Source organism: Microcoleus sp. S13_C3, assembly GCF_036700905.1.
In the GTDB taxonomy this organism is placed as follows: domain Bacteria; phylum Cyanobacteriota; class Cyanobacteriia; order Cyanobacteriales; family Microcoleaceae; genus Microcoleus.
Map to the genome: position 1 here is coordinate 1 of NZ_JAUBPT010000005.1, position 40,900 is coordinate 40,900.

General features: G+C 44.0%; 39 protein-coding genes and 1 pseudogene. 20 read left to right on the forward strand and 20 right to left on the reverse strand.

What is annotated here, in order from left to right:
* A partial coding sequence (locus tag QUA16_RS02375; protein WP_333180997.1) for a hypothetical protein occupies positions 1–654 on the forward strand: 654 nt, incomplete at its 5' end.
* Between the two features lie 29 nt (positions 655–683).
* Positions 684–1,394 (forward strand): hypothetical protein, encoded by a 711-nt coding sequence (locus tag QUA16_RS02380; RefSeq protein WP_333107534.1) that lies wholly within the window; start codon positions 684–686, stop codon positions 1,392–1,394.
* A 26-nt stretch (positions 1,395–1,420) separates the two neighbouring features.
* On the opposite strand, the gene QUA16_RS02385 is transcribed toward QUA16_RS02380, so the two are convergent.
* From QUA16_RS02385 to mutS, 3 genes are all read right to left on the reverse strand, one after another.
* Positions 1,421–2,143, reverse strand: a complete 723-nt coding sequence (locus QUA16_RS02385; protein ID WP_333107535.1) for a DUF4276 family protein — start codon at positions 2,141–2,143, stop codon at positions 1,421–1,423.
* Positions 2,137–3,366, reverse strand: coding sequence for an AAA family ATPase (locus QUA16_RS02390; protein WP_333107536.1), 1,230 nt, complete (start codon positions 3,364–3,366; stop codon positions 2,137–2,139). Before QUA16_RS02390 ends, QUA16_RS02385 begins: the two co-directional genes overlap by 7 nt.
* Before the next feature lie 138 nt (positions 3,367–3,504).
* Positions 3,505–6,132: a DNA mismatch repair protein MutS gene (mutS, locus tag QUA16_RS02395; RefSeq protein WP_333107556.1), complete on the reverse strand. Its 2,628-nt coding sequence runs from the start codon at positions 6,130–6,132 to the stop codon at positions 3,505–3,507.
* Positions 6,133–6,816: 684 nt separating this feature from the next.
* On the opposite strand from mutS, the gene QUA16_RS02400 reads away from it, so the two are divergent.
* The 3 genes from QUA16_RS02400 to QUA16_RS02410 all read left to right on the forward strand — a co-directional run bounded on the left by QUA16_RS02400 (position 6,817) and on the right by QUA16_RS02410 (position 9,233).
* A complete protein-coding gene (locus QUA16_RS02400; protein ID WP_333107537.1) occupies positions 6,817–7,983 on the forward strand; it encodes a zinc-dependent alcohol dehydrogenase in 1,167 nt (388 codons plus the stop codon).
* A 27-nt stretch (positions 7,984–8,010) separates the two neighbouring features.
* On the forward strand, positions 8,011–8,220 hold the full coding sequence (locus QUA16_RS02405) for an acetyltransferase (RefSeq protein ID WP_333107538.1): 210 nt from the start codon (positions 8,011–8,013) through the stop codon (positions 8,218–8,220).
* A gap of 332 nt (positions 8,221–8,552) precedes the next feature.
* Positions 8,553–9,233 (forward strand): HAD family hydrolase, encoded by a 681-nt coding sequence (locus QUA16_RS02410; RefSeq protein ID WP_333107539.1) that lies wholly within the window; start codon positions 8,553–8,555, stop codon positions 9,231–9,233.
* Between the two features lie 34 nt (positions 9,234–9,267).
* Here the strand turns inward: QUA16_RS02410 and QUA16_RS02415 are convergent, their stop codons facing one another.
* Positions 9,268–10,428: an AAA family ATPase gene (locus QUA16_RS02415; RefSeq protein ID WP_333107540.1), complete on the reverse strand. Its 1,161-nt coding sequence runs from the start codon at positions 10,426–10,428 to the stop codon at positions 9,268–9,270.
* Positions 10,429–10,551: 123 nt separating this feature from the next.
* A complete protein-coding gene (locus QUA16_RS02420; RefSeq protein ID WP_333107542.1) occupies positions 10,552–11,355 on the reverse strand; it encodes an RNA ligase family protein in 804 nt (267 codons plus the stop codon).
* An 87-nt stretch (positions 11,356–11,442) separates the two neighbouring features.
* Between QUA16_RS02420 and QUA16_RS02425 the strand changes: the two genes are divergently transcribed.
* From QUA16_RS02425 to hpxZ, 3 genes are all read left to right on the forward strand, one after another.
* Positions 11,443–12,312, forward strand: a complete 870-nt coding sequence (locus QUA16_RS02425; RefSeq protein ID WP_333107544.1) for a prohibitin family protein — start codon at positions 11,443–11,445, stop codon at positions 12,310–12,312.
* A gap of 236 nt (positions 12,313–12,548) precedes the next feature.
* Positions 12,549–12,968, forward strand: coding sequence for a peptidylprolyl isomerase (locus QUA16_RS02430; protein WP_333107545.1), 420 nt, complete (start codon positions 12,549–12,551; stop codon positions 12,966–12,968).
* A 232-nt stretch (positions 12,969–13,200) separates the two neighbouring features.
* Positions 13,201–13,587, forward strand: coding sequence for an oxalurate catabolism protein HpxZ (gene hpxZ, locus QUA16_RS02435; RefSeq protein ID WP_333107546.1), 387 nt, complete (start codon positions 13,201–13,203; stop codon positions 13,585–13,587).
* Between the two features lie 55 nt (positions 13,588–13,642).
* On the opposite strand, the gene QUA16_RS02440 is transcribed toward hpxZ, so the two are convergent.
* From QUA16_RS02440 to QUA16_RS02470, 7 genes are all read right to left on the reverse strand, one after another.
* Positions 13,643–14,593 (reverse strand): restriction endonuclease, encoded by a 951-nt coding sequence (locus QUA16_RS02440; protein WP_333107547.1) that lies wholly within the window; start codon positions 14,591–14,593, stop codon positions 13,643–13,645.
* 200 nt (positions 14,594–14,793) lie between these two features.
* Positions 14,794–15,645 carry an adenine-specific DNA-methyltransferase gene (gene yhdJ, locus QUA16_RS02445; RefSeq protein WP_333107548.1) on the reverse strand — a complete coding sequence of 284 codons (852 nt, stop codon included), beginning with the start codon at positions 15,643–15,645 and terminating at the stop codon, positions 14,794–14,796.
* A gap of 66 nt (positions 15,646–15,711) precedes the next feature.
* Positions 15,712–16,836 carry a THUMP domain-containing protein gene (locus QUA16_RS02450; RefSeq protein WP_333107550.1) on the reverse strand — a complete coding sequence of 375 codons (1,125 nt, stop codon included), beginning with the start codon at positions 16,834–16,836 and terminating at the stop codon, positions 15,712–15,714.
* A gap of 239 nt (positions 16,837–17,075) precedes the next feature.
* On the reverse strand, positions 17,076–18,422 hold the full coding sequence (locus tag QUA16_RS02455) for a TldD/PmbA family protein (protein ID WP_333107551.1): 1,347 nt from the start codon (positions 18,420–18,422) through the stop codon (positions 17,076–17,078).
* A 59-nt stretch (positions 18,423–18,481) separates the two neighbouring features.
* Positions 18,482–18,733 (reverse strand): DUF4926 domain-containing protein, encoded by a 252-nt coding sequence (locus QUA16_RS02460; protein ID WP_333107552.1) that lies wholly within the window; start codon positions 18,731–18,733, stop codon positions 18,482–18,484.
* Positions 18,723–18,995: a DUF6883 domain-containing protein gene (locus QUA16_RS02465; RefSeq protein WP_333107553.1), complete on the reverse strand. Its 273-nt coding sequence runs from the start codon at positions 18,993–18,995 to the stop codon at positions 18,723–18,725. Before QUA16_RS02465 ends, QUA16_RS02460 begins: the two co-directional genes overlap by 11 nt.
* A gap of 93 nt (positions 18,996–19,088) precedes the next feature.
* Positions 19,089–20,576 carry a TldD/PmbA family protein gene (locus tag QUA16_RS02470; RefSeq protein ID WP_333107554.1) on the reverse strand — a complete coding sequence of 496 codons (1,488 nt, stop codon included), beginning with the start codon at positions 20,574–20,576 and terminating at the stop codon, positions 19,089–19,091.
* Positions 20,577–20,745: 169 nt separating this feature from the next.
* Here QUA16_RS02470 and QUA16_RS02475 point away from each other — a divergent pair, with 169 nt between their 5' ends.
* Positions 20,746–20,904 carry a hypothetical protein gene (locus QUA16_RS02475; RefSeq protein WP_333180998.1) on the forward strand — a complete coding sequence of 53 codons (159 nt, stop codon included), beginning with the start codon at positions 20,746–20,748 and terminating at the stop codon, positions 20,902–20,904.
* A 108-nt stretch (positions 20,905–21,012) separates the two neighbouring features.
* Here the strand turns inward: QUA16_RS02475 and QUA16_RS02480 are convergent, their stop codons facing one another.
* The 3 genes from QUA16_RS02480 to QUA16_RS02490 all read right to left on the reverse strand — a co-directional run bounded on the left by QUA16_RS02480 (position 21,013) and on the right by QUA16_RS02490 (position 23,906).
* A complete protein-coding gene (locus QUA16_RS02480) occupies positions 21,013–22,317 on the reverse strand; it encodes an aspartate aminotransferase family protein (RefSeq protein ID WP_333102425.1) in 1,305 nt (434 codons plus the stop codon).
* 225 nt (positions 22,318–22,542) lie between these two features.
* Positions 22,543–23,580: an adenosine deaminase gene (locus tag QUA16_RS02485; protein ID WP_333102424.1), complete on the reverse strand. Its 1,038-nt coding sequence runs from the start codon at positions 23,578–23,580 to the stop codon at positions 22,543–22,545.
* Between the two features lie 101 nt (positions 23,581–23,681).
* The gene (locus tag QUA16_RS02490) at positions 23,682–23,906 is read right to left on the reverse strand and encodes a hypothetical protein (RefSeq protein ID WP_333102423.1); all 225 of its coding nucleotides are present in this window, start codon (positions 23,904–23,906) and stop codon (positions 23,682–23,684) included.
* A 49-nt stretch (positions 23,907–23,955) separates the two neighbouring features.
* On the opposite strand from QUA16_RS02490, the gene QUA16_RS02495 reads away from it, so the two are divergent.
* The 5 genes from QUA16_RS02495 to QUA16_RS02515 all read left to right on the forward strand — a co-directional run bounded on the left by QUA16_RS02495 (position 23,956) and on the right by QUA16_RS02515 (position 26,938).
* Positions 23,956–25,284 carry an adenylosuccinate synthase gene (locus QUA16_RS02495; RefSeq protein ID WP_333102422.1) on the forward strand — a complete coding sequence of 443 codons (1,329 nt, stop codon included), beginning with the start codon at positions 23,956–23,958 and terminating at the stop codon, positions 25,282–25,284.
* Between the two features lie 154 nt (positions 25,285–25,438).
* A complete protein-coding gene (locus QUA16_RS02500; protein ID WP_333102421.1) occupies positions 25,439–25,645 on the forward strand; it encodes a hypothetical protein in 207 nt (68 codons plus the stop codon).
* Positions 25,646–25,678: 33 nt separating this feature from the next.
* Complete coding sequence (locus QUA16_RS02505) at positions 25,679–25,846, forward strand: hypothetical protein (protein WP_333102420.1); 168 nt, start codon at positions 25,679–25,681, stop codon at positions 25,844–25,846.
* A gap of 50 nt (positions 25,847–25,896) precedes the next feature.
* Positions 25,897–26,268, forward strand: a complete 372-nt coding sequence (locus QUA16_RS02510) for a hypothetical protein (protein WP_333102419.1) — start codon at positions 25,897–25,899, stop codon at positions 26,266–26,268.
* Positions 26,269–26,332: 64 nt separating this feature from the next.
* Entirely contained in the window at positions 26,333–26,938 is a 606-nt protein-coding gene (locus QUA16_RS02515; RefSeq protein ID WP_333102418.1) for a 50S ribosomal protein L25/general stress protein Ctc, read from the forward strand.
* 245 nt (positions 26,939–27,183) lie between these two features.
* Here QUA16_RS02515 and QUA16_RS02520 read toward each other — a convergent pair whose 3' ends face one another.
* Positions 27,184–27,831 (reverse strand): Uma2 family endonuclease, encoded by a 648-nt coding sequence (locus QUA16_RS02520; RefSeq protein ID WP_333102417.1) that lies wholly within the window; start codon positions 27,829–27,831, stop codon positions 27,184–27,186.
* A gap of 206 nt (positions 27,832–28,037) precedes the next feature.
* Here QUA16_RS02520 and QUA16_RS02525 point away from each other — a divergent pair, with 206 nt between their 5' ends.
* The 6 genes from QUA16_RS02525 (at position 28,038) to QUA16_RS02550 (ending at position 36,217) form a co-directional block, all read left to right on the forward strand.
* Positions 28,038–29,261 carry an RNA-guided endonuclease TnpB family protein gene (locus QUA16_RS02525; RefSeq protein ID WP_333102416.1) on the forward strand — a complete coding sequence of 408 codons (1,224 nt, stop codon included), beginning with the start codon at positions 28,038–28,040 and terminating at the stop codon, positions 29,259–29,261.
* Between the two features lie 35 nt (positions 29,262–29,296).
* Entirely contained in the window at positions 29,297–29,458 is a 162-nt protein-coding gene (locus QUA16_RS02530) for a hypothetical protein (protein ID WP_333180999.1), read from the forward strand.
* A gap of 15 nt (positions 29,459–29,473) precedes the next feature.
* Entirely contained in the window at positions 29,474–29,653 is a 180-nt protein-coding gene (locus QUA16_RS02535; RefSeq protein WP_333102414.1) for a hypothetical protein, read from the forward strand.
* Complete coding sequence (locus tag QUA16_RS02540) at positions 29,640–34,484, forward strand: tetratricopeptide repeat protein (RefSeq protein WP_333102413.1); 4,845 nt, start codon at positions 29,640–29,642, stop codon at positions 34,482–34,484. The genes QUA16_RS02535 and QUA16_RS02540 overlap by 14 nt, the downstream gene beginning before the upstream one ends.
* 24 nt (positions 34,485–34,508) lie before the next feature.
* The gene (locus QUA16_RS02545) at positions 34,509–35,390 is read left to right on the forward strand and encodes a glycosyltransferase (protein ID WP_333181000.1); all 882 of its coding nucleotides are present in this window, start codon (positions 34,509–34,511) and stop codon (positions 35,388–35,390) included.
* Positions 35,391–35,716: 326 nt separating this feature from the next.
* Positions 35,717–36,217: a class I SAM-dependent methyltransferase gene (locus tag QUA16_RS02550; protein WP_333102411.1), complete on the forward strand. Its 501-nt coding sequence runs from the start codon at positions 35,717–35,719 to the stop codon at positions 36,215–36,217.
* Between the two features lie 47 nt (positions 36,218–36,264).
* On the opposite strand, the gene QUA16_RS02555 is transcribed toward QUA16_RS02550, so the two are convergent.
* The 4 genes and pseudogenes from QUA16_RS02555 to QUA16_RS02570 form a co-directional block, all read right to left on the reverse strand.
* Complete coding sequence (locus QUA16_RS02555; RefSeq protein WP_333102410.1) at positions 36,265–38,529, reverse strand: methyltransferase domain-containing protein; 2,265 nt, start codon at positions 38,527–38,529, stop codon at positions 36,265–36,267.
* 137 nt (positions 38,530–38,666) lie between these two features.
* The gene (locus tag QUA16_RS02560) at positions 38,667–39,506 is read right to left on the reverse strand and encodes a hypothetical protein (RefSeq protein ID WP_333102408.1); all 840 of its coding nucleotides are present in this window, start codon (positions 39,504–39,506) and stop codon (positions 38,667–38,669) included.
* Between the two features lie 82 nt (positions 39,507–39,588).
* The gene (locus QUA16_RS02565; RefSeq protein ID WP_333102407.1) at positions 39,589–40,098 is read right to left on the reverse strand and encodes a hypothetical protein; all 510 of its coding nucleotides are present in this window, start codon (positions 40,096–40,098) and stop codon (positions 39,589–39,591) included.
* Between the two features lie 44 nt (positions 40,099–40,142).
* Positions 40,143–40,900 (reverse strand): annotated as a pseudogene (locus tag QUA16_RS02570) (hypothetical protein); the annotation flags it as partial.

Consider the following 40,900-nt stretch of genomic DNA (forward strand, 5'->3'; position numbering starts at 1 on the left):
AGACCGAGAGTTCAGCCTTGTGGCTGGAAACGCTATGTACGGGCTTTCACCGTGATTTACGTTTCAACGAATCGCACCTTGATTTCTAGTACCGTATTTTTTGGCATTTACGGAGCGATATTAGGCGCATCTAGTACGTGGATGCAATGTCTGGTTTCAGCAATTAAGTTACCAGCACTTTACTTGCTGACGCTGATTATCTGCTTTCCCACACTGTATTTTTTTAATGTCATGTTTGGTTCAAAACGAACTTTTGAGCAGTATTTGACATTGTTGATGACAGCGATGGCGATGATTAGCGTTTTGCTGTTTGGATTTGCACCTGTCAGTCTGTTTTTTCTTCTAAGCAGTACCAATTACAATTTTTTTCTGGTGTTGAATGTTGCTATTATGGCAATCACAGGATTTTTGGGAGTAAGTTTCATTTATCAAGGAATGCACTTTCTGTCTGAACAAGATGCCGAAGGCAAAGACATCAGGCTAAATATTTTGCGCTTTTGGTTGGGACTTTATGCCTTTGTTGGCACTCAGTTGGGATGGACGCTGAGACCGTTTTTTGGGTCGTCGGGAATGGCTTTTCAACTCTTCCGCAACCGAGAAAGCAATTTTTATATGAGTCTGTGGCAATCAATTATGTCTCTGGGAGGATCGTAATTAATCCGAATTTAAGGAGCTTTTAAAGAGTGATACAAGCGGATTTGGAACAGTTAAAAATTCCTGAGAAGGAGTTGGAGGATTTGAGCGGAATAGCTTTGAGCGACGGTTTTGCAGCGGATTTTTACCGATATGCTGCATTACGGGACGGGAAAAAGCTGTTTTCTCTTTTGTTGAATGAGTTGCTGATATTTTGCCTGACATTAGTTGTTTCGCTGCCTGTTGCTTTACTGGCTAATAAACATAATGTTGGTTCATTTAGCGATGCTGAAATATTTGTCCGGGTTTTACAAATAACTTTGGGTTTGTCGCTGGCGATTACTGTGGCTTGGAATGTCTATAAATGGGTTAAGGTCAAGCCTCTGGCAACGCTGGCGGGTCTGCTGGATGAAGTTGAGAAGTATCATGAGGTGATTCAGGCTTTAGATATTATCGATCGCCTAACGGCGGCTGGCAATTTACAAGCCAATTTAATTAACCGAGGAGATGCAATTGAGGCATTAAAAATTACTAGAGAAAGTTTAGTCTGTGCTTTAAAAACAGAGAGAATTCTCAGGGAAAATCAGCAATTTATCGGCCGCCGTTACGAGTTATTTGCTAATATTGAAAGTAATTTGGCTGCTTTGATGGCGGTGGATGTGAGCGATCGGGCGACTGAATACGGGCGGTTGCTGAATGAGGCTTTGGAAATTGGTATGAGCGTACACAAAGAGGTAAGAAAGTTACAAAATGGCAAGTAAATAGGACTTACATACACGCAATGTATTTATGTCTCTTCTATGATTTTGGTAATTATTGTTGTGAAAAGGCGATCGCAACTAGGAGAAGCCTTGCGTACCTTGTCAATATCTAAAAGTGCTAAGAGTTTTGGAGCGTGTCGTGTTTTGTGATATTTACCTTTAGAGGTTTTATTAGTGGCTGATATCAGCCACTTACTCAGGTTGTATTTGGAAACTTTCTCCACGCTTTGATTTCCCAGCCTTTTGTGAAGATAATCTTCTTTAAATCCGCCATTATAAAACTTGCTTAAAGCATCAATATCAGCAATAAACCAAGCCTCCATAGTTTGTACCATTAAGTGGCAACAGGCATCATCACGCCCTTGGGTCGCCAAAATCCAAGGTTGGTCTTCTTTTCTGCTCCTTAAATGCTCCCAAGGTGTCTGAGTTTCAGAAACAGGAGATTCAGAATCAACAAGCAAAACATTAAAAGCATCTGGATAAGATTCCATACTCATTAGGAAATCTTCGCAAGCATCGCGGCGAGATCCAGACATGATTGACAGGATTTTTATGCCTTTGCTCTCTGCGAGATCGTAGAGTTCTTTGAAGAGATGAACAAAACCCGCTCGCAGCCCCGCTGTTGTCTCTTTTCCTGCCGGAATTTTACTCCTAAATCCCGGACGTTGTTGAGGTATATTTTCTGTTGTACTTTCATCTTCACTTTCATCTCCAATGCCTTCAATATAAATACGAATCTCCCTTACCATCGGTTTCCTCCGATGTGTCCCATCCGCCACAAATCTCCTAGAGTGTACTTTTCCAGCCACTTCTTAAGTTGCTGAGGCTCTAGACGGCGCAAGTGACTGCCTGTGTTATTCTGTTCGCAAACTAAGACGGATTCGGGAACTTCACTCAAACCAGAAACTAAAGCATCTGAATGAGTAGTAACAATTATTTGAGTTCTTTTAGATGCCGCAATTAGCAATTCAGCAACAGTCGATAAGATATCTGGATGCAACCCTAATTCTGGTTCTTCAATACAAATCAGGGGCGGTGGACTTGGGTGGCAAAGTAAAGTCAGCAAACACAAATAACGAAGGGTACCATCTGATAAACGGGTAGCAGGAATTGGTCTATTGAAGTTTTTATCCCTGAGAAATGTTTGTATTGTACTACCTTCAATTTTAGTTATGATGTCACCTACTGCCTCGTAAAACTTTTGCAACTGCTCGATTAGCAAAGGTTTAATACCTTGGTATTCTAAATTGTTCAAAACATGAGCAAGGTTACTTGCATCTTCTTCAAGAAAGTCATTTGGTAAATCAGATGGTTGGGGCTTTCTTGGTGGCGTGTACCTGCCTAAATTCCATTCCCTATAAATACGGATATTGGAAAACTGATTGTTTAAATAGGCTAACTCAGGGTAAAAATCTTTGTCTTGTTTTTGGGACAAAACTGATTGAGAAGGATTTATCTCGCCACGGCCAAGATGGCGTGGACTCCTATTAGTGTATGTACCTTTTCCCTCTGCTGAGACATTTCTAATATTTAAGACTGGATTTCCATTTTCATAGCGGTAGAAAAAATATACATCTTCATAATTTGGATCTAATTCTAATTCATTTTCTACATATTCACCTACAATTTGTAGTTTGGGACCTTCCATCGTGAAAGAGATTTGATAGCGTAAGGGGATAGTTTCTTCAGGGTAATCTACGGTTGCCTCGATTGTAGCTGTTGGAATATTGTTGGAATTTTTTTCATCACCTTTCCAAAGCCACTCGCCAATACCCCCTCCTTGCCGAAATGGAATATTTATATCATTGGGTGTTGACTGTAAAATCCCCACGGCATCGATCAAGTTGGACTTGCCAGATGCGTTGGGGCCAATTAACACATTCAGGGGTTGAAGTTCTATTTCCTCTCCTTCACTTCCGTAGGATAGAAAGTTTTTTAAGCGAAGAGTTCGGATAAATCTTTTGCCTTGCATCTCATCCTCCTATTTAAAGCTTTTGATATCTGCAATAATAGTATCACACTTTCGTCATTTTAAGGTCAGTAATCTGGGGATTACTGACCTTAAAATAGAGTTGATAGCTAAGTCCTGGATTCGGAGCGCTCGATCATTTCAATCGTCAAAAATATCCAACTGATCGCCCTCCGACTCTTTTTTACCATTTTTTTTAACACCTTTCCGCAGCCCGATCGCAATTTTGCTATGTTTCTCAATCTGCTTCATCACCTGTCTCGCCCGGTCAATTACCGACGGCGGCAAACCAGCTAATCTGCCCGCTTCAATTCCGTAAGATTTGTCAGCACCTCCCGGCTGAACTTGGTGCAAAAATACGATTTGATCCGGCAATTCTTTCACTGTCACTTGATAATTTGCGACATTATCTAAAATAGAAGCTAACTCATTTAACTCGTGATAGTGAGTCGCAAAAATTGTCCGCGCCCGAATCTCAGTTGCTAAATATTCTGCCACAGACCAAGCAATCGAAAGTCCGTCAAAGGTTGCCGTTCCTCTGCCAATTTCATCTAACAAAACCAATGATTGCGGCGTCGCGTGATTGAGAATATTTGCAGTTTCGTTCATTTCCACCATAAACGTAGACTGACCGGTTGCCAAATCATCTACTGCCCCGACGCGGGTAAAAATGCGATCGCAAATTCCCAAACTCGCAGCTTTCGCCGGCACAAAACTGCCCATCTGCGCCATTAACTGGATCAAACCCACCTGCCGCAGGTAGCAGCTTTTGCCGCTAGCATTCGGTCCGGTTAAAATAATTAAATCTGGGCGGTTTAGCGATTCTTCGCGACCCAAAAAAGCAGAATTAGGTACAAAAAATCCGGGCGGCAAAGACTTTTCCACCACAGGATGACAACCTTCAATAATTTTAATTTCCCGACTTTCTGTCATAGTCGGGCGGCAGTAATTCTGGTAAACTGCTACTTCTGCCAAACCGCACAAAACATCTGCCGCCGCCACGGCGCGGGAAACGTTGCGAATAATTTCGGCGTGTTCTCCTACCTCCGATCGCACTTTAGCAAAAATATCGTATTCCAATTGATTTAAATCTTCCCGCGCTGTCAGAATTCGCACTTCCCTTTCTTTTAATTCTTCAGTGCTATAACGTTCTTCATTGGTGAGAGTTTGCTTGCGGGTGTAGTCCTTCGGCACTTGGTCTACTTTCGATTTGGTAATACTGATGTAATAGCCGAAAGCTTTATTGTAGCCAACTTTTAAATTAGAAATTCCAGTGCGTTTTCTCTCAGTTGCTTCTAAATTTGCAATCCATTCTTGGTCGGCTGATGCAGTTTGGCGCATTTCATCTAGCATGGCATTGATGCCCGATCGAATCAAACCTCCTTCTTTTAAATGAATCGGCGGTTCATCAACTAAATGAGCGTGAATTTTAGTTGATAATTCTTCTAAAAGTGGCGGTACATTTTGCAGCGCTTTCAAATAGGGCGATCGGCCTTGGGCTGCGATCGAGGCTAATTCCGGCAGTTTCGAGAGAGAATCAGCTAAAGCGACCAAATCCCGCGCGCTAGCTGTTCCCGAACCGGCGCGGCCTGTCAGTCTTTCGATGTCGTAAATTTGGCGCAGCAACTGCTGCAAATCTTGGCGCAGACCGTTATTTTCTACTAATTCTTGAATCGTGTCGTGTCGGGCGCAAATGCCTTTAATGTTGAGCAAAGGTTGCAGTACCCAGCGGCGCAAAGCGCGGCCTCCCATTGCGGTGCTGGTTTTGTCTATAGCCCACAGCAGCGAACCGTGAAAAACCCCATCTCTCACTGTTTGAGTAATTTCGAGATTGCGGCGGGTTTGGTAGTCGAGTATGAGAAAATCGGTGAGAGTGTAAGTGTGCAATCTTTGCAAAGAAACTGCTTTTTCCTTTTGAGTTTCTTCGAGATATTGCAGCAAACCGCCGGCGGCGCGCACTGCGAGGGAAAGGTGGCCACATCCCATACCTTCGAGCGATCGCACTTTGAACTTTTGCAGGATTCTCTGTTTTGCTTCGGACAAACTAAACGGAATTTGCGATCGCAAAGAATAGCAAAACGAATTCGGCAAACAATCGGGCAAATGCTCGGATTTCTCTCCTGGCCTCAACATAGTCACCAAATCCGGCGCATTAGTCGGTACCAAGACTTCCGAAGGTTGCAAACGCAGTAATTCTAAGGTTAATTGTTCTAAAGTGTCGGCTTGGGTAGTGACGAATTCTCCCGTAGAAATATCTGTATAAGCCAATCCCCAATGTTCCCCAGCGATGACGACTGCTGCTAAAAAATTATTTTGTCTGGGTTTGAGCATTCCGTCATCAGTCAAAGTTCCGGGAGTGAGAATGCGGGTAATTTCTCGCTTGACTTGGCGGCCTTCTTTCGCAGCTATCGAGGCATCTTCAACTTGGTCGCAAACTACCACAGCATAGCCTTTTTCTACTAACATTGAGGTGTAGCGGTCGAGTGCGTGGTGCGGCACTCCTGTCATCGGCACTCGGCCGATTTCCTTGCCACTTTCTTTGCTAGTACAAACAAGTTCTAATTCCTGCGAAATAGTAACTGCATCTTGGAAAAAACACTCAAAAAAATCTCCGACTCGAAACAATAAAAGTGCGTGGGGATACTGTTCTTTCACTTCCACATACCGCTGCATCATCGGAGTTAGCTTGGTGAATTCTAGTAGGCGGTGGTCGGCATTGCGGATGTTGGGTTGATTGGGGTCTGTTGGGGTAGATGCAGTGTAAGGCATAAAAGGCGATCGATAAATTTTAATCTTTAACAACTTTAGCGCAAGCTCGGCTTTTAGCTATAACTAATGATACAATATTTGACGATTAATCTCCCTTAAGCAGGGTGCGTAATTCTCAATATTGGGGAAGGGTGTTGAGCTATACAAAAGTCACGCACCCTACTTAATAATCTATAAACCCGCTTTTACTTGAGAATTTTTAGGTCGCTTTTATCTAATGTGAGTCAAAACAGCCGCTAGAGTGAGATTCAGGGCAGATATTTTATCTATTGTGAGAGGAGAGGGAGCGGCGATCGACAAAAACAACCTCATCCATCTCGTTATTAGCTGTTATAGCAGAGGTTGAAAGCCTTTCAAGTTCGCTCAGGATAAAAAGAAAGAAGAAGCAATCTTCCGCAATGATTTCAGCAATTAAGAACGTCTTAACCGTCGAGCGTGCTTGCTATAAATGTTGGCGGTTAACACAATAATGTCAAATTTTCCGCATTTTATGGGCCTCAACTTTACATTTTTGTTATTTAAAACAGCCGGAAGAGAGATTTTGTAATTATACCTAAGATAGAGAAAAAATATATTTTATATGTTTAAACTTAAAAAATCCAAGCAGGTAATTTATCGGCTTAGTAAATGTAAGATTTAGAATCAAGAATCTGCTAGCTAGTAGTTAACTAGAGGAAGAAAATAATGAAAGCTCTTTGCTGGCACGGAGCAAATGATGTGCGAGTTGATAATGTACCAGACCCAACAATTATCAACCCGCGCGATGCAATAGTTAAAATCACGTCTACAGCAATCTGCGGCTCAGATTTGCACCTCTACGATGGCTTCATCCCGACAATGCAATCGGGCGACATCATGGGGCACGAATTCATGGGGGAAGTAGTCGAGCTCGGCAGCCAAGTCAAGAACTTAAAAAAGGGCGATCGCGTCGTCATTCCCTTTACTATTTCTTGCGGCAGTTGCTTCTTTTGCAACCGCGATTTGTGGTCGCTGTGCGACAACTCCAACCCCAATGCTGGGCTGGCTGAAAAAATGTTCGGTCATTCGCCGGCGGGACTGTTTGGCTACTCGCATTTAACGGGCGGCTATGCAGGAGGTCAAGCAGAATACGCGCGGGTTCCGTTTGCAGATGTGGGCCCTTTAAAAATTCCCGACGGACTTTCTGACGAACAAGTATTGTTCCTCACCGATATCTTTCCTACCGGTTACATGGCGGCAGAAAACTGCGACATTCAGCCAGGGGATACTGTAGCAGTTTGGGGATGCGGGCCGGTCGGACAATTTGCGATCAGAAGCGCGTTTATGCTGGGGGCCGATCGAGTAATTGCGATCGACCGCGTACCGGAACGCTTGCAAATGGCGGCCGCTGCCAAAGCTGAAATCATCAATTACGAAGAAATGGACGCCGGGGAAGCCGTCACCGAAATGACGGGGGGACGCGGGCCCGACTCTTGCATCGACGCGGTGGGGATGGAAGCCCACGGCACCGGTCTCGACGCTTTGTACGACAAAGCTAAGCAAGCCGTGCGGTTGGAGAGCGATCGACCTACGGCCCTGCGACAAGTGATCCTCGCGTGTCGCAAAGGCGGCACAGTGTCAATTCCCGGCGTTTACGGCGGCTTCGTTGACAAAGTGCCATTAGGTGCAGCTTTCAACAAAGGCTTGACCATGAAAATGGGACAAACGCACGTTCACCGCTATTTGCGGCCTTTGCTCGATCGCGTTCAAAAAGGCGAAATTGACCCGTCATTCGTAATTACGCACCGAATGAAATTGGATGAAGCGCCCCACGCCTACGACATTTTCAAAAACAAAAAAGACAACTGCATCAAAGTTGTCCTCAAACCCTAACTCGCATTTACCCTTTAAGGAGAAACTATGCTTTTACAAGAAAAAGAATCAGGCGACTTGATAGAAATCCTCGATGTAGATGCTTTAATCAGCCCTACAAAAAATGAAGTGCCGGGAAAAAATCAAGCTGGTCAAGAAGAGCAAGAGAAAGCAACTTTTCCAAAAAGTAATTTAGTGTTTCCTTCCGGTGAAACTTTGCCGCGCTGCTGGACTGAGGAAAATTATCAAACTCATTGATTCTTCTGATTCTCCCCATCCCCTTTAACAAGGGGGGAGGGGAAGCTAGGGGTAGGAACAGGGCACATATAGCCTTTCGAGCTCTCATATGAGGTACTCATGGCCAGAGGGCATAGGGCATAGGGCATAGGGCATAGGGCATACCTCACTTTTTTGAGAACCGCTATAGGTGTCAACTTAACCCGAAAAATCGCTCTGAGACTGAAGTCCCTGTCTAAAGGTTCGTAGTGGGGACTTCCGTCTCGGATTGACTAATTAAATAATTGTGGACTAAAGTTTTTACTACAAAATAGTTTGTTGGAATAAGTCTAATAACTCACAACAAATAAGTTATGCAATTGCAAGCAGTAATTCTCGATATTGACGGTACTTTGACGCTCAGCAATGACGCCCACGCTCATGCTTGGGTAGAGGCATTTGCGGCTTACGGCTACGAGGTGCCGTTCGAGAAAGTTCGCCCGCTAATTGGCATGGGAGGCGACAAAGTTATACCCAAAATGGTATCAGGACTTTCCGACGAAGCAGGCGACGGGAAAAAGATTGCACAGCGGCGCAAAGAACTGATTATTAACCGCTTTTCTCCCGAACTTTCTCCAACCCCCGGTTCGCGGGATTTGCTGTTAAAAATGCAGCAAGAAGGATTGCGACTAATTATTGCTACTTCAGCTACCACTGAAGAACTTTCCGGTTTGCTGAAAGCTGCACAAGTTGACGATTTATTGGATCAAGCGGCGACATCTAGCGATGCAGAAGCTTCTAAACCGGAACCGGATATTGTGGAAGCTGCTTTGAGCAAATTGCAGATGGAAGCGAGTCAGACTGTGATGTTAGCTGATACTCCTTACGATATCGAAGCTGCGGGCAAGTGCGGGGTGCCAGTAATTGCTTTTCGGTGCGGAGGTTTTGATGATGCTTCGCTGGCAAATGCTGCGGCAATTTACGATCACCCTGCTGATTTGTTGGCGCATTATGAGGATTCTATTTTAGGGAAAAAGGAATTGGTAGCGCGTTGAAGTAATACGGGCGCTAGCGGGTGGATTGCCACTATTAAGCGCGATCGCTCACAATCCACTCTACTTGATGGGCTTCTGTGCGATCGGGAATATCCAGCCGCGCAGCTAATTTGCGAATGACTGCTTCCGGTACTGTTGCTGTGCGCGATCGATTCCGCTGCAATATTTCTTCTAGAGGTACTTCCAGATAAACAATGTGAATTCGCGCTTGATAAGCAGCAAAAAAATTAATTAATTGCTGCCGCATTTGTTTAGTTGTATTCGTGGCGTTCCACACAAAAGAACGCCCCTCATTTATGTATTCGCGCGCTCTTTGTTTGGCGGCTGTGACCACATTTCCAGGGGTTTCGTCGGGAGGGACATTCATCTCTTTTCGCAGTGCATCCAGCGAGATTACTGGCAAATCTGGGAGATTTTTATGAATCCAATAATCTTTACCACTTGCCGGCAAGCCAGACATCAAAATTACTTCGCATTTAGTGTCGTCAAATGCTTCGTAATCCGGGTTGCCATTCTCTTTGCGGAAATAGATAAATCGGCTGTGTGCGGAGGGGAATTGTCGGGGAGAATCCAAACAATTATTTTCTTGACAAAACTCCCGAAATAGTTCTATTTTATCGAGCAATTCTTGTCTGTCGCTACACTGTCGGCCGCGCACGTCTGCTTCGGCTAAAAGTGCGAGGAAATCGCAGCGGACAACTTGACTGACTTTAATTACAGACTGCTGCGGGTTGGGTTTGTCGATTAGCCAGATGGGTAAACTGCCGAATTGGACGATCGCCACCACTGTTTCGCGAATCTCAAACTGCACAGGCGGGTCGAATTGGGATAAAATTTGTCTGACCATTCTCGCACCTTGGCGGGCGTGGCCTTTTGAGCTAATTCTGCCGTCGGCTTCTATTTTTGTAAAGGCTGGTTTGGCGACATCGTGCAGCAAAGCGGCGGCAAAAAGTATCGATCGTTCTTTTTCGGGAAGTTGCCGCCAATTCGGGGAAGATATTAATGCTTCGCAGACCATTCTGGTATGAATTAAAACGTCTCCTTCCGCGTGATAAATCGGGTCTTGCTGACAGCCTTTTAAGTTTTGAATCCAATCGAAATGATTTTGAATGCTGTCCCAATCCAGAAACCAATCGGGGGGTTCGGGACAAAAGGGAAAAGTCCAAGTTGGGGATTGTGATAATAGAGCAGTCATGGTTTCACCTGTTTGTTAATATGGTAAGGTGTGGAATTTGCACCTTTATTTTTTAGTTTCGCGTTGCGCGGACTTCGTTTGTGTAGGAGCGGTTTAAACCGCAGAGTATTATAATAGTTATAGTTAGGGCGCAAGTCCTGTGAAATTAAATAAATCTGCACCTGGACGCAGAATATTGGGTACAATTGGGCGATTGAGCCAATGTCCTTCGGCGTTTTTAATCGCTGTTAAAAAACTGGCACGCACGTATTTGTAACGCGCCTTGACAATTCCGTCTTCCTCTACTTTAATATACAAACCTTCCATAATATCGCTCTTGTCAGTCTCTTTCAAACACCGTTCTTCATCTAATCCCAATTCCCCGCAGTACAAACGCAAGCGTTCCAAATGTCCAGGTTGAATAAAATTAGATTTTTCCATAAACTGCATCATTTGCTTTGGAGATTTCAGGACTCCCGAAAACAGCACGGGAACGGACACTAACGGCAGTCCGCTTAACAACTTGCGGCGGGATTCTGTACTCAGAAATTGACTAGTTTCTAAGTCCAGCACGTCATATTCCATAAAATAGTGTGGCAAAAAATCATAAAAAACAGTGTGTTTCGCATAAAGCCATTCGCCGTAAAGAATGTAGCGATTTCCCAGCACTTCTCCCAGCGCTGTGCTGAGACTGAAAGCCCACTGTTTGAATAAGTTAAAATGTTTTTCCCTCGGCCCGCCGGTGAGATAGTGACCGCGACTTTGCAGCAGCATTTGTCCATCTGGTGCGAAGCTGATGCCTGTATTAGCGCCGTCTACCTTTTCTTCTATAATTAGAGGGCGATCGATCAGGGCGCTAAATGGCACGCTGTCGAGGTCTTCATCACCCGGTTGGAAACGCGAACCTTCGATGTGATAAGTTCGAGGATATTTAACAATTTTGACCATCAGCCACTCCCTTTGAGATTTGAGACTTTAGAGGCGACGCAATCTATTTAACCATTATAATGGAATTATCACAAAGGAGCGTGTAAGTTGAAAAGTCAAAGTTTCCAAAGCATATCATCGGCCATCGCTGGGATTCTATTAGTAGGCGCGCTACTCATCGGCTTAAACTCTTTTGTCGTCATCAATCCAGGTGAAGCAGGGGTGGTTAGCGTTTTAGGAAAAGCCACAGATGGAGCATTGTTAGAGGGGTTTCATCTCAGACCCCCGTTGATCTCCAAGGTAGATGTGTACGATGTAACAGTGCAAAAGTTTGAAGTTCCCGCCCAGAGTGCTACTAAAGACCTTCAGGATTTAAATGCTAGTTTTGCGATCAACTTTCGCCTCGATCCTGCGAGAATAGTTGATGTCCGAAGGACTCAAGGAACTTTGGAGAATATAGTCTCAAAAATTATTGCTCCTCAGACGCAAGAAGCATTTAAAACAGCGGCTGCACTGAGAACTGCCGAACAATCTATTACTCAAAGAAGTGAACTGAAGCGAGACTTTGATACTGCCTTAAAAGAAAGGCTATCAAAGTATGATGTAATCGTGCTCGATACGAGTGTGGTTAACATTCGATTCTCCACAGATTTTGCGAAAGCGGTTGAGGAGAAACAGGTTGCTGAACAGCGAGCGCAAAGGGCTGTTTATGTGGCTCAGGAAGCAGAACAGCAGGCTCAAGCTGACATTAACCGCGCTCAAGGTAGGGCGGAAGCTCAAAGGCTATTGGCTGAAACTTTGAAGGCTCAAGGCGGCGACTTAGTTCTGCAAAAAGAGGCGATCGAAGCTTGGAGAAGCGGCGGCGCTCAGATGCCAAAAGTGCTGGTTATGGGCGCAGGATCGAGTCGGGTTCCTTTCATTTTTAATATGAACGATATTCAGGAAGAACCCGATCGCCCGCAAGTGACCAACAATTAAAATATGACTGAGGGTAACAAACCCGGTGTCTGGGAAAATATGGGCTTTGCTAACCAGAAATCTCGGAATAAACCGGGTTTCCTCAGAAAGCGCACATAAGTCCTATGAGAGTTGCCGGAATATGCTACACTTCTGAAAGCCACAATATAACGACAGTTTGAAACCTGTCGTTATAAAAGCGAAGTCCGCAATTAACACGCAGGCAACACACTCATTTTAGGAAGCAAGGAAAAATCATGACCCGCGCTATTATGGAAACAGACAAAGGCACAATCAATTTGAAATTGTTCGATGCGGATGCGCCTAACACAGTGAAGAATTTTGTTGACTTGGCGGAAAAAGGTTTTTACGATGGATTGGCTTTTCACCGAGTCATTCCTAACTTTATGATTCAAGGTGGCTGTCCAAAAGGCAATGGAACGGGCGGCCCCGGCTACAAAATCAAGTGCGAAATCAACTCGAACAAACATGAGGCAGGAACTTTATCGATGGCTCACGCAGGTAAAGATACGGGTGGTAGCCAATTCTTTATTTGCCATTCTCCCCAGTCTCATCTAGATGGAGTTCACACAACTTTTGGCAAAACTGAGGATATGTCTGTCGTCAATGCTATCCGCCAAGGTGACAAGATTATTTCGCTCAAAATTGAGCATTAATTTTCAGTAATTTAGTTGCGTTTGTAGTAAGGACTTTAGTCCTTATTGCAAACAAAACTTGTGAAAGTTAAGAGTTTTAAAATCTATAATTTATGACCAAGAATTTCTTGATGGTACCCGCCACGTGATTTATCCGTGGAATCAATCCCAAATCCAAAATCCTTGCATCCTCAAGCCCCCGGATTTATCCGTGGTGTAAATCTAAAATCTAAAATCTAAAATCTAAAATCGAATGACTGTTATAAATGATTCTGCTGTGGTGGCTGAGTTAACTGAACTATATTTAAAATACGAAAAAGCTCTTTGTACGAATGATATTGAAACTCTCGATAATTTGTTCTGGGATGCGCCGGAAGTCGTGCGGTTTGGGGTGACGGAGAACCTTTACGGGAGTGATGAGGTGAGGGCTTTTCGCCAAGGACGATCGCCTGTAAATGTCGATCGAGAAATGTTCAACCTCAAAGTCGTGACTTTCGATGCAGACACGGCGGCTGTGACGCTGGAATTTCGCCGTGTAATGGATGGAGTGGTGCGGCTGGGGCGGCAAAGTCAGATGTGGCGCAAGTTTCCTCAAGGGTGGAAGATTGTTTCCGCTCACGTTTCTTTGTTGCCGGTGTAGATCTTAAATGTAAGGAAACAATAATTGTCTAAACCAGGCGGACTTTATGACTGAATCATTCATCCTCTAGAGCAACGTCTAATAATTCAATTTCCTGACTTTCTTCCCGATCTTCATAATTAAATTCTAATCTGCTCTGCTTAATAATCTCGCTCAATATATTGCTTAAGTACCCTTGGGCAACAGCTTGTTCAAATCTTTCTATCAGAATAGGAACATTGATTATTTCTTCTATACATTCCATGTACTGAGATACTATAGCATTTATTGAATACAGCTTTCGAGCTTGTACTTCAATCTTTGATTTAATTTCACTATCTGAATCTAAAGATTTAACTACAAATGTTATTGGATACTTTTCAATTTTATCAATGTCTAGGAAATATTTATTTACATCTACAGTTTCAGTCACCTGAAAAAAACGTCCTAGGGGTTTCATTACAAAGTCAATTCCCCCATCATTAGCATTTGTCCTACCTGTTTTAAACAGCTTTAAATTTTCTTGCTGGAGTCTGTCTAGTGCATAACCCCAATAAATAACTCGGTCATTGTAGTAGTATTTTAATATACTGTAGCTGACTATCTCGAAAATTCGAGCATCTACATTTGGGGCTACCATTTGTTTTATAAATTCTCTGACTTGAACCTCGGTCAATCTTTGAGCATCTTTACAAATTTGAATAAACTTTTCAAAGCTATCTCTCTTAGCTTCAACGTAAGCATCAATTATGTGGATTACTGTTTCGGCTATATTGTGTTCATTCTCATTGATTTTGACTTTTAATAAATTTTCGTTAAACCAATACCTGTTATTTTTCTGATTTCTCAAAATTGGGATGAACTCACAAGTGGGAAAATATCTTTTAAATTCTTCATTCATCCTATGGTTCAAGCCATGATTTTGAAGCTTTTGCCCGAATGGTAATTCACGCTGTCTCTTAAAAAGATTCGTATAAACTGCACCTTCATAATCTGAATACATTCCTGTCTGATGAAAATTTTTCACCAAATAATCTTCAACTAAAACATAGATTGCGTATAAGTTGGCAAAACTTCCTCTTGATTTTCAGCCTTTATTTGAAGATTTAGTCTTGATATTCAAATATAAAATTAGCTCGCTTTCACGCAATATTTGATACCCCACCTCGCCAAACTTATCCTCTAAAATTGTCTTAATTATTTTTGTAAATTCATGTTCCATTTTTATTATAATTGTAAGTTTAGGGTTAGCTGCTGTGGCGAATTTTCACCGGAGTTGACTTCAGAAATGAGAGCCTCTTCACTCTCATCCGGGGTAATTTGCAACCTCCGCAATCCTATTTGTAGATACTTTTCTTGTAATTCTATACCGATTGACTTTCTGTTAAGCTGCTTGGCAACAAATGATGTTGTAAAAGTTCCCGAAAATATATCTAGTACAAGGTCGCCCTCATTACTACTGGCTTTGATAATTCTTTCTAACAACGATGTTGGTTTCTGGGTAGGATGTTCCTCATACTCAGGCATACGATATCTAACTCGCGGAAACTCCCAGACATTACCGGGAACTTTTTTAGAATTATATACTGATGGTGTAGCCTTGCGGTAGTCAATTAGTTTTCTAACAGCTCCGGTTTTCGCCTCTACCAGAATATCTGAGGAATTAAATGTATAATTTCGTTTGTCCTTGACGCAATATAAAATTGGTTCGTAAAGAGAACCGTAATATTTTTTTGCTTGTACGCCCGAACTGTCATAATACCACACTATTCGAGAAAGGATTGTTAAGCGATCGCGCAAATATAAATCAAAGTAGGGCATACTTTGAGTAGACGCCATCAGATACAAACTGCCGTTATGCTTGAGCTTATTAACACATAAATTTAACCAATTATAACTCCATTCTAAATAATCGTTTTCAAATTCCCACTTGTCTTTAAAACCATTGAAATCTTTGCCAATATTATAGGGAGGATCGGCAAAAATTAAATCTATTGAGTTGTCTTCGATTTCACTGCCAAGCACTTCTAACACATCTCCTAAGATGAGTTTGTGGTCGTCAATTTCAAAGATTTTCATTTAGTCTAGCCTCTTCCAATTAATATTGGCTATTGTCAAGTTTAGTCAGATATGTTCTATAAATATTTAATACAGTTCATACTTGAGCAAAGTACACGGAATCGAGCCATTGAAAACAGGAATTCGCCCCGATGTCCTGAGTCCCACCTTTTTACCCAACTCCTTGTTTCCAGTCAAAATAAAAGCATTCCAACCTTTAAAACGATGCTTGAAAATATCCCCCAACATCTTGTACAAATCTCCTAATTCGCTAGCATCTCCCAGGCGCTCTCCGTAGGGAGGATTGCAAATCAAAATGCCTCTGTCTGCGGGGGCTTCCAACTGAGATAACTCGGTTTGAGCAAACTGAATCTTACCGGAAATACCAGCTTGCTGCGCGTTCGTGCGAGCTTGAGTTAACATATCGGAATCGCGATCGCACCCTGCAATCACCTCTTTAAGTTCCGGTAACTCACTATTTTCAGCTTCTGCCCACAATTGATCCCACAAAGGTTCGTCAAAATCCCGCCAAGTCATAAATCCAAACTTTTCTCTAAACAATCCCGGTGCAATATTCAAGGCCTTTAAACTCGCTTCCAAAGGTAAAGTTCCAGAACCGCACATAGGATCTAAAAACGGCAAATCTGGCGTCCATTCTGCCATCTCCAACAAAGCCGCAGCTAGGGTTTCTTTGAGGGGAGCAAGCCCCATCGCCGGTCGATATCCCCGGCGGTGCAAACTGCCGCCAGAACTGTCTAAACTTAAAATAGCTCTATCTTGATGAATGTGAAGGTTAATTAGCAAATCGGGATGCTCTACATCAACATTAGAACGCTTGTTAAATTGCAGGCGCTGTTGGTCGGCGATCGCATTTTTGACCTGCAAAGCTGTAAAGTGAGTGTGGTTCAAATTTTCGTTGCCACCGGTGCAGTTTACTGCTAAAGTATTGTCGGGATATAAGTATTCGTCCCAAGGGATTTTCTGCACTTCGCGGTAGAGCATATCCGAGTTGTAACACCGGAATTCGGCGATCGGCATTAGCACTCGAAAAATTGTTCTCGACCAAAGATTGACGCGGTACAATAAAGCGCGATCGCCCGCAAAGTAAACCCCAGTAAAATCTGGCTTGACATCCTGAGCCCCTAAACGTTCTAATTCTTGGGCGGCAATAGTTTCTAAACCGCGCGCAACTGTAGCAAAATATTGATTCATTGATAATTGGGAATTGGGAATTGGGAATTGGGAATTGGGAATTGGGCATTGTTACTAACAACAGACACCAGACTGATGACTATAATAGCTGGTTTTAATCCTAACTATCAAAATAAATACTCTACCTTTACGATAAATCACTCGCATTAATCTGGGTGGGGGCGGGTTTGGGAGATTGTTCTTTGTTGGCTGTGATTGTTTGTGAAACCCGCCCCTACAGATTGTGAGAAATGTGCGAGTCACAAACTGTCAGTAATACTGGTGAAATTAAAAGCTTTCACGCGCACTCCGGGCACGACACTACCGCCGTAACGCTTCACCGCACTAACTGCATCCACATCGCGCAACATATCAGGTAAAACTTGATTGAAACGCAGGTTTTTAATCGGGTAAGCAATTTTGCCATCCTCAATCCAAAAAGTACCGTCGCGAGTCATTCCCGTTACTTCCAATGTTTTCGGATTAACGTAGCGCACGTACCAAGCTCGACTGACGAAAATTCCTCGCTCGGTTTGAGCAATTAAATCTGCTAAACTTTGGTCGGAACCTGTCATCACGATCGGGTAATAAGCACCTTTCGCCTCTTTGCCTTTTTGTGCGGCCCAGTAGCGAGAATAAGACAAACTTTGAGGGACGCCATCTTTGATGATTTCCAAATAGTTATTTCTCAATCCGTCGCCGAAAAAAGTATTCGATCGCAACAAAGGATGAGCCGGATCGCGCTGCACTTGCACTAACGGGCTAAAAAGTTGTTCCCCCGCGCGGTTTCCCGCTGGTTTTCCCTCTGCATCGGCGATCGACATAAACGATCGCCCCTCATCCGCCGCCCTCGCATCCAGCCCCCAAATCACCCACGGTAGCAAGCCCGCAAAAGCAGCGCCGTCAAAGATTACCGGATAAACGCCGGGGGTGATGGGGCGCGGGTTGCGGGAGGATTTCGCCCGATCGAGCACTTGTTCTGCTAATTGGGCGATCGGCAATTCGTTGATACTCCAAGCAGTGCTCTTCGCCCAACTAGAACCGTCTTCAACGCGAGCAGTAAAGCTGAAATCCGCATCTGTAGACTGGTTGCAGGCGCGGAGTCCGGTTGACGAGGCGATCGCGTACAGCGACGCCTCAGTGCTCAAAGTGCCCGAACCATGAGCGCCCCCCTGGGAGGATCTGGCGCACGCTTGCTGCACCATTTCGGCCCGCGCTAGAGGCGATACAGTTGCCGTTGCTGTGTCGAATGCGGGCGATCGCAAATCGTAGGTTTGAGGCGGCAGCAGCGGCATCCATTCGGGGTCTGCCGGCGCAATTCTGGCCAATTCTTCCGATCGCTTGACTGCGGAGGCGATCGCATCTTCATCAAATTCTGTAACAGCAGCAGAGGCGCTTTTGTTACCGAAATAGCTAGTAATGCTCAGGCTAAATACAGTTTTGCTGATATTTTGGCTGATTTGATTTTCCGAGAATCTCGAAAGAGATTCCTCGCCACTAGAGAGACTGACAAATACTTCCTCTGCTTTGGATAGTTTGACTGCTTTTTCTACTACAGATAAGGCTTGGTCTTCACTTAAAAGTGCGGGCGATGTTGTTACGAGCATAAGCTAAAGTCCCGGAATATTTGTTGTATTTGAAAATAGGTTTACCCGCAATACTACGGTTAACTCGCCTGTACTAAAGAGCGTACTGCTAACACTTCATCTGCTCGCAGAGGTTCCACATCTGAAGGAGAAACAGCCACAACTAAAATCGATTCTCCTAAAGCATTAAATATTTCTAGAACGCAGCCATCATCTTCGCCTTCCCTTGGAGGAGGTACGCGATCGACTAGCATGGCTACATCACCTTTTTTTAGCTGATATAGCGGCATATCCCGACACAATGCTACACGCTGGTAAAGTTCAAGTTTCACGTCGAGACTCCTTTTTGGGTTTGAGAGTAATAAAATGAAAACTTCCGTCAATTTGCCACTGCAACCAAATTGTAACAACTGCTAAATTACGTCCATTGGCCCCTGGCAACTCACCTTCGGCGCGAAAGAACTTTCCGAATTCATTAGCACCATTTTCTACTGCCTCAGCCGACGCTATCAAAAACTGGATGGCTCCTAACAAAGCTTCTGGGTTATCTTGACTAAAACCCCCTTCCTTGAGCGAGAAATTTTGACTTGTCATCTTGTGCTTTTGAAACAAGTAAATAGCGCGTCAACTTTGCTTCGGGTATGATAGCATCCGCTGGAATTTTCACATTAAAAACCTACAATCTAATTAAGAATTTCCCCCAATTTGAATATCCCTCACTCGCACCGGCACACAAGCGTGAGTCATCTGAGCAACCTGCATCGGCTCGCCTTTTCCGCATATATGAGTACCGCACTGAACCAACTCCGAAGCCGGCCCGATCGCATCTATTTGATTCCAGAAATCAGTAGTCATCGCCTGATAAGTTACATCCTTCAACATACCGACAACTTTACCTTTTTCCACCTTCCAAAAAGCATCGCCGCCGAATTGAAAATTGCGCCGCTGCTGGTCAATCGAATAACTACCCATACCGTCGATTAAAATCCCGTCTTCCGTATCAGCAATCATCTGGGCCAAAGTAGCAGTATGGCTGCCGCCATCCGGGCCCGGCTCCAATCCCAAATTGGGAATTCTCACCATCGGCACGCTAGACCAACTGTCAGCGTAAGCAGAACCGTTGCTGCTACCGCGTCCGAGGCGATAAGCCGTCTCTCTGTCAGTGAGATAATCAACTAAAATTCCATCCTTGACCACGTACCAATCTTGTGATTTTACGCCCTCATCATCGTAACCCATTGTACCGCGGCCGCCTGGTTGAGTGCGATCGCACTTAAAATTCACCCAAGGTGCAGCGTATTGCAGTTTATTTAACTTATCAGTAGTAGCAAAGCTCGTGCCAGCAAAATTAGATTCGTAACCGTAAACCCGGTCTAATTCAGTTGGATGTCCTACCGATTCGTGGATTGTCAAATACAAATTTGTCGGCTTAAGAATCAGGGATTTGCAAATACCAGCAGGGACTGTGGGAGCGCTGACTTTCTCAATAGCTTCGGCGGCAACTCTTTCGACTTGACTCAACAAATCATCGGGATTAATATGTTCGTAACCGATATTAAGCGGCGGGCGTTCGTAACTGCGACTTTGGGCATCGCCGCCCGCAATTGCCGTACAGTCAAAACCCGGATAGCTGCGGTAGATTGTTTGTTCGATTAGCGAGCCTTCTGTGGAAGCAAAAACCTTGTCTTCGCGGCTTGACTGCAAAAAAGAAGAAGCTTTTTTGATGCCTTGTGCGCCGTGTGCTAGCAGTTGCTCGTTGATAGTTAGAAGCAGTTCAGCTTTCTCAGCAACGGGTACAGAAAAAGGGTCAATGGCGATGGGAGTAATGTAGGTATCGACATATTTTTCGACAGGCACTAACCGCACCGGTTCCTTCTGAGTTAGGCGGCTGCCTTTCGCGATTTCTACAGCCAAAGCGACTATTCTTGCAACCTCTGCGGGTGTTTTGCTGTGACTGGCGGCAAACCCCCAAGCACCGTCTAGAAGCACGCGCACGCCAAAACCGGAACTTACATTATCTGACAGTTGGCTTAAAGATCGATCGCGCGCGTAAAGATTCTGCCTTCGGTAACTGCAAAAACGTACATCACCGTACTCGCAACCTGTTTTCCGAATCAAATCTACAGCCAAATTTGCTAACTCGTTAGCAGAGATTTTTGCAGTTAATTGCACCATAGTTATTCGTCATTCGTCGTTAGTTGTTAATTATTATAGCGCTTTTCAATTTTTTGAACCCTTTTCAATAAGCTTTCTCTGGGCGGGCAGGATGCCCAACCCCTACTCCCCACAAGAAATTTACTGTTTGTGGAACAGGCATCTTGCCTGTTAATGTGGAACAGGCATCTTGCCTGTTTGTGGAACAGGCATCTTGCCTGTTTGTGGAACAGGCATCTTGCCTGTTTGTGGAACAGGCATCTTGCCTGTTAATGTGGAACAGGCATCTTGCCTGTTAATGTGGAACAGGCATCTTGCCTGTTTGTGGAACAGGCATCTTGCCTGTTAATGTGGAACAGGCATCTTGCCTGTTAATGTGGAACAGGCATCTTGCCTGTTAATGTGGAACAGGCATCTTGCCTGTTAAGAGAGAATGGTGCAAAATCTCCTTTTAATCCTACTCCATCTCCTGCAAAACCCCAGTTAAAATTTCCACAATGCGATCGATATGTTCCTTCTCAATAATCAGCGGTGGCGACAAAGCAATAATATCACCCGTAGTCCGAATCAGCAACCCTTTTTCATAGCACTGCAAGAAACAATCAAAAGCCCGTTTCCCCGGCTTCCCAGCAATAGATTCCAACTCAATACCCGCCACCAGTCCCAGATTGCGGACATCAATTACGTGCCGCACCCCCTTCAAAGAATGCACCGCATCTTCCCAGTAACCGGCCATCTTATCGGCTCGTTCAAATAGCCTTTCTTCCTCATAAATATCCAGCGTCGCCAGAGCGGCCGCACAAGCCACAGGATGACCCGAATAAGTATAACCGTGAAAAAGCTCGATCGCATTTTCAGGAGCATTCATAAAAGCATCATAAATCCCCTCTTTCACAAACACCGCCCCCATCGGCACCGTACCGTTAGTTATCCCTTTCGCCGCCGTCACAATATCGGGAACCACCCCAAAATATTCCGTTGCAAAACTAGAGCCAAGCCGTCCGAATCCGGTAATTACCTCATCAAAAATTAGCAGAATTCCGTACTTGTCACAAATTGCCCGCAGTCGCTCCAAATAACCTTTCGGCGGAATCAAAACACCTGTAGAACCAGCCACCGGTTCCACAATTACCGCTGCAATATTCGACGCATCGTGCAAAGCGACAATCCGCTCCAATTCATCCGCCAAATGTGCTCCCCATTCCGGTTGTTGGCGGCTGAAAGCATTGTGTTCGAGGCTGTGAGTGTGAGGCAAATGATCGACTCCCGTCAGCAAACTGCCAAAAAACTTGCGGTTTGTACCGATACCGCCGACAGAAATTCCCCCAAAACCAACGCCGTGATAGCCGCGTTCCCTACCGATTAATCGTTGGCGAGTTCCTTCACCTTTCACCCGGTGATAAGCAATTGCAATTTTTAAAGCAGTTTCTACAGATTCAGAACCCGAATTAGTAAAAAAAACGCGATCGAAATTCCCCGGAATCATCTTTACCAAACGTTCCGCTAATTCAAAAGCACCCGGATGTCCCATCTGAAAAGCCGGAGAGTAATCCAAACGCAAAACCTGCTGTTTAACTGCTTCGGCAATTGTCTCGCGGGCGTGTCCTGCATTTACGCACCACAGCCCCGCAGTACCATCCAAAATTGAGCGGTTATCATCGCTTGTAAAGTGCATATCTTTTGCCGAAACCAATATTCGCGGATTCGCTTTAAATTGTCGGTTGGCAGTGAATGGCATCCAGTAAGCGTCCATATTTGTCATCTTTTTTTATCCTTTTATATTGATGCTTCTGCTTCCCAAATATAACTCAATACGGTTCCGATCAAACGGCGGTTGAAACCGCGTCTATACAAACAAAACCCGCCGACGCGGGTTGAAGATCGGAGGGCGGTTGAAATTACCTTATTTTCTTCAGTCCGCGGAGGCGGACTTCCTTTGTGTAGACACGGTTTCAACCGCCGTCTCATCTTAATTCACGATCGCATCTTAATTCACGATCGCACCGACAGACTCATGCTGCAACAAACCGGTCAGCATTTTCACAGGCCGCTCCCCGTAGGGCCAGGCGAAAGCATGGCGGAAAGCTGCATCTTGACACGCTTGCAATTGCCGAAAATCAATGATATCCAAAGTTAACAAATTCTCGTACTCGAAAGGCAGCCGCACGTTGTGCAATCCCGCGTTGTCAGTACAAATCGCAATATCGACACCAGCTTCAAAACATCGATCGAACACAACCTTCAATTCGCGCATATCCTGCAAGGTTCCCGTTTTGAGATAGGTAGTCGGGCAAACCTCCAAGCATTGACCCCTGCGCGCGACTTCTGGCAGCAGTTCGGGATATTTTAACGGAATTTGAATCCCGTGGCCGATACGCATCAGATAAGGCAAAAGTTCGGGATAACAGCCAGAGGTAGTTTCGTAGAGGTGGCCGGTAGTTTTGATGCCGATCGACCTCGCGTACTGGTACAATCCGACAAACTCATCTAAACGCTCGCCAATACAATCATCGCCGCCAGCTATATCGATCGCACAAACATATTCTCCCATCCCGGCCGCCAAATCAACGATCGCCCGATTCACCTCATAGGGTAAACGCGAGTGCATACACAAAATTTGGCTGGTAACAATCGGACAATCGCTAATTTGACTTGCCTTGCCCACAACCTGTACAATTTCTGCCATCAAATCAATGCGTTCTGACTGATTCAAATGTTCTGGAGTCCGCAAATAAGGCGTATAGCGCAACTCCAAATAAGCCAGATTTTCAAACACGTAAGCGCCCCGCATCAACCGATAGATGAAATAAGGCAACGTCTCAACAGTTTGAACGCTTTCTACCAGCGTGTGCAGTTCCAAATACTCATTCAGAGTATTGCGCGGACGAGTGTAAAACTCCTCAAACTCCGAGTATTTCGGAAATCGATTAACCATCTCAGCATTGTGGCGATCGAAATACCGCCACAGCACCCTAGGAACGACAGAACCACCCAGATGGCGGTGCAACTCAGCGTGTAAAGTCATGGCAACAAAGCCTCTATTTTCTCAATGTTAACAAAAATTAATTAGTCAGCAGTCAGTAGTCAGTAGTCCTTAGTCAGTAGTCATTAGTCATTAGTCATTGGTTATTTGTGAGTTCCAATGCCTAATGCCCCATAGACATCTCCGATAATTCTTGTGGAACAGGCATCTTGCCTGTTAAAAACAGGCTTTTTGGGAGATGCCCCATGCCCCCATGCCCCATGCCCCACGCCCCATGCCCCATGCCCCATGCCCCATGCCCCATGCCCGTATCTAAAATCTAAAATCCAAAATCTAAAATCTAAAATAGATTGACATTTAGGGCGCATTCGTACATAATCGGAGATTGTGTCAACCTGAACAGAACGCGAGAAACCCTTGGCTAACGTAGTTGTAATCGGCGCCCAGTGGGGCGATGAAGGAAAAGGCAAAATTACCGATTTGCTCAGCAAATCCGCAGATATCGTTGTCCGCTACCAAGGGGGCGTCAACGCGGGTCACACCGTGGTAGTAAACGGTCAGACTTTCAAGCTGCACTTAATTCCCTCCGGGATTCTCTACCCTGATAAAGAGTGTATTATCGGCTGCGGTACGGTCATCGACCCTAAAGTTTTAATTGCAGAGTTAGATCAGCTAGAGGCACTGAATATTTCGACAACGTCGCTGATGATTTCGGAGACCGCTCACGTCACGATGCCCTATCATCGATTAATTGATGTAGCATCGGAAACGCAGCGGGGAAATTATAAAATCGGGACGACGGGACGCGGCATCGGCCCTACTTACGCCGACAAGTCGGAACGTACCGGCATTCGGATGCTCGATTTAATGGACTTGGATGGGTTGCAAGAACAATTGGAATGGACGATTAATTGTAAAAATGTCCTTCTCGAAAAACTCTACAATTTGCCGCCTTTAAATCCGCAAGACGTAATTGATGAATATCGAGTTTATGCCGAACGTTTGCGGCCGCACGTAGTTGATAGTTCCCTGAAGATTTATGAGGGAATTTACAAGCGGAAAAATATTCTGTTTGAAGGCGCGCAAGGCACTTTATTAGACTTAGATCACGGTACTTATCCTTACGTTACTTCCAGCAATCCCATCGCTGGCGGTGCTTGTGTGGGAACCGGAGTCGGCCCAACAGCGATCGATCGCGTAATTGGCGTAGCAAAAGCTTATACAACCCGCGTCGGAGAAGGCCCCTTCCCTACTGAAATGGTAGATGGAATTGGCGCAATTTTGGGCGATCGGGGTGCAGAATTCGGCACGACAACCGGCCGCAAACGCCGCTGCGGTTGGTTCGACGCAGTAATCGGCCGCTACGCAGTCCGCATCAACGGCCTTGACTGTCTGGCAATTACCAAACTAGATGTGTTGGATGAATTAGAAGAAATAAAAGTTTGCGTTGCTTACGAAATTGACGGCGAAAAATGTGTTGATTTCCCGAAAAGTTCCCGGATATTTGCTCGGTGCCAACCTATTTACGAAACCCTTCCCGGTTGGAAACAGTCTACGGAAGAGTGCCGGAATTTGGAAGATTTACCGCCGCAAGCATTGAATTATCTGAAGTTTTTGGCAGACTTGATGGAAGTGCCGATCGCGATCGTTTCTCTCGGTGCGAGCCGCGACCAAACTATTATTGTAGAAGACCCGATTCACGGGCCCAAGCGCGCTTTGCTCTCTGCTGACGGTACGCCCGCCTAACGTTGCCTTAAAATATAATTTTGGGTCTCAATCAATAATACTCAAAGCTGTTACCAGTCTCGCCGAGACCCACCGAGAGCGAGGTTCCAGGAGATTTAGTACACTTGACCCACGGCGAGGTCAAGTGTATCATTCTTTACAGGGAGTCAAGTAAATGACTGACGAGGATGAACTGATAGCACGGCTAGAAGTTCACAGAGACATGATTGGATGGCTTATAATAGAGTTAAGCAAAGAAGGAATACAAGCCCAAAGAACAACCGGAAACAGTCCCAAAGGTGATATTTTGATCGTCAACGATCGGGATGTTCCGCGAGTTAAACAGCTACTCCGCAATTTGCAGATCGAATTTAATGGTTAATTTATCAAAATAATAAAAAAAATATAAAAAATAATGAATGAACCGCATATAGAAATCAAAGCCTGGAAAAATAAAAAAATAGATTCCACAAAAGCTAAGGAAATATGTGAAAAAGGCACTGTGATTGGAGTTATTACCACAGGAAAAATTACTCAACCCGCTAAGATTATATTCGACAAAGCAGATATAGCTTGGGTATAAGATTTTCCAGAAAGTAATTTATTGAATCAGGAAGGTCAAGAGGAGAGCTAATGTTAGACATGATTTTTTATGCCTCCAACACTAATCAGCCACCGCACTATGTCGGAATGTCTGAAGAGGTTTACGAGTGGTTGGCAAAATCAGAATTTTCCAAAATCGGCACATCTGTCCCCAGAAATATTTTGATAGATGAAGAGGAGGAGAAGCTACCTTTAGTTGAGTTAGATCGAGATATTCGCCAGAAGTTCAGAAAATTTTTCTGCGATGCAATTATCTCCGAAAGCGATACCGTCCTTGCTAAGCTGGGAGACTCCCCTCTCAAAGAAGAGTATCAAGCAGAAACGTACCGTTTGAGGAAAATGCTGGAATTGCTGAAGTGTCTGGAAAAGGAGAATTATCAGTATCTTCAGCGAGTCGTTTAATTAGGCGCGATCGCAATATCACAATTCTGGTAAAATGTGAAAACAATTAGCAGAAAGTCAGAAAATGGAACTCGCAGTAGAATGTCAAAAGCGGGCAGAAGGCAGCAAACCTAACGCCCTCCGCCGCTCTGGATTGATTCCCGCCGTCCTCTACGGCCACAAAGGATCTGAATCCATTTCCCTTACCATCAAAGCCAAAACAGTTGAAACCCTGCTCAAAAAGCACGTAGTCAACAATGCCCTAATTGACCTCAGCATTCCCGAACTCTCTTGGAGCGGAAAAACCTTGCTCCGAGAAGTTCAAGTTCATCCTTGGAAGGGCTTTCCTTACCACCTGAGCTTTTTCTCCGTAGCGACTCAAGACAGCCTGGAAGTTGAATTGTCACTGCGTTTTGTTGGCGAACCTGTCGGCGTCAAGTTAGAAGGCGGCATTTTGGATACTGTGCTGACGCAACTCGCAGCTAAGTGCAAACCTGACAGCATTCCTGAAGCAATTGAAGTAGATATTTCTCATTTAAAGGTTGGGGATGCGCTGCACATTCACGAATTAGTTTTGCCTGCAGGAGTGGTAGCTCTCGGCGAACCAGATCAGGTGGTTGTTAGCGTGCTGGGAATTCAAGCAGGTTCTGAAGCCGAAGATGCAGAAGAAGACGCAGCAGCAGCAGCTTAATTAGTAATTGCTAATAGTTGTTAACTAATGGTTGCAAAAAAAGGGCGATCGCTTTCTCCCAAAAGGGCGATCGTTTTTTGCTAAAAAGGCTATTCTAATTTGGGTTCGATCGCAGTTTTGTTTTGATAGTGCGAGCGTCCTCGCTCGCGATCTGTATAATACTCGCGAGCGGGGACGCTCCCACTGTAAAAAAATGGTTTTTGGCAAAATGAGATGTTGCCATTCTCATTTTGGTTCGATCGCACTTACTCTACTGGGCCTTGAATCTGCTGTCGCACCCATTGACTAAAATCAATCTGTGCGGCAATTTCATCGATGAAAGCCGCTTCGAGAAATCGGTATAAATCAGTTTTTTCAATAATGGGAAAAGTCGGAGATCGATCGCGCTCGACATAAGCCCCATCGACTAATTGCAAAATCCGCCATACCCGCCCGTTAAACCGCCAAAATTCCGGCACGCCCATACTGGCATAAAGTGTATTTTTATTGAGATCGGTATGGGTAATATCCACTTCCACCACTAAATCCGGGGCTGGATCGACATTCAAATTAACCAGGCGATCGGCAACTAAGGTATAATTCTGAATGTAATATCCATTGTCTGGCTCGGCGCTCTTGAGTAGGTCTTCTCGATCGAGCCTAGTCGATCCCATCGTCTTCATTCTCATCCCCATCTCAACGATCAGGATTAAGATGAATCGCTCAATCAAACGAGCAGAGCGTTCGTGTTCTTCGAGGGGCATGGTGATTTCTAACACCCCGTTATCGTAAGTAAAGCGGGCGTGAGTGCGCTCCGCCAGCAAACTTTGAATTTGCTTAAAGGCTTGCCAATCGAGGTCGCGAAAGGTGAGGCGCTTTTCTCCGACAAGTTGAGGTGGTGGCTCTAACAACATCAAAATTACCGCAATTTAAGCGAAAGTTGACAGAACATTTACTGTTAATTATTTTAACTCCTCGCTCCTGTTGTCCCCCGCTATAACTGTACCCAGTGTCTTCGGTGGGATGAAAGGCAGGGAGATTGTAGGTACGGAAATCTCCAAATCTTTATCGATGTCGCTGTTTTACTGGAATGTGTATAATACAGTAAGGAGGTAATGAGATGCTGCATACTGCCATCAAGGTTCGACTTGATCCAACATTAGAGCAACAAGCCCTACTGTCTGGGCACTTTGGCTGTGCCAGATGGTGGTGGAACTATGCTCTAAACAAGTCAATTGAGACTTACAAAGAAACGGGTAAAAGCCTTGGTCAGTCAGCACTCAATGCCTTTTTACCAAAGCTCAAGAAAGCCGAAGAAACACTTTGGTTGTCTGAATGCTATAGCCAAGTTTTGCAAGCAACAACGCTCAACCTCACAACTGCCTATAAAAACTTTTTTGCAGGTCGTGCTAGGTTCCCGCGCTACAAGTCAAAGCATGGTAAGCAATCGATTCAGTATCCTCAAAATGTCAAGGTACTTGATGGGTTTGTTCAGTTTCCGGGCAAAGTCGGCAAAGTCAAAGCCAAGCTACACAGGAACATAGAAGGAACAATCAAAACCGTAACGGTTAGCTTAGATCCTTCTGGGAAATACTTTGCCTCAATATTGACGGAGAGTGAAGGCGACAATCCGACTGTTTCAACGGTCGGAAAAGTAATTGGGATTGACTTGGGATTGACTCATTTTGCTATTACGAGTAATGGCTGCAAAGTCTCCAAGTATGATAACCCTAAGCATCTAGCCAAACACGAGAAAAACCTCAAACGCAAGCAACAAAAGCTAGCTAAAAAACAGAAAGGAAGTAATTCAAGGAACAAAGCCAAAAAGACGGTAGCTAAAGTGTACGAACGGGTAACTAAATCCCGTCAGGATTTTCTACATAAGCTTTCGAGAAAGCTCGTCAATGAAAACCAAGTTGTCGTAGTAGAGAATCTTAATGTCAAAGGCATGGTACGCAATCACAATTTAGCTAAAGCCATATCTGATGTGGGATGGGGAACCTTTATCAATTTCCTAGCTTACAAGCTAGAGAAAAAAGGTGGCAAGTTGGTTGAAATTGACCGTTGGTTCCCCAGCTCCAAGCTCTGCTCTAATTGCTATTACCAGATTGATAAGTTACTGCTTGATATTAGGGAGTGGACTTGTCCTAATTGCGGTACTCGTCATGACCGTGATGGTAATGCAGCAACAAACATTAGAGCGGAAGGCATCAGGATACTACAGACGGATGGAACAGCCGTTTTTGCTAACGGAGGGGAAGTAAGACCAAAGCTTGGACGCAAGTCCGTTCTGAGGCATTCCTCTGTGATGTTAGAAGCCCACACTATAATCGTTTCGATTTAGTGTGGGTAGTTCACTATATTTCTTCCATAAGTCTGGTGGTGCAGCCCGGATACCTGCGATCGATTTTGGTGCGTGAGGAACTATTGCCGCTGGAACTTCGTCTGCTGCACTATCGATTTTCTCAAGTTTCTAGAGGTACAAACCAAACCTCGAAAATCCTGACAGCCGCCGAATCAGGCATCCCTCATGGGGGGTGAAAACCTGTATCTCCGGTGCAAGCACTAGAATGCCGGGAAAAAACCGAGGCGGAGGTGGTCGATCGCTTTTTTGCCGGAGTTGCGCGCTCGCGATCGTATTCTGCTATTGTGGAACCTTTGCATCACATTCTCGACAGCTTTGGTAAAACGGCAATTGTTGGCGTCAAACCGCTGTATAATTGTGAAACATTTTGAATCCTATAATTTACTTGCTACTTGTGGAGCCGCCGCCCCTATGCCATCAACAGTCAGTACAGAATCAACAGCGGTTCAATTTAACCAACAGGGAGAAATATACTTATCCCAAGGAAAAATAGAAGAAGCGATCGCATCCTGCGAGCAAGCTTTGAAGATTCACCCCAATTTGGCACCGGCTTACAAGACTTTGGGCAACGCGCTGCAAGCTCAAGGCAGGATGGAAGAGGCGCGGCACTGGTACGCTAAAGCGATTGAAATAGAACCGAATTTTGCGGAAGTATATGCGAATTTGGGCAGCCTGGGCGCGCAGCAGCAAAAATGGCAGGAGGCGATCGGATTTTATCAAAAGGCGCTCGCGATTAAGCCGAATTTCGCGGGAGTGTACCGGAATTTAGCAAAAGTATTCGGACAAATTGGCCAACCGGAAGAAGCCCAGCAGTGCTGGTATCAAGCATTTAGTTTGGAACCGGAAAAAGTAGCGCCCGGGGAACACTTGAATATGGGCGACGCTTTTTTTCGGCAGGAAAAATTCCCCGAAGCGATCGCCTGTTACGATCGCGCCATAAAATTAAATCCTAATGTGGCGACTGCTTACCAAAATTTGGGCGAAGCGCTCAAAAAACAAGGCAAGTTAGAAGAAGCGACAGCATATTATCGCAAAGCTATTGAACTGAACGCAGCTAATGCGAGAAACGGCAGCGAGGGACAACAAACTTTGGCGGGTGCAACGGCGACAAACGGTGCAGTTAAGCAGCAGCCCGCAGCCACGGCAGTTAAGCCACCAGTGCAGCAGGCAGTGCAGCAGGCAGTTAAGCCGCCAGTGCAGCAGCAGCCAGTTAATTCTACAATTAATATAGAAGATCCAGAAGCATACAAAATACTGGCAGAAGGCTATTTTGCTCAAGGCAAATTGGAACAGGCGATCGCAGCTTGCAAGAAGGCCCTGCAAATTAAGCCGGAAGCGCCCCTATACAAAATGTTGGGCAACGCGCTGCAAGCTGGCGGCAAAATTGATGAAGCTAAAAGTTGCTATGTCAAAGCAATAGAAATTAACCCTAATTTTGCCGAAGCTTATGCTAATTACGGCAGCATTTGCGCGCAGCAGGAACAGTGGCAGCAAGCGGTTTCTGCTTACGAAAAGGCGATCGCCCTGAAACCGGATTTTGCCGGTGCTTTCCGCAATTATGCGAAACTGTTGACGCAGTTAGGAAAGTCGGAGGAGGCGGCTGAGGCTTGGTATCGAGCATTTGCGATCGACCCGAAATCCGGCAGCGCTGAGGAACACGAGAATTTAGCCAAAACTTTGATCGAGCAAGGTAAGGTAGATAAGGGAATTGACTGTTACCGGCGCGCGGTTGAGTTGAACCCAAATGCTGGCGCAGCTTATCACGAATTGGGCGAAATTCTTAAGGGTCAAGAACAGTGGGAAGCAGCGGTAGAAGCGTACACTAATGCTATTAGAAACACTCCCGAACTTTCTTGGTCGCACAACAATTTAGCTGAGTCGCTGGTTAAGTTGGAACGCTGGGAGGAAGCTGTAAATGCTTACCGCAAGGCGATCGAATTAAATCCTGATTTTAGCTGGTCTCACAACAATTTAGCAGATGTGTTGCTGAAGTTGGAACGGTGGGAAGAAGCTGTAGAGTCTTACCGGAAAGCAACAGAGTTAAATCCCGATTTCAGTTGGTCGCACAACTATTTAGCAGACGCGCTGATTAAACTGGGCAGGTGGGATGAGGCAATTTCGGCTTACCAAAGGTCGATAGAACTCAATCCCGACCATTTTTGGGCGCACAACAATTTAGCAGAAGCGCTGGTGAATTTGGAACGGTGGGATGAGGCAGTTGTTGCCTACCGGCGTGCTAACGAAGTTAATCCGAATTTCTTCTGGTCGCAGAGCAAATTGGGCGACGTGCTGCTAGAAATGGAAAGGTGGGAGGAGGCGATCAATGTTTACCGACGCGCGGCCGAGTTGAATCCTGATTTTCCGTGGACTTATTACAACATGGGAACGGCTTTTGAGAACCTGGAACGGTGGGATGAGTCGATCGCCGCTTACCGCCGCGCTGCAGAAATTCAGGCTGATTTGCCGTGGCTTTCGCAAAAGTTGGCTGATGCTTTGAGGATGCGATCGCAGTGGGATTTGCGGGATGCGATGGGTTTGTACAGAAAGGCGATTCAGGATAATCGTGATGACGTGCAGTTGTATCACAAGGCGCTGGAGATTGCGCCGAATGATGCTGACCTTTATGTTGAGTTGGCTAATGCTTTGGGAAGGAAGGGTTGGTCGGATGGGGCGATCGTCTTTTATCAGATGGCGTTGCAGATTCGGCCTGATGACAAGGCTATTTCTGGGCGGTTAGAAGAGGTGTTAAAAAAAAAGGGTATAAGTAGGGCGATCGAACCTTCCACCAGTAGGGTTGAACAGAAAAATGGGACTGCCAGAAACGATCGCAAATTCAGAGAAAATCTTCAAGAAGAAGATAAAGTCAACGAAACTACTGTCGCCTACCCTCCAGCAATAGAAGTCAACCAAAATTTCTTCACCCCTAAGTCGGATGTAGTTCACCGCCCTCTGGAGCAGCCTCCAGCTAAACTAGCAAAGTCGGAATCCACCCCTTTGTACAGTCGTCCCAGCGAGCTAAATCCTCCGTCGGCTCAAGTGGATCTACAGTTAGTAGATAATCTGAGTTCACTACAGAAGTGGGATGAAGCCTTAGCCTTGTACCGTCGCGCAATCGAACTCAACCCCGAGTCAGATGTGCTTTACCAAAAGTTTGGCGACACCTTAGCCAAACAAAATCACCATGAAGCGGCGATCGCGTTTTACAAAATGGCGCTGCAAATTAAAATAGACAACACCGATGCTCATTGGCGGACATTAGATAAAATACTGGAAACAAGAGATACAACTCAAAGTCGGCAAGCGCTAAACATAATAAGTATCCCTACAGTCCATGAGCAAGCCAACACAAATACTCCCTCATTAATCAGGACTTCTGAAGCTGCCAGATTGGCAAAAGATGTACGTTTGATTGCTTATTATCTACCGCAGTTTCATCCAATTCCCGAAAATGATTTGTGGTGGGGTCAAGGCTTTACAGAATGGACTAATGTTACCAAAGCCGAACCTCTATTTGAAGGACACCATCAACCCCAGCTTCCTGCTGACCTAGGATTTTACGATCTCCGCCTGCCAGAAGTGAGAGAAGCGCAGGCCGCCCTAGCAAAAAAATACGGTATCTTTGGCTTTTGTTACTACTATTATTGGTTTGCCGGCAAACGTCTACTGCACCGCCCGCTTGATGAAGTTTTGCAGTCGAAAAAGCCGGACTTTCCCTTCTGCATTTGTTGGGCAAATGAAAACTGGACGCGCAGGTGGGACGGCGCAGAACACGAAATTCTTATGGCCCAAGAATGCTGGGACGACGAACAAAATCAGGCTTTTGCTGAGAGCGTAACTCACATTTTGCTCGATGAGCGATACATTCGCATCAATGGTGCTCCTTTACTGATTGTTTATCGACACGATCTGTTTCCTGACTCCCGCAGAACAACTGATTTGTGGAGAAAGATTTTTAGAAAAAATGGTGTAGGAGAAGTTCACATTTCCGTAGCTGTCACCTTTATAGGCCTGCACAAACCGCCGATCGAATTCGGCTTTGATTCGGGGGTACAATTTCCGCCGCATGGATTCTCTGCTAGAGAAATTTTACCATCTGAAATCTCAATTCCCGACTTTTCCGGAAAGCTTTACGATTATAAAGATGGTGTGATTAATTCTATAGCCGATAGACTTCCACCGTATAAAGTTTTTCTTTCAGTTATGACTGCCTGGGACAATACAGCTCGCCGGAAAAGGACAGCTCATGCCTTTCTCAATTCCGACCCTGACTTTTACGAATTTTGGCTGCGGGGTGTCATCGAAAAAACCAAGCAAATGCACTCAGGCGACGAACGGCTGGTCTTCATTAATGCTTGGAATGAATGGGCTGAGGGAGCTCATCTCGAACCTGATAGAAAATACGGACACAGCTATCTTGTGGCCACCCGCAACGCTCTTTACGGTAGTCATAGCTGGAAAACGATTATTAATTTGTTGCGGCATCTTCCTATTGAAGATAGCCGTCAACTGCAGGAATATCTTGATGAACTGGATTCGAGAATTGATGCTCAAAATAGGTCGTTCGCAGCTATGGACAAACTGCTTAAAGAAAAAACCGCCAAAGTTGTCCATATCTCCCGGTGTCAACAGGATACTGAGTTATTGTGGCAGCTAGATTCACCCAGACCGGAAACCCATGTTGCTTTCAACTCTATTTGTATTGAAGGCTGGGTAATTAGTAAAAAATCTCCCCCTGTTGCCGTTGAGGTAATATACAACGATCAAGTGATACAGCAAATTCCGGTTGACCTACACCGTCCCGATGTAAATGAGGTTTATCCATTACCAGGGGCAGAATACAGTGGCTTTTCCGCAAAAGTACAATTAATCGGACTTTCACCTAAAATGGAACTGCTCCTACAAGTAGTTCTTCAAGATCAAAGCCCTGTGCTAATAGAAGTAGTACATTTGCAGCCAGGGTATGATGCCGTTCAAGACTTAAATATAGCACCAGAAGAACAAGGTTTCCTTAATGACTCGCAGCCCGATGTTTGCAAAACGATGATTAATGCGATCGAAAAATTTCCCGCCGAAAGCCTCAATCGTCAGTGTCAATTGCTGGACGAGTTGGCGAAGAGAATCGAAGTTAAAGAACAGGCGCATCAAGCAATGCTTGCACTGCTGAAGCAACAATCAATTCACTATTTTTACCAACAAGCTTGATTGAATAAGGAGCGTAAAAAGTTAATGAAGGAAAACTGGCAATCTCCTTTAGTTTCGGTAGTGATTCCGTCTTATAACCACAAGCGTTTTCTCCAGAAATGTTTTGATTCTGTAGCGGCACAAACCTATAGAAATATAGAGGTTGTCATTGTGGACGATTGTTCGGCAGACGGCTCAACATCCGAAATAGAAAGGTTAATTCAAAATGTTAGTTGGAAATCAAGGTTTCCTCAAAAAACACAGTTTCAAACCTTCACTAAGAATCAAGGTGCCCATGCTGCGCTCAACTACGGCATCACCAAGGCTAATGGCGATATAATTGCGCTATTGAATTCTGATGATATGTATCATCCAGACCGAATAAAATATATTGTTGATGCAATGCAGAATAAAAAGTCTGAGTTTGTATTTAGTGGGGTAGAGTATGTTGATGAAAGCGATCGAAATGTAACTAACTCACATCCTGTTGCACAGCGTTACTTTTGTACTCAAAAACTCATTAGCCAGTATCCTTCACTTGGATTTGCTTGCTTAATATGTAATGTCAGCATATCGACGGGAAACTTTGCTTTTACCAAAGCGCTGTTTAACCGCGTGGGTGAATTTAGCAATTATCGTTACTGCCACGATTGGGACTTTCTGCTGCGCTCGATTTTGCATACAGAACCCTTATTTTTGGAGCAAGACTTATATTACTATCGATTTCACGGCAAAAATACATTTGAGACTTTGGAATCAATAGCTGAGGAAGAATCAACTAAAATTATGACAAGTATTCTATCAAAAATGCAGGTCGAGCATTTGCAAAATCCAGTAGCTCCCTCCCCTTTAAATTGGCCGAGTTATTTTGAACTATTCCTGTATTGGTTTAATTTGACTCGTTATCTGAAAGCTCCCGCTTACTAAGGAGCGGGAAAGTCACGCTAATTTCAATGTTTACTCTCTGCTAAGCTATTAGTAAATAGTTGAAAATAAGCCATCGCTCCATCTCTAATTTATTAGCTGAATTCATCGCCATGTCATACGTTATTAACAATCAAGGTCATTGTGTTATCTGCGACAGTCATGTAACATTCTATTCTGAGAGTGACTGGTTGAGAGATGGTTACTTTTGTAATAATTGTCATTCAATCCCTAGAGAAAGGGCATTAATGTACTGCATCGAAAAATTTTACCCTAATTGGAAGCAGTTGCACATACACGAATCTTCACCGGCCGATCGAGGAGCTAGTTTGAAGCTAAAAAATAATTGCAAAAATTACATAGGTACGCATTATTTTCCAAATTTTGCCTTTGGAAAAACGCATCCAACTGGCTGGAGAAATGAAGATTTGGAAAATTTGACTTTTCCTGACGAAAGTTTTGATTTAATGGTAACGCAAGATGTGATGGAGCATATATTTAATCCTGACAAGGCATTTTATGAAATTGCCAGAACTTTAAAAAAAGGAGGCGCGCATATATTTACAGTACCTATAGTCAACAAAGAGCAACCTTCTAAATTAAATGCAAAAAAAGAGGAAAATGGTAATGTTATTATTTTAGGTTATCCTGATTATCACGGCAATCCCGTAGACAATCAAGGGTCACTTGTGACAATGTATTGGGGGTATGATATATGTGATTATATTCTAAAACACAGTGGTCTGTACACAACTATTGTTTATGTTGATAATTTATTGCTCGGTATTAGGGCTGAGTTAATAGAGGTATTAATAAGTAGGAAATTATAAAAACCGTCGAAATTGGCTAACAGCAATTTCGACGATCGATAATATGGCTACTTCCTCGAATGTCTGTAAATATAATTATCCAGTTTGAAGTCATCTAATTCTTGAATAATTACATCTCCGCGCTCCACTATTACAATGGATTGATAAATGACAATATTCTTGATGATATCTTTTGAAGTCCCTGCTGCCTCCACCAGTTGAAATATTAGTTTACTCAAAGGAGTTGCGTCGGAATAGTAATTCTCTAATCCTTGCCAATGCCACCATGCCCAATCTTCAATTATGTAAAAACCGCCGGGACGAATTAACGGAAATAACGTTTCAAAACTAATTTTTGTGAGTTCATAATAATGAGAGGCATCATCCATCACTAAGTCAAGAGGCTGCTCGTTGAATTCGTGTTTCACAATTTCCTTGAGCCGCCCTGAGTCTGCTTGGTTGGTATGCCAATATGTCCTGAGTCGATTTTGTAACCCTCGATCGTTGACATACTTTTGAAAATAGGGACTGTCTGTACGGGGCTGCAAATCGAGCGCAATATGCTTTGTGGGTTGAAAAATTTCAAACCAAAACGCTACGCTTCCCCCCTCCCACATTCCCAACTCGACTACATTATCAGGATTAAACTTTTGATGAGTTGAGAAAAATCTTTCATACTGATCTATCAAATCTTTAGGCTTGTAAAGTACGAAGCACTCTTCTCCTAATTCCCAATTACTATCTTTGGTCTGCTCTAATCGAAAAACCAAATTGTTTAAGATCACTCGATCTTTTTGCCAAAGTAACTTTTCAATTGCTAGCAAAGCTATCGAGGTGTTGCGGTAAGAATATTGACTCTTTGGTTGCAAACTGGCATCAAGATGTACAATTTCTTGAGGCAAGGGAAAGACTGAAGCAGATTCTGGTTCAGTTGTATCGATTTGAGATGACAAACTGTCATTAACAGGTTTTTGCATAACGATCACAGCTTGATTAAACTTGGCTGGATCGTCAACAAAATCGCAAAATGTCAGATATTTAGTCCACTCCCGCTTAACGTATCCAGGCGAAATCACGGCTTCCCCATAAAAAGACGCAGGGAGCGCAGGACCGCCACCCGTGGCACTATATAAAAATTTGCCATTATCGTAGTCTGCAAAAGCAGCCTCAGTATCCAAAAATGAGTTTGCTAAGGCCTTATGCCAATCAAATTCATGGTTCTGACCTCTCAAAGAACGACAAAATTCGATAAAGTTTCGTCCCCAAACTGTGACTATAAGGATACCACCAGGTTTGAGTAGTCTTGATAGCTCTTCCACCCATTTTATGTGTACGGATTCCGACAAATGAGAGAAAACTGAGTAGGCATAAACTACGTCGAAACTATTGTTATCAAATTCGGTGGGTGGCTCTGGTTTGCCTGCACTATAGTTTCCCAGGCGCACTGTATTGAGACAGATGTCAATCATTTCAGAATTGACATCAATGCCATATAGATTATCTGCAACAATATCTTTTAGAAAAAACCGAATCACCCGCCCCCAGCCGCAGCCGAAATCGAGAATTCGACTGTCTCTAGTTAGTGGCCGTCCCAAGTTAGCTGCGTACCGCTTGATCTCCGAATAGAAATTAAATCCTTCGCCTAGAGCGTGCTTGCCCGACGAGCCAACTATATTTCGCTGAATTTCATCGGGAGGGAATCCCGGAAGTTCTATACCATCTACAAACGGATCATCTACACTTTTAATAATTGCCTCCAACCATTCTTGGTCGCTCAACTGAGCAGCATAATTTAGAATTGAGTCATTTGTTTTGTTGTCCTTAATACCTGGTTGAGGTTTAAAGTAATTAGGCTGAGATGAATTCAGTTCAGTTTGAATTTGTTGTGTTCGGGTCTGCGAGCGCTCCAAATCTGCCTTAACCTGCTCTAGGAATGGAAGTTTTTTTTGAATTTTTACCATTCCAATTTGCAAACGATTTTGATCTGACAACACAGCTTGGAGCACTAACTCAACTTCCGTCGGCAGTTCAGTCACTCCTACTTTTTCCCGAAAACCACTTGTGCTTGCATGGAAAGCTTCGGTATAAATTTGAGCAACATCTGGACGTGGGTAGTTGACAGGAATTGTCTGTATTACCCTATCATTACTAATGACCTCGATCGAGACTACTTGAGTCTTTTTACCTAGTATCCAACCCGAAACCAAAACCTCATATTTATCTGTTTTGTATGAAGTGTTTGGATTGTCGATGTTAAACCCCCATAACAATTCTGGATCGTTTACAGGCAAATTTACAATTTCCTGAATTTGAATTAAAGAGTGTTCAATCATAATCTTTGATTTTTTTCCTTTGCTTTGCGAGCTTCTGAGAAGCTAACTGACATTTGTTTAATGCCTCAATCTTCATTTTAAAAGCAATGAAGAAATTTAAGGGTGTAAATCGATCCAATAAAACAGCGACGCATTAATTATGGAGGATTTACCCCGCGTTCACTACCCAAACCAATGCGCTGAGTTAATTTCGGAGCCTGAAACGAATTGAATCCCAATCTTGCTTGTGATTCTTGCAAGGAGAGTTGGTACATTTCTAGATAATTTGATAGCCCTTTCCGTTGATATCTTAAGCTTAATGCTTTTTGATACAGTTTCATATCAGCACTTTGGATAGCAACTATCTTTTTAACCAAAGATTGATTATTTAAAATATCCATTACCTTGGTTTGGTAATCCTCGTGAAAATTTTGATTAGCTACGCTAACTTTAAGCGTTGGCCAACCCAGCATTTTCTTCAAATCGTTTAAATCATCTATGAAAAATTCTTGAATACCTACAAAGTAAAAATCAGTTAATTTTATTTCATCCGCAAAGTATTTAGAAGCACTGTTATCTATAAAAGGCTGCTTGATAAAATCAGAAAAACTCAGTTGATTTTCCACTACATATCGATGATTCTCATCAAAAAAAACCTGATTATTACTTTTCAGGAAATAATAGGCAGAAATCAATAAAAGAATAGGGTTCCTTAGCCAAATCACCATTTTGGCAGTCGGGCCATATTCTTGATACTTTTTTGCCGGAAAATGACCGTGAATTGCTCTAATTTTCGTTGTCAGCTTACCTTGTTTTATGAGAGTTTCTATGGGTAAAGAATGATTGTCATATAAAATTTGCTCGTGCGGATAAATCTGCGGTAAAACTATTCGCCCAAACGTTGTTCCGGCGGTCTTAGGAAGGTGGATCGATATTAATTCTACTTCTGACAGCCATGATAAATTAGCCACTATCATATCTCCTGTTTGTGTTTGCATTCTCAAAGTTTTTCTAAGACTAGACTGCTATAGCTTTAAATTTAAAAGTTGATACCAAAAGCATTAACTGTTTCCTCTCGAATTATTTTTGAACTTTGTCAAGTCGAGATTGCGATCGCGCCAGTTCCGCCTGAATTTGTTGCAGTCGAGTTCTAGAGCGCTCTAAGTCTGTCTGAATCTGCTTCCAGCGCGGTGGTCGCCGCCCCACTCGCACAACAGCCAAAGGCACCGAGCTTATATCTGAGAAGACAGCTTGCAGTATTAACTCAGCTTCTTCTGGCAGTTCGCTAAGTAGCACTTCTGTAGCAAAACCGCAGTTTTCAACCCCAGGAACGTCTGGATAAATCTCAGCTACGTCCCCGCGCGACTGATTAAAAGTAATTCTATAAATCACTGTACCGCTACTGATTACATCAACCGCTACAGCAGAAGCATTTTTCCCTAAAACCCATCCTACAAACCAAACCTTGTTGGTGGCGGTTTGAGTTCCTTGTTTTGGGCTTTCTATGTTAAATCCCCATAAAGATTGCTCGTGATCGTTTATAGATGACGGGACAATATCCAGAATTTCAATTAAGTTATTTTGGGTCATTTTCTTTAAGTTTGTAAGTCTAATAAAAATTAGATTCCATCTATCTATGGGATAGCAAGCGTTATCTTCCTAACCCCACGAATAGGACGCATCAATTGTTTCCACTCTTCTGAGTTTGTTAATGAGTAGGTATTGAGTTCGCAACCTTTCTCCGAGGAGAACTTCGCAAAACTATCTAACCAGCTCAAAACGGTTTCTGTGTGCGAGAAAGGCGTACATTTTAGGGATTGCTGCAAGCACTCCATCATCTTGGTCATATCGCTATTTTGATAAGCATACCACGCATCCCATACTAGAAGTTCATACTGCATTTGGCTCGGGTCATTTCTCTGGCTGGCTATAGCTTGCTCAAACCGCAAGCGATTTAATTGCTCCTGAGTTTGGTTCTGTTGAACTAGGGATTGTTCCAACACTGCTTCTGTGCGGTGCAACTGAGTCTGCGATTGATTTAGCAATGCCTTAGTTTGCTCTAATTCTCCCTGAACTTGATACAGTTGAGAATGGGAATGTTCTACTTCTCCTTGAGTGTGATGGAGTTGAGATTGAGAGTGTTCTAACCTCTCCTCCGTCTGATGGAGTTGAGATTGAGATTCTGCGAAAAGAACCTCGATTTGGTTGACTTGAGACTGAAAATGTGCTAATAAAGTCTCATTTTGATCCATTTGAAGGCGCAACTGCTCCAATTCTTCCTGACTTCGATGCAGTTGAGATTGAGATTGTTCTAGCATCTCCTCGGTTTGATGCAGTTGAGATTGAGATTGTTCTAACATCTCCTCGGTTTGATGCAGTTGAGATTGAGATT

What these genes read in the sequence shown, in the direction of transcription:
- QUA16_RS02385 (WP_333107535.1), bottom strand. Translation starts at nt 2,143, where the DNA reads ATGGTAAGGGAGATTCGTATTTATATTGAAGGCATTGGAGATGAAAGT.
- QUA16_RS02390 (WP_333107536.1), bottom strand. Translation starts at nt 3,366, where the DNA reads ATGCAAGGCAAAAGATTTATCCGAACTCTTCGCTTAAAAAACTTTCTA.
- mutS (WP_333107556.1), bottom strand. Translation starts at nt 6,132, where the DNA reads ATGCCTTACACTGCATCTACCCCAACAGACCCCAATCAACCCAACATC.
- QUA16_RS02400 (WP_333107537.1), top strand. Translation starts at nt 6,817, where the DNA reads ATGAAAGCTCTTTGCTGGCACGGAGCAAATGATGTGCGAGTTGATAAT.
- QUA16_RS02405 (WP_333107538.1), top strand. Translation starts at nt 8,011, where the DNA reads ATGCTTTTACAAGAAAAAGAATCAGGCGACTTGATAGAAATCCTCGAT.
- QUA16_RS02410 (WP_333107539.1), top strand. Translation starts at nt 8,553, where the DNA reads ATGCAATTGCAAGCAGTAATTCTCGATATTGACGGTACTTTGACGCTC.
- QUA16_RS02415 (WP_333107540.1), bottom strand. Translation starts at nt 10,428, where the DNA reads ATGACTGCTCTATTATCACAATCCCCAACTTGGACTTTTCCCTTTTGT.
- QUA16_RS02420 (WP_333107542.1), bottom strand. Translation starts at nt 11,355, where the DNA reads ATGGTCAAAATTGTTAAATATCCTCGAACTTATCACATCGAAGGTTCG.
- QUA16_RS02430 (WP_333107545.1), top strand. Translation starts at nt 12,549, where the DNA reads ATGACCCGCGCTATTATGGAAACAGACAAAGGCACAATCAATTTGAAA.
- hpxZ (WP_333107546.1), top strand. Translation starts at nt 13,201, where the DNA reads ATGACTGTTATAAATGATTCTGCTGTGGTGGCTGAGTTAACTGAACTA.
- yhdJ (WP_333107548.1), bottom strand. Translation starts at nt 15,645, where the DNA reads ATGAAAATCTTTGAAATTGACGACCACAAACTCATCTTAGGAGATGTG.
- QUA16_RS02450 (WP_333107550.1), bottom strand. Translation starts at nt 16,836, where the DNA reads ATGAATCAATATTTTGCTACAGTTGCGCGCGGTTTAGAAACTATTGCC.
- QUA16_RS02455 (WP_333107551.1), bottom strand. Translation starts at nt 18,422, where the DNA reads ATGCTCGTAACAACATCGCCCGCACTTTTAAGTGAAGACCAAGCCTTA.
- QUA16_RS02465 (WP_333107553.1), bottom strand. Translation starts at nt 18,995, where the DNA reads ATGACAAGTCAAAATTTCTCGCTCAAGGAAGGGGGTTTTAGTCAAGAT.
- QUA16_RS02470 (WP_333107554.1), bottom strand. Translation starts at nt 20,576, where the DNA reads ATGGTGCAATTAACTGCAAAAATCTCTGCTAACGAGTTAGCAAATTTG.
- QUA16_RS02480 (WP_333102425.1), bottom strand. Translation starts at nt 22,317, where the DNA reads ATGACAAATATGGACGCTTACTGGATGCCATTCACTGCCAACCGACAA.
- QUA16_RS02485 (WP_333102424.1), bottom strand. Translation starts at nt 23,580, where the DNA reads ATGACTTTACACGCTGAGTTGCACCGCCATCTGGGTGGTTCTGTCGTT.
- QUA16_RS02490 (WP_333102423.1), bottom strand. Translation starts at nt 23,906, where the DNA reads ATGCGCCCTAAATGTCAATCTATTTTAGATTTTAGATTTTGGATTTTA.
- QUA16_RS02500 (WP_333102421.1), top strand. Translation starts at nt 25,439, where the DNA reads ATGACTGACGAGGATGAACTGATAGCACGGCTAGAAGTTCACAGAGAC.
- QUA16_RS02505 (WP_333102420.1), top strand. Translation starts at nt 25,679, where the DNA reads ATGAATGAACCGCATATAGAAATCAAAGCCTGGAAAAATAAAAAAATA.
- QUA16_RS02510 (WP_333102419.1), top strand. Translation starts at nt 25,897, where the DNA reads ATGTTAGACATGATTTTTTATGCCTCCAACACTAATCAGCCACCGCAC.
- QUA16_RS02515 (WP_333102418.1), top strand. Translation starts at nt 26,333, where the DNA reads ATGGAACTCGCAGTAGAATGTCAAAAGCGGGCAGAAGGCAGCAAACCT.
- QUA16_RS02520 (WP_333102417.1), bottom strand. Translation starts at nt 27,831, where the DNA reads ATGTTGTTAGAGCCACCACCTCAACTTGTCGGAGAAAAGCGCCTCACC.
- QUA16_RS02525 (WP_333102416.1), top strand. Translation starts at nt 28,038, where the DNA reads ATGCTGCATACTGCCATCAAGGTTCGACTTGATCCAACATTAGAGCAA.
- QUA16_RS02545 (WP_333181000.1), top strand. Translation starts at nt 34,509, where the DNA reads ATGAAGGAAAACTGGCAATCTCCTTTAGTTTCGGTAGTGATTCCGTCT.
- QUA16_RS02555 (WP_333102410.1), bottom strand. Translation starts at nt 38,529, where the DNA reads ATGATTGAACACTCTTTAATTCAAATTCAGGAAATTGTAAATTTGCCT.
- QUA16_RS02560 (WP_333102408.1), bottom strand. Translation starts at nt 39,506, where the DNA reads ATGCAAACACAAACAGGAGATATGATAGTGGCTAATTTATCATGGCTG.
- QUA16_RS02565 (WP_333102407.1), bottom strand. Translation starts at nt 40,098, where the DNA reads ATGACCCAAAATAACTTAATTGAAATTCTGGATATTGTCCCGTCATCT.